This window comes from Geodermatophilus sp. SYSU D00965 (assembly GCF_054050075.1).
In genome coordinates, this window is record NZ_JBJGYQ010000016.1 from 55,279 (window position 1) to 111,304 (window position 56,026).

56 protein-coding genes (1 of these 56 cut by a window edge) are annotated in these 56,026 nt (G+C 75.0%); 27 read left to right on the plus strand and 29 right to left on the minus strand.

Annotated features, from left to right (window positions below):
• The 3 genes in view from ACI789_RS16060 to ACI789_RS16070 are tightly spaced (each overlapping or abutting the next) and all read left to right on the plus strand, a layout consistent with a single transcriptional unit that may run on beyond the window.
• Positions 1-60: the end of a cysteine hydrolase family protein gene (locus tag ACI789_RS16060; protein ID WP_457010368.1), read on the plus strand. It extends 483 nt beyond the left edge of the window; the window shows 60 of its 543 coding nt (coding positions 484-543); the start codon falls outside the window, past its left edge; its stop codon occupies positions 58-60.
• On the plus strand, positions 57-1,592 hold the full coding sequence (gene mftF, locus ACI789_RS16065; protein WP_457010369.1) for a mycofactocin biosynthesis glycosyltransferase MftF: 1,536 nt from the start codon (positions 57-59) through the stop codon (positions 1,590-1,592). Before ACI789_RS16060 ends, mftF begins: the two co-directional genes overlap by 4 nt.
• Positions 1,589-2,902 carry a GAF domain-containing protein gene (locus ACI789_RS16070; RefSeq protein WP_457010370.1) on the plus strand — a complete coding sequence of 438 codons (1,314 nt, stop codon included), beginning with the start codon at positions 1,589-1,591 and terminating at the stop codon, positions 2,900-2,902. Before mftF ends, ACI789_RS16070 begins: the two co-directional genes overlap by 4 nt.
• Positions 2,903-2,988: 86 nt before the next feature.
• Here the strand turns inward: ACI789_RS16070 and ACI789_RS16075 are convergent, their stop codons facing one another.
• Positions 2,989-4,002 carry an iron-siderophore ABC transporter substrate-binding protein gene (locus tag ACI789_RS16075; protein ID WP_457010371.1) on the minus strand — a complete coding sequence of 338 codons (1,014 nt, stop codon included), beginning with the start codon at positions 4,000-4,002 and terminating at the stop codon, positions 2,989-2,991.
• Between the two features lie 296 nt (positions 4,003-4,298).
• Between ACI789_RS16075 and ACI789_RS16080 the strand changes: the two genes are divergently transcribed.
• The 4 genes from ACI789_RS16080 to ACI789_RS16095 all read left to right on the plus strand — a co-directional run bounded on the left by ACI789_RS16080 (position 4,299) and on the right by ACI789_RS16095 (position 9,269).
• Complete coding sequence (locus ACI789_RS16080; RefSeq protein WP_457010372.1) at positions 4,299-4,841, plus strand: (2Fe-2S)-binding protein; 543 nt, start codon at positions 4,299-4,301, stop codon at positions 4,839-4,841.
• Positions 4,838-7,330, plus strand: coding sequence for a xanthine dehydrogenase family protein molybdopterin-binding subunit (locus ACI789_RS16085; protein ID WP_457010373.1), 2,493 nt, complete (start codon positions 4,838-4,840; stop codon positions 7,328-7,330). The genes ACI789_RS16080 and ACI789_RS16085 overlap by 4 nt, the downstream gene beginning before the upstream one ends.
• 28 nt (positions 7,331-7,358) lie before the next feature.
• Entirely contained in the window at positions 7,359-8,216 is an 858-nt protein-coding gene (locus tag ACI789_RS16090; protein WP_457010374.1) for an FAD binding domain-containing protein, read from the plus strand.
• A 96-nt stretch (positions 8,217-8,312) separates the two neighbouring features.
• On the plus strand, positions 8,313-9,269 hold the full coding sequence (locus ACI789_RS16095; RefSeq protein WP_457010375.1) for an SRPBCC family protein: 957 nt from the start codon (positions 8,313-8,315) through the stop codon (positions 9,267-9,269).
• On the opposite strand, the gene ACI789_RS16100 is transcribed toward ACI789_RS16095, so the two are convergent.
• The 3 genes from ACI789_RS16100 to ACI789_RS16110 are packed head-to-tail and all read right to left on the minus strand — an operon-like array spanning position 9,235 to position 11,302.
• Positions 9,235-9,945: an alpha/beta hydrolase family protein gene (locus ACI789_RS16100; RefSeq protein ID WP_457010376.1), complete on the minus strand. Its 711-nt coding sequence runs from the start codon at positions 9,943-9,945 to the stop codon at positions 9,235-9,237. The genes ACI789_RS16095 and ACI789_RS16100 overlap by 35 nt on opposite strands.
• Positions 9,942-10,616 carry an HAD-IA family hydrolase gene (locus ACI789_RS16105; protein WP_457010377.1) on the minus strand — a complete coding sequence of 225 codons (675 nt, stop codon included), beginning with the start codon at positions 10,614-10,616 and terminating at the stop codon, positions 9,942-9,944. Before ACI789_RS16105 ends, ACI789_RS16100 begins: the two co-directional genes overlap by 4 nt.
• Positions 10,613-11,302, minus strand: a complete 690-nt coding sequence (locus ACI789_RS16110) for a DedA family protein (protein WP_457010378.1) — start codon at positions 11,300-11,302, stop codon at positions 10,613-10,615. The genes ACI789_RS16105 and ACI789_RS16110 overlap by 4 nt, the downstream gene beginning before the upstream one ends.
• A 64-nt stretch (positions 11,303-11,366) precedes the next feature.
• Here ACI789_RS16110 and ACI789_RS16115 point away from each other — a divergent pair, with 64 nt between their 5' ends.
• Positions 11,367-12,665: an amidohydrolase family protein gene (locus tag ACI789_RS16115; protein WP_457010379.1), complete on the plus strand. Its 1,299-nt coding sequence runs from the start codon at positions 11,367-11,369 to the stop codon at positions 12,663-12,665.
• Positions 12,666-12,708: 43 nt separating this feature from the next.
• Here ACI789_RS16115 and ACI789_RS16120 read toward each other — a convergent pair whose 3' ends face one another.
• Positions 12,709-13,524 carry an MBL fold metallo-hydrolase gene (locus ACI789_RS16120; protein WP_457010380.1) on the minus strand — a complete coding sequence of 272 codons (816 nt, stop codon included), beginning with the start codon at positions 13,522-13,524 and terminating at the stop codon, positions 12,709-12,711.
• A gap of 150 nt (positions 13,525-13,674) precedes the next feature.
• Between ACI789_RS16120 and ACI789_RS16125 the strand changes: the two genes are divergently transcribed.
• The 5 genes from ACI789_RS16125 to ACI789_RS16145 all read left to right on the plus strand — a co-directional run bounded on the left by ACI789_RS16125 (position 13,675) and on the right by ACI789_RS16145 (position 19,255).
• Entirely contained in the window at positions 13,675-15,186 is a 1,512-nt protein-coding gene (locus tag ACI789_RS16125; protein WP_457010381.1) for a TldD/PmbA family protein, read from the plus strand.
• Between the two features lie 67 nt (positions 15,187-15,253).
• Positions 15,254-16,645: a metallopeptidase TldD-related protein gene (locus ACI789_RS16130; protein ID WP_456916569.1), complete on the plus strand. Its 1,392-nt coding sequence runs from the start codon at positions 15,254-15,256 to the stop codon at positions 16,643-16,645.
• A 479-nt stretch (positions 16,646-17,124) separates the two neighbouring features.
• On the plus strand, positions 17,125-17,427 hold the full coding sequence (locus tag ACI789_RS16135; RefSeq protein WP_457010382.1) for a hypothetical protein: 303 nt from the start codon (positions 17,125-17,127) through the stop codon (positions 17,425-17,427).
• Positions 17,428-17,501: 74 nt separating this feature from the next.
• Positions 17,502-17,990, plus strand: coding sequence for a hypothetical protein (locus tag ACI789_RS16140; protein ID WP_457010383.1), 489 nt, complete (start codon positions 17,502-17,504; stop codon positions 17,988-17,990).
• Positions 17,991-18,238: 248 nt separating this feature from the next.
• Complete coding sequence (locus ACI789_RS16145) at positions 18,239-19,255, plus strand: C40 family peptidase (protein ID WP_457010384.1); 1,017 nt, start codon at positions 18,239-18,241, stop codon at positions 19,253-19,255.
• On the opposite strand, the gene ACI789_RS16150 is transcribed toward ACI789_RS16145, so the two are convergent.
• Positions 19,249-19,827 carry a YdeI/OmpD-associated family protein gene (locus ACI789_RS16150; protein WP_457010385.1) on the minus strand — a complete coding sequence of 193 codons (579 nt, stop codon included), beginning with the start codon at positions 19,825-19,827 and terminating at the stop codon, positions 19,249-19,251. The genes ACI789_RS16145 and ACI789_RS16150 overlap by 7 nt on opposite strands.
• Before the next feature lie 133 nt (positions 19,828-19,960).
• Between ACI789_RS16150 and ACI789_RS16155 the strand changes: the two genes are divergently transcribed.
• The 3 genes from ACI789_RS16155 to gdhA all read left to right on the plus strand — a co-directional run bounded on the left by ACI789_RS16155 (position 19,961) and on the right by gdhA (position 23,023).
• Positions 19,961-20,701 (plus strand): histidine phosphatase family protein, encoded by a 741-nt coding sequence (locus tag ACI789_RS16155; protein ID WP_457010386.1) that lies wholly within the window; start codon positions 19,961-19,963, stop codon positions 20,699-20,701.
• On the plus strand, positions 20,682-21,572 hold the full coding sequence (locus ACI789_RS16160; RefSeq protein WP_457010387.1) for an NAD(P)H-hydrate dehydratase: 891 nt from the start codon (positions 20,682-20,684) through the stop codon (positions 21,570-21,572). The genes ACI789_RS16155 and ACI789_RS16160 overlap by 20 nt, the downstream gene beginning before the upstream one ends.
• A 101-nt stretch (positions 21,573-21,673) precedes the next feature.
• A complete protein-coding gene (gdhA, locus tag ACI789_RS16165) occupies positions 21,674-23,023 on the plus strand; it encodes an NADP-specific glutamate dehydrogenase (protein WP_457010388.1) in 1,350 nt (449 codons plus the stop codon).
• A gap of 74 nt (positions 23,024-23,097) precedes the next feature.
• Here the strand turns inward: gdhA and ACI789_RS16170 are convergent, their stop codons facing one another.
• Positions 23,098-24,132, minus strand: a complete 1,035-nt coding sequence (locus tag ACI789_RS16170) for a uroporphyrinogen decarboxylase family protein (protein WP_457010389.1) — start codon at positions 24,130-24,132, stop codon at positions 23,098-23,100.
• Between the two features lie 63 nt (positions 24,133-24,195).
• Between ACI789_RS16170 and ACI789_RS16175 the strand changes: the two genes are divergently transcribed.
• The gene (locus tag ACI789_RS16175; protein WP_457010390.1) at positions 24,196-24,777 is read left to right on the plus strand and encodes a gamma carbonic anhydrase family protein; all 582 of its coding nucleotides are present in this window, start codon (positions 24,196-24,198) and stop codon (positions 24,775-24,777) included.
• A gap of 83 nt (positions 24,778-24,860) precedes the next feature.
• Here ACI789_RS16175 and ACI789_RS16180 read toward each other — a convergent pair whose 3' ends face one another.
• Positions 24,861-25,853, minus strand: coding sequence for an ABC transporter substrate-binding protein (locus tag ACI789_RS16180; RefSeq protein ID WP_457010391.1), 993 nt, complete (start codon positions 25,851-25,853; stop codon positions 24,861-24,863).
• Between the two features lie 70 nt (positions 25,854-25,923).
• Between ACI789_RS16180 and ACI789_RS16185 the strand changes: the two genes are divergently transcribed.
• Positions 25,924-26,952: a zinc-binding dehydrogenase gene (locus tag ACI789_RS16185; protein ID WP_457010392.1), complete on the plus strand. Its 1,029-nt coding sequence runs from the start codon at positions 25,924-25,926 to the stop codon at positions 26,950-26,952.
• A gap of 51 nt (positions 26,953-27,003) precedes the next feature.
• Here the strand turns inward: ACI789_RS16185 and ACI789_RS16190 are convergent, their stop codons facing one another.
• The 7 genes from ACI789_RS16190 to ACI789_RS16220 form a co-directional block, all read right to left on the minus strand.
• The gene (locus ACI789_RS16190) at positions 27,004-27,777 is read right to left on the minus strand and encodes an amino acid ABC transporter ATP-binding protein (protein ID WP_457010393.1); all 774 of its coding nucleotides are present in this window, start codon (positions 27,775-27,777) and stop codon (positions 27,004-27,006) included.
• The gene (locus ACI789_RS16195) at positions 27,774-28,739 is read right to left on the minus strand and encodes an amino acid ABC transporter permease (protein WP_457010394.1); all 966 of its coding nucleotides are present in this window, start codon (positions 28,737-28,739) and stop codon (positions 27,774-27,776) included. Before ACI789_RS16195 ends, ACI789_RS16190 begins: the two co-directional genes overlap by 4 nt.
• Positions 28,740-28,754: 15 nt before the next feature.
• Positions 28,755-29,708, minus strand: a complete 954-nt coding sequence (locus ACI789_RS16200; protein ID WP_457010395.1) for an ABC transporter substrate-binding protein — start codon at positions 29,706-29,708, stop codon at positions 28,755-28,757.
• A 115-nt stretch (positions 29,709-29,823) separates the two neighbouring features.
• Positions 29,824-30,375, minus strand: coding sequence for a hypothetical protein (locus ACI789_RS16205; protein ID WP_457010396.1), 552 nt, complete (start codon positions 30,373-30,375; stop codon positions 29,824-29,826).
• The gene (locus ACI789_RS16210; protein ID WP_457010397.1) at positions 30,372-31,268 is read right to left on the minus strand and encodes a mechanosensitive ion channel family protein; all 897 of its coding nucleotides are present in this window, start codon (positions 31,266-31,268) and stop codon (positions 30,372-30,374) included. Before ACI789_RS16210 ends, ACI789_RS16205 begins: the two co-directional genes overlap by 4 nt.
• A 49-nt stretch (positions 31,269-31,317) precedes the next feature.
• Positions 31,318-32,103: a thioesterase family protein gene (locus tag ACI789_RS16215; RefSeq protein ID WP_457010398.1), complete on the minus strand. Its 786-nt coding sequence runs from the start codon at positions 32,101-32,103 to the stop codon at positions 31,318-31,320.
• 42 nt (positions 32,104-32,145) lie between these two features.
• On the minus strand, positions 32,146-32,520 hold the full coding sequence (locus ACI789_RS16220; RefSeq protein WP_457010399.1) for a hypothetical protein: 375 nt from the start codon (positions 32,518-32,520) through the stop codon (positions 32,146-32,148).
• Positions 32,521-32,811: 291 nt separating this feature from the next.
• Here ACI789_RS16220 and ACI789_RS16225 point away from each other — a divergent pair, with 291 nt between their 5' ends.
• The 4 genes from ACI789_RS16225 to ACI789_RS16240 all read left to right on the plus strand — a co-directional run bounded on the left by ACI789_RS16225 (position 32,812) and on the right by ACI789_RS16240 (position 36,559).
• Positions 32,812-34,578, plus strand: coding sequence for a BCCT family transporter (locus ACI789_RS16225; protein WP_457010400.1), 1,767 nt, complete (start codon positions 32,812-32,814; stop codon positions 34,576-34,578).
• A 77-nt stretch (positions 34,579-34,655) separates the two neighbouring features.
• Entirely contained in the window at positions 34,656-35,048 is a 393-nt protein-coding gene (locus tag ACI789_RS16230) for a VOC family protein (RefSeq protein ID WP_457010446.1), read from the plus strand.
• 10 nt (positions 35,049-35,058) lie between these two features.
• Positions 35,059-35,571, plus strand: a complete 513-nt coding sequence (locus ACI789_RS16235) for a hypothetical protein (RefSeq protein WP_457010401.1) — start codon at positions 35,059-35,061, stop codon at positions 35,569-35,571.
• A 37-nt stretch (positions 35,572-35,608) separates the two neighbouring features.
• Positions 35,609-36,559 carry an EamA family transporter gene (locus ACI789_RS16240; RefSeq protein ID WP_457010402.1) on the plus strand — a complete coding sequence of 317 codons (951 nt, stop codon included), beginning with the start codon at positions 35,609-35,611 and terminating at the stop codon, positions 36,557-36,559.
• Between the two features lie 46 nt (positions 36,560-36,605).
• Here ACI789_RS16240 and ACI789_RS16245 read toward each other — a convergent pair whose 3' ends face one another.
• The gene (locus ACI789_RS16245; protein ID WP_457010403.1) at positions 36,606-37,604 is read right to left on the minus strand and encodes an ABC transporter substrate-binding protein; all 999 of its coding nucleotides are present in this window, start codon (positions 37,602-37,604) and stop codon (positions 36,606-36,608) included.
• A 115-nt stretch (positions 37,605-37,719) separates the two neighbouring features.
• Here ACI789_RS16245 and ACI789_RS16250 point away from each other — a divergent pair, with 115 nt between their 5' ends.
• The gene (locus tag ACI789_RS16250; RefSeq protein ID WP_457010404.1) at positions 37,720-38,655 is read left to right on the plus strand and encodes a siderophore-interacting protein; all 936 of its coding nucleotides are present in this window, start codon (positions 37,720-37,722) and stop codon (positions 38,653-38,655) included.
• 90 nt (positions 38,656-38,745) lie between these two features.
• Here ACI789_RS16250 and ACI789_RS16255 read toward each other — a convergent pair whose 3' ends face one another.
• From ACI789_RS16255 to ACI789_RS16280, 6 genes are all read right to left on the minus strand, one after another.
• Positions 38,746-39,573 (minus strand): ABC transporter ATP-binding protein, encoded by an 828-nt coding sequence (locus ACI789_RS16255; RefSeq protein ID WP_457010405.1) that lies wholly within the window; start codon positions 39,571-39,573, stop codon positions 38,746-38,748.
• On the minus strand, positions 39,570-40,661 hold the full coding sequence (locus ACI789_RS16260) for a FecCD family ABC transporter permease (protein ID WP_457010406.1): 1,092 nt from the start codon (positions 40,659-40,661) through the stop codon (positions 39,570-39,572). The genes ACI789_RS16255 and ACI789_RS16260 overlap by 4 nt, the downstream gene beginning before the upstream one ends.
• A 73-nt stretch (positions 40,662-40,734) precedes the next feature.
• On the minus strand, positions 40,735-41,808 hold the full coding sequence (locus ACI789_RS16265) for a FecCD family ABC transporter permease (protein ID WP_457010407.1): 1,074 nt from the start codon (positions 41,806-41,808) through the stop codon (positions 40,735-40,737).
• Between the two features lie 66 nt (positions 41,809-41,874).
• Positions 41,875-42,594, minus strand: a complete 720-nt coding sequence (locus ACI789_RS16270; RefSeq protein WP_457010408.1) for a mycothiol-dependent nitroreductase Rv2466c family protein — start codon at positions 42,592-42,594, stop codon at positions 41,875-41,877.
• A complete protein-coding gene (locus ACI789_RS16275) occupies positions 42,591-43,085 on the minus strand; it encodes a glutathione peroxidase (protein ID WP_457010409.1) in 495 nt (164 codons plus the stop codon). Before ACI789_RS16275 ends, ACI789_RS16270 begins: the two co-directional genes overlap by 4 nt.
• A gap of 26 nt (positions 43,086-43,111) precedes the next feature.
• On the minus strand, positions 43,112-43,516 hold the full coding sequence (locus ACI789_RS16280; protein ID WP_457010410.1) for a DUF2237 family protein: 405 nt from the start codon (positions 43,514-43,516) through the stop codon (positions 43,112-43,114).
• Between the two features lie 109 nt (positions 43,517-43,625).
• Between ACI789_RS16280 and ACI789_RS16285 the strand changes: the two genes are divergently transcribed.
• Entirely contained in the window at positions 43,626-45,626 is a 2,001-nt protein-coding gene (locus ACI789_RS16285; protein ID WP_457010411.1) for an acetoacetate--CoA ligase, read from the plus strand.
• A gap of 13 nt (positions 45,627-45,639) precedes the next feature.
• Here the strand turns inward: ACI789_RS16285 and ACI789_RS16290 are convergent, their stop codons facing one another.
• Together ACI789_RS16290 and ACI789_RS16295 are read right to left on the minus strand one after the other, a co-directional pair.
• Complete coding sequence (locus tag ACI789_RS16290; protein ID WP_457010412.1) at positions 45,640-46,395, minus strand: alpha/beta fold hydrolase; 756 nt, start codon at positions 46,393-46,395, stop codon at positions 45,640-45,642.
• 96 nt (positions 46,396-46,491) lie between these two features.
• A complete protein-coding gene (locus ACI789_RS16295; RefSeq protein ID WP_457010413.1) occupies positions 46,492-46,944 on the minus strand; it encodes a hypothetical protein in 453 nt (150 codons plus the stop codon).
• A 194-nt stretch (positions 46,945-47,138) separates the two neighbouring features.
• Between ACI789_RS16295 and ACI789_RS16300 the strand changes: the two genes are divergently transcribed.
• Positions 47,139-48,494: an MFS transporter gene (locus tag ACI789_RS16300; RefSeq protein WP_457010414.1), complete on the plus strand. Its 1,356-nt coding sequence runs from the start codon at positions 47,139-47,141 to the stop codon at positions 48,492-48,494.
• Here ACI789_RS16300 and ACI789_RS16305 read toward each other — a convergent pair.
• The 5 genes from ACI789_RS16305 to ACI789_RS16325 all read right to left on the minus strand — a co-directional run bounded on the left by ACI789_RS16305 (position 48,457) and on the right by ACI789_RS16325 (position 54,091).
• Complete coding sequence (locus tag ACI789_RS16305; protein ID WP_457010415.1) at positions 48,457-49,404, minus strand: carbohydrate ABC transporter permease; 948 nt, start codon at positions 49,402-49,404, stop codon at positions 48,457-48,459. The two genes, ACI789_RS16300 and ACI789_RS16305, sit on opposite strands and share 38 nt — an antisense overlap.
• Complete coding sequence (locus ACI789_RS16310) at positions 49,404-50,336, minus strand: carbohydrate ABC transporter permease (RefSeq protein WP_457010416.1); 933 nt, start codon at positions 50,334-50,336, stop codon at positions 49,404-49,406. Before ACI789_RS16310 ends, ACI789_RS16305 begins: the two co-directional genes overlap by 1 nt.
• Before the next feature lie 13 nt (positions 50,337-50,349).
• The gene (locus ACI789_RS16315) at positions 50,350-51,735 is read right to left on the minus strand and encodes an ABC transporter substrate-binding protein (protein WP_457010417.1); all 1,386 of its coding nucleotides are present in this window, start codon (positions 51,733-51,735) and stop codon (positions 50,350-50,352) included.
• 137 nt (positions 51,736-51,872) lie between these two features.
• Complete coding sequence (locus ACI789_RS16320) at positions 51,873-53,576, minus strand: glycoside hydrolase family 13 protein (protein ID WP_457010418.1); 1,704 nt, start codon at positions 53,574-53,576, stop codon at positions 51,873-51,875.
• A gap of 125 nt (positions 53,577-53,701) precedes the next feature.
• A complete protein-coding gene (locus ACI789_RS16325; protein ID WP_457010419.1) occupies positions 53,702-54,091 on the minus strand; it encodes a VOC family protein in 390 nt (129 codons plus the stop codon).
• 131 nt (positions 54,092-54,222) lie between these two features.
• Between ACI789_RS16325 and ACI789_RS16330 the strand changes: the two genes are divergently transcribed.
• Both ACI789_RS16330 and ACI789_RS16335 read left to right on the plus strand, forming a co-directional pair.
• Positions 54,223-55,509, plus strand: coding sequence for an MFS transporter (locus tag ACI789_RS16330; RefSeq protein ID WP_457010420.1), 1,287 nt, complete (start codon positions 54,223-54,225; stop codon positions 55,507-55,509).
• A gap of 91 nt (positions 55,510-55,600) precedes the next feature.
• Positions 55,601-55,978: an FKBP-type peptidyl-prolyl cis-trans isomerase gene (locus tag ACI789_RS16335; RefSeq protein ID WP_456916530.1), complete on the plus strand. Its 378-nt coding sequence runs from the start codon at positions 55,601-55,603 to the stop codon at positions 55,976-55,978.
• Positions 55,979-56,026: the final 48 nt, after the last annotated feature.

Sequence of the window (56,026 nt, forward strand, 5' to 3'; positions counted from 1 at the left end):
GGCTGCTACGCGCCGCTGGTGGAGGTGACGACGACCGCCGAGGTGCTGGGCGAGGGATGACCGCCGGGGTGGGTGGGGGAGCGCCGGTCCCCCTGGCGCCGGCGGAGCGGCTGCCCGACGGGTTCGCCGTCCGGCTGGACCCGCGCACCCGGCGGCGGGACGGCGGGACGGCGCTGCTCGGCGGCTCCCCGCTGCGGCTGCTCCGGCTGCGGTCGCGGGCCCGTGACCTGCTGCGCGGCGACCGGCTCGTCGTCCGGGACGCCGCCACCGCCGCGCTGGCCGCGCGCCTGCTCGACGCGGGCCTGGCCCACCCGGACCTCGCCGGGCCGGTGCCGGTCGACCTCACCGTCGTCGTCCCGGTCAAGGACCGCCCGGTGGAGCTGGACCGGCTGCTGGCCGCGCTGCGCGCCGCCCCCGACACCGCCGCCGTCCCGGTGCTCGTCGTGGACGACGGCTCGGCCGACCCCGCCGCGGTGACGGCCACCGCCGCCCGGCACGGCGCCACGGTGCTCCGGCACCCCACCCCGCGCGGGCCGGCCGCCGCGCGCAACGCCGGGCTGCGGGCGGCGACCACCGACCTGGTCGCCTTCCTCGACTCCGACTGCGTGCCGCTGCCGGGCTGGGCGCGGGGCCTGGTCGGCCACGCGACCGACCCGCGGCTGGCCCTCGTCGCCCCCCGGATCACCGCCCTGCCCTCCCCGGCCGCCGGCTGGGTGGCCCCGTACGAGGCGGCGGTCAGCGCGCTGGACATGGGGTCGCACCCCGCGCCGGTCGCGGCCGGGACGGCGGTGTCGTACGTGCCCAGCGCCGCGCTCCTGGCCCGCCGCTGCGCGCTGGGCGACGGCTTCGACGAGTCGATGCGGGTGGCCGAGGACGTCGACCTGGTCTGGCGGCTGGCCGCGGCCGGCTGGCGGGTGCGGTACGAGCCGGCGGCCACGGTCGCCCACGAGCACCCCGCGCGGACCGCCGAGTGGCTGCGCCGACGCGCCTTCTACGGCACCGGCGCCGCGCTCCTGGCCGACCGGCACGGCGCCGCGGTCGCGCCCGTGGTGGTCTCGCCGTGGTCCGCGCTGGCCTGGGGGCTGGTGCTGACCGGACGCCGCGGCGCCGCGGTCGCCGCCGCCGGTGTGCTGGCCGCCGCGACCGGGCGGCTGGCGCGGCGGCTGGCCCGCCCCGGGGAGCGCCCACCGATCGGGCTCGCCGCGGTTCTCGTGCTGCGCGGCAGCGCCGCGGCCGGCCGCACCCTCGCCCGCAGCGCCACCCGGCACCACTGGCCGCTGGCGCTGCTCGCCGCGGCCGCGTCCCGGCGGGGCCGCTCCCGGATCGCCGGGGCCGCCCTCGCCGACGCCGTCCTCGCCTGGTGGCCGCACCGCCGGCAGGTCGGCCCGCTGCGCTTCGCCGCCGCCCGCCGGCTGGAGGACCTCGCCTACGGCACCGGGCTGTGGTGGGGCGCGCTGCGGGCCCGTGACGCGCGGGCGCTGCTCCCGGCCGCTCCACCCGACGCCGGCCGGCCCCGGGGTTCCCTGGTGGAAACGCGGGCCAGGGGCCACGATGGGCGCGAGATGAGCCCGAGCCCGCGGACGACGTCGTGACCACGGTCAACCCGTGGCTCGCCCTGCCCGAGGGCCGGCCCGACCCCGCTCTCGCCCGCCGGCTGCGCGCCGCCCACGAGGCGCTGGTCACCCGCGGCGGCCCCCCGGTGCGCGACGCCGTGCGGAGCGTCGTCTGGGACTCCTGGCGGCGCTGCCTGGGCAGCGGCGTCGACCCGGACGGCAGCGCGCCCCCCGTCGACCTCCTCGACGACGACCTGGTGGCCTACCGCGCCGCGCACCCCCTGGCCCCGGTCCTCCCGGTGATCCGCCGGCTGCTGGTCGAGGACGCCGAGGCCGACCAGATGATCGTCGCGGTCACCGACGCCGCGGGGCGGATGCTCTGGGTCGAGGGCGACCGCAGGCTGCGCTCCCGCGCCGAGGGGATGAACTTCGTCGAGGGTGCCCGCTGGTCGGAGGAGGTGGCGGGCACCAACGCGCCGGGCACCGCGCTGGCCCTCGACCACGCCGTCCAGATCTACGGCAGCGAGCACTACCGGCGGCCGGTGCAGAACTGGAGCTGCTCGGCCGCGCCGGTGCACCACCCGGTCACCGGCGTCCTGCTCGGCGCGATCGACGTGACCGGCGGCGACCACGTGGCCAGCCCGCAGGTGCTCACGCTGGTCCGCGCGACGGTCGCCGCGGTGGAGGCGGAGCTGCGCTGGCTGCACCGCGACGCCGGCGCCGCCCGCCGGCCCGCGCCGCCGGCCCCGCGGCTGGACGTCCTGGGCCGGGAGCGGGCGCGACTGCGGCTGCCCGGCGGTCCCGTCGAGCTCTCGCTGCGCCACTCGGAGCTGCTGCTGCTCCTCGCCGAGGCCGGCGCCACCGGGGGCGGCCGCACCGCCGAGCAGCTGGCCGCCGAGTGCCACGCCGGGGACGCCGCCGCGGTGACCGTCCGCGCGGAGCTGTCCCGGTTGCGCCGGCTGGTCGGCACCGACCTCGTCGGCTCCCGCCCCTACCGGCTGCTGGCCCCGCTGGAGACCGATGCCGGCCAGGTGCGCCGGCTGCTGGGCAGCGGTGCGGTCGGGGCCGCCCTGGAGCGCTACGCCGGTCCGGTGCTGCCGCGCTCGACGGCGCCCGGGGTCGTCGCCACCCGGGAGCGGCTGACCGCCCGCCTGCGCCAGGCGGTGCTGGCCAGCCGCCGCCCGGAGCTGGTGCTGCGGTACAGCCGGCTGCCCGAGGCGCACGACGACGTCGCCGTCTGGCAGAGCTGCCTGGAGTGGCTGCCGCCGGGGTCGCCGAGCCGGCCCGCGGTCGCCGCCCACCTGCACCGGCTGCGCCGCGCCCCCCGGGGACCGCTGCGCGTCCACTGAGGACGACGATCATGGGGTTCGGGAGACGACACGCTCCACGGCGTCGGCGTGTCGCTCCCCGGACGCCATGATCGCCGGGAGGGGCCTCAGCGCCCGAGCGCGTCCGCGAACAGCGGGACGGCGTTGTCCAGCGCGTAGCCGGTGCCCAGCGCCGAGCCACTGGAGAAGGCGCTGACCAGCGTCTGGTCCTCGAGGACGACGGCGTGCCCCTGCTGCACCGACGGCAGGGTCTGCCACACCGGGTTGCCGGTGATCTCCGCGGCGTCGACGAAGATCGGGAAGACGACGGTCAGCGGGGCGTCCAGCACCTGGAGCTGCTCGTCGCTGACGGAGACGAAGAAGTTCTCGCCCGCCAGGTCCTGGATCGCCGGCTTGTTGGTGAAGCCGAGGGCCTCCATGAAGTCGACGCGGGAGTCGCCGCGGACGTAGGCCCCGAAGCCCTCCGAGGTGTACGCGCCCACCGCGACCTCGGTGCCCTGGAACTCCGGGTTGGCCTCCCGGGCGTCGGCGAACTGCTGCTCGACGTCGTCGGCCAGCGTGGCGGCCTTCTCGCTGCGGCCGAGGGCCTGGCCGACCAGCTCCAGCTGCTGCTGCCACGTCGTCTGGTAGGGGCCCACCCCGTCGGGCTGGCCGACGGTGGGCGCGATCGCGTTGAGCGAGTCGTAGCGCTCCTGCGTGCCGTCCGACCGCGTGTCGAGGATGAGGTCGGGCTCCAGCGCGGCGATCGCCTCCAGGCTGGGCTCGAGGGTGTCGATGATCTCCGGGGCCTCGTCGTAGCGGCCCTCCGCCCACGGGCCCACCCCCTCGCCGCCGAAGCCGAGCCAGTCGCTGGCGCCGACCGGCTGCACGCCGAGCGCCAGTGCCGTCTCGGCGTCCGACCAGCCGAGCGCGACGACGCGCGTGGGCTCCTCCTCGACGGTGACGTCGCCGAAGGCGGTGGCCACGGTCACCGGGAACGCCCCGGACGCCTCGCCGGAGGGGGCGCCGGACGCGGTCGCGGCGCCCGGGTCGGCCTCCTCCGACGAGCCGGAGGTGCACCCGGCGACGAGGACGACGGCGGCCAGCAGGACGGTGCCGCGCAGGGCGGTGCGGACGATCATGGGCACTCCTTCGAGAGCAGGTGAGGCTCACCTAACTACCCCGAGGTCACGGCCCGATCACGGAGGTCCGCCAACCGCCGCTGCAACCCCGCTGCAACGTTGCGGTCCCGCGCTGTTCCGGTCCACGCGAGCGGTGCGACCTCCGCGGCTGCGGGCTACACGGCCGCGCCGTCCCCGCGGGTGCGGATCCGCGACGAAGAGCCGCGCAGATAAGCGTGGCCTAAGTCACTCCCCGGTTGCCAGACTCCCGGCCCAGGTGGCGATGCCACAGACCCCTGCAACGAAGCGGAGGATCCGTGACCCAGATCAACGTACGGGTCGACGGGGTGACCTACACCGACGAGGTCGAACCCCGGACCCTGCTCGTCCACTACCTGCGCGAACACCTGGGCAAGGTGGGCACCGTCGTCGGCTGCGACACCAGCAACTGCGGCGCGTGCACCGTGCACCTCGACGGTGCGGCGGTGAAGTCCTGCACCGTGTTCGCCGTCCAGGCCGACGGCAGCGAGGTCACCACCATCGAGGGCCTCTCCGAGGGCGGCGACCTGCACCCCGTGCAGAAGGCGTTCCGCGAGATGCACGGCCTGCAGTGCGGCTTCTGCACCCCGGGGATGATCATGGCCTCGGTCGACCTGCTCAAGGAGAACCCCGACCCCAGCGACACCGAGGTCCGCGAGGGCATCGAGGGCAACCTCTGCCGCTGCACCGGCTACCAGAACATCGTCCGGGCCGTGCGCGCCGCCGCCGCGGAGATGAGCGGCCGCGGCACCGCCGACGAGGACGTCCGCCCGGCCGCCGTGGACACGGCCGCCGCCGACCACGTGGTGGTGCAGGCATGACCGTCACCGAGGACGCCGCGGCGCAGGCCCCGGCCAAGGAGGTCGGGAAGGCCCGCCGCCGCAAGGAGGACGCCCGGCTGATCACCGGCCGGACGACGTGGACCGACAACACGGTGCTGCCCGGGATGCTGCACATCTCGGTGGTTCGCAGCCCCGTCGCCCACGCCAAGATCGGCAACGTCGACGTCACCGCGGCCGCGCAGGCGCCGGGCGTGGTCGCCGTGTTCACCGGCCGCGACTTCGCCGAGGAGCAGGGCTCCATCCCCTGCGCCTGGCCGGTGACGCCGGACATGGTCAACCCCGGCCACCCCTCGGTCGCGGTCGAGGAGGTCAACCACGTCGGCGAGGCCGTCGCGGTGATCGTCGCCCGGAGCAAGGCGGCCGCGCAGGACGCCGTCGAGCTGGTCGACGTCGACTACGACCCCCTGCCGGTGGTGCTCGACATGGAGGAGGCGATCGGGCAGCAGCCGGCGCTCTGCCACGACCACCTCGAGTCCAACCAGAGCTTCCACTTCGTGTTCGACGCCGGGGAGGCCGGCACGGGCAGCGACACCGAGCATGCGTTCGCCGACGCCGAGGTGGTCGTGAGCCGCCGGTTCGTCCAGCAGCGGCTGATCCCGGCGTTCATGGAACCCCGGTCGGTCGTCGTCCAGCCCCAGGGCGACAACTACACGATGTGGTCGGCCACCCAGGTCCCGCACATCCTGCGGATCATGCTGGCGATGGTCACCGGCGTGCCCGAGCACAAGCTGCGGGTCATCGCGCCGGACGTCGGCGGCGGGTTCGGCGGGAAGCTGCAGGTGACGCCGGAGGAGGTCATCAGCCTGCTGGTGGCGCGCCGGCTGGGCAAGCCGGTCAAGTGGACCGAGACCCGCAGCGAGTCGCTGATGACCGCCCACCACGGCCGCGACCAGATCCAGTACGTCGACATCGCCGCCGACCGCGAGGGCAACGTCAAGGGCCTCCGGGTCCGGCTGCTCGCCGACATGGGCGCCTACCTGCGGCTGGTCAGCCCCGGCGTGCCGGTCCTCGGCGCCTTCATGTTCAACGGCATCTACAAGTTCCCGGCCTACCGCTTCGAGTGCCAGGGGATCTTCACCAACAAGGTGCCCACCGACGCCTACCGCGGCGCCGGCCGGCCCGAGGCCACGTTCGCCGTCGAGCGGATCATGGACGAGCTCGCCGTCGAGCTCGGCATGGACCCGCTGGAGCTGCGCCGGAAGAACTGGATCCAGGCGGAGGAGTTCCCGTTCACCACGGTCGCGGGGATGACCTACGACAGCGGGGACTACGAGAGCGCGACCCGGCAGGCGCTCGAGCTCATCGGCTACGACGAGCTGCGCGAGGAGCAGCGGCGGCGCCGCGAGTCGAACGACCCGGTGCAGCTGGGCATCGGCTTCTCGACGTTCACCGAGATGTGCGGCCTGGCGCCCTCCCGGGTGCTCGGCTCGCTCTCCTACGGCGCCGGCGGCTGGGAGCACGCCGCGATCCGGATGCTGCCCACCGGCAAGGTCGAGGTGGTCACCGGGTCCTCCGCGCACGGCCAGGGCCACGAGACGGCGTGGAGCCAGCTGGTGGCCGACCAGCTGGGGGTGCCGTTCGAGGACGTCGAGGTGCTGCACGGCGACACCTCGGTCGCGCCGCGCGGGCTGGACACCTACGGGTCCCGGTCCCTGGTCGTCGGCGGGGCGGCGGTGGTGAAGGCCGCGGACAAGGTGGTCGCCAAGGCCCGCACGGTCGCCGCGCACCTGCTCGAGGCCAGCGAGGACGACCTGGAGTTCTCCGGCGGGAAGTTCTCCGTCCGCGGCACGCCCGGGTCGGAGATCGGCATCCAGGAGATCGCCCTGGCCACGTTCGCCGCGCACAACTTCCCCGAGGGGGTGGAGCCCTCGATCGACGCGGACGCGACGTTCGACCCGGAGAACTTCTCCTTCCCGCACGGCACGCACATCTGCGCCATGGAGGTCGACACCGAGACCGGCATGGTGAAGATCCGCAAGTACGCCTGCGTGGACGACGTCGGCACGATCGTGAACCCGCTGATCGTCGAGGGGCAGGTCCACGGCGGCCTGGCGCAGGGCATCGCCCAGGCGCTGTTCGAGGAGGCCGTCTACGACGCCGACGGCAACCTCACCACCGGCACCTTCGTCGACTACCTGGTCCCGTCGGCGGCCGACCTGCCGCACTTCGACACGGGCAACACGGTGCACGTCGCCCCGGGCAACCCGATCGGGGCCAAGGGCGTCGGCGAGGCCGGCTGCATCGCCAGCACGCCGGCGGTCGTCAACGCCGCCCTCGACGCCGTCCGGCACCTGGGGGTCGACGACATCCGCATGCCGCTGACGCCCGAACGCGTGTGGCGGGCCATCCACCAGGGCGGGGACGGCGGCGACCGCGCCACCGCCGGCACCAACGCCTACGGCGGGGCGCAGACCGAGACCACCGCCGGCGTCTCCACCCCGCAGTCGTCCCTCGGAGGTGACCGGTGATCTGCCGATACGACGAAGGAGTAGAGCCGTGATCCCCGCTCCGTTCGCATACGCCCGGCCGACCACGGTCGACGAGGCCGTGCAGGCCGTCGCCGAGGGCGGCGAGGACGTCAAGATCCTCGCCGGTGGGCAGTCGCTCATCCCGGTCATGCGGTTGCGGCTGGCTGCTCCGGAGACGGTCGTGGACCTGGGCCGGGTCGGCGAGATGCGCGGCGTCCGGGACGACGGCGACGCGATCGTCATCGGCGCGATGACGACCCACCACGACGTCATGACCGACCCGCTGGTGCAGCAGTACGCACCGCTCATCGCCGAGGCGACCGAGACGGTGGCCGACCGGCAGGTGCGGGCCCGCGGCACCTTCGGCGGGGCGCTGGCCCACGCCGACCCGGCCGGGGACCTGCCGGCGGTGGCGCTGGCCCTGGACGCCGAGTTCGTCATCGCCGGCCCGAACGGGCGGCGCACGGTGCCCGCGGCGGACTTCTTCGTCGACTACCTCACCACCGCGCTGGAGGAGGGGGAGCTGCTCGTCGAGATCCGCGTCCCCAAGCTCTCCGGCCAGTGGGGGATGCACTACGAGAAGTTCAACCGGGTGGCCCAGGCCTGGTCGATCGTCGCCGTCGCCGCGGTGGTGCGGCGGGAGGACGGCCGCATCGCGGAGGCCCGGATCGGGCTGACCAACATGGGCCCGACGCCGCTGCGTGCCCGGGCGGTGGAGGCCGCCCTGGCCGGGGCGGAGGCCAGTGCGGACGCCGTCGCGGCCGCCGCCCGGTCCGCCGCCGAGGGCACCAGCCCGAGCAGCGACCTCAACGCGCAGGCCGACTACCGGCAGCACCTGGCGCAGGTGCTGACCCGGCGAGCGGTCAGCGTCGCCGCGGGGTTGTAGCGTCCATCACCAACCCCCGGAACCCGCCAGTCCCCTCGGCCGGCCCGCCCCCACGGGGGTGGACCGGCCGAGCTCCGTAGCCCAGGAGGTCGCACCGTGCAGTTGGAGAACTCGTTCACCGTCCCCGTGCCCATCGACGAGGCCTGGCGGGTGCTGCTGGACATCGAGCGCATCGCGCCGTGCATGCCCGGCGCCGCCCTCGACTCGGTGGAGGGCGACGACTTCACCGGGCGGGTGAAGGTCAAGCTCGGCCCGATCAACCTCACCTACCAGGGCAAGGCGTCGTTCGTGGAGAAGGACGAGGCCGCGCACAAGGCGGTCATCGACGGTCGCGGCAAGGACCAGCGCGGCAACGGCACCGCCGCCGCGCTCATCACCGCCCAGCTGAAGGCCGAGGGCGACACCACGCGGGTCGACGTCCTCACCGACCTGAACATCACCGGCCGTCCGGCGCAGTTCGGCCGCGGCGTGATGACCGACGTCGGCAACAAGCTGCTCGGCCAGTTCGCCGACAAGCTGGCCGCGCAGCTCGGCGCGGGCGACGCGGGGGCGGCCCCGGCGCCCACCGAGGCGGCCGCACCGCCGGCCCCGGGTGCGGCGGCCACGGTCGCCGGCGCGGCCGAGGAGGTCGCCGCGGCGGCCGAGGCCTCGACCAGCGCGGAGCCGGCCAAGAAGGCCGCGGCCGCGGCCCGCAAGACCGCTGCTGCGGCGGCGGACCGGGCGGCCGGGACGTCGGCCTCGGTCGGGGACACCGTGCCGGTGAGCACCCCGGCCGGCCCCGCCCCGACGCCGGCCTCCACGCCGGCCGAGCCGGCCACCGCGGCTCCGGGCGCGGCGGCCCCGGTCACCGCCCCCACCACCACCCCGGCCGGTCCGGCGGCGACCCCCGCGAGCACGTCGGCCCGGCCGGCCGCGGCGGCCGAGCCCGAGCCGATCGACCTGCTCGAGGTGGCCGGGGGCGCGGCGCTGACCCGCTACGCCAAGCCGCTGGGCGTGGCCGCGGCGGTGCTGCTGCTGGTCAGCCTCGTCGTCCGGCGCCGCCGCCGGCGCTGACCCCGGTGCCGCCGGACCCGTGCCCGCGCGGCGCGGGTCCGGCGGCTCCGCGGCGGAGGCCGGCGACGCCCTCGAGCCCGTCCATCGCCGCGGCCGCGACGACGTCCGGGTTCGCCCGGAGCGCGTGGTCGCCGGGGACGCCGTAGAGCGAGACGCCGGGCTGCCCGGTCAGGACGGCGGCGAGCTCCTCCGGGCGGCCCATGGCGTCGGTCTCGCCCTGCACCACGACCAGCGGCACCGGGACCGCGGTGAGCTCGGTGGCGCGGCTGCGCTCGGGCCGGCTCGGCGGGTGCAGCGGGAAGGCCAGGCAGAGGACCGCCGCCGCCCCCTGCTCGGCCGCGGTGCGGCAGGCCACCCGCGCGCCCGCGCTGCGCCCGCCCAGGACGAGCGGTCCCGCCAGCCGGTCGTCGTCCCGCAGGCCGTCGAGCACCGCCGCCCAGCCGACGTCCAGCCGCGCCGGGGCCGGGGCGATCCGCTTGCCGGCGACCCGCCACGGCTGCTCCACGCGCAGCACCCGCCACCCGGCCGCTGCCGCGGCGGCGGTCACCGCCACCAGGTCGGCCGACTCGATCCCCCCGCCGGCGCCGTGTCCCAGGACCAGCGTGCCGCGGAGCTCGCCGGCCGCGTCCGTCGCGGTGACCCGGGCCGGGCCGAGCCGGGTCGCGTAGCGCGTCACGGCCGCGGCAGGGCCAGCAGCGCGTCGACGGCGCCGGCCAGGTCCTCGGCGACGAGCGCGGCCGGGTCGTACACGTCGGGGTAGCTGCGCTCGGTGCGCGGGAACCAGGCGCCGGTCAGGCCGGCCCGCAGGGCGCCGTGCACGTCCCAGCCGTGGGCCGCGATGAGCGCCAGGCGCCCGGGCTCGACGTCGCAGACCCCGGCCGCCCACAGGTAGACCTCGCGGGCCGGCTTCCAGGCCCGGATCGCCTCGCTGGACAGCGATCGTTCCACCAGCGGCGCGACACCGCCGCGCTCCAGCCCGGCCTCGGCGACCCCCGGCGCGCCGTGGGTCAGCGTCACCACGCGGACGCCGGCCTCGGTGAGCCGGCGCAGCGCCGGCTCGACGTCGGGGTGCGGCGCCAGCTCGAGGAAGGCGTCGGCGACCCGGGACCGGTCGGCGGCCGACAGCGGGGTCGCCTGGGCGAGGGCGGCGTCGAAGGCCTGCCGGAAGCGGATCCAGGTGCCGGCCGCGGCGGTCGCGAAGCCGGTGAGCAGGGTCCGGGCGAAGACGGTGGACAGCAGGTCGGCGGGCTGGTCGAGCTCGACGAGCGCGGCCCGCACGGGGGCGAGGTCGAGCAGCGTCTCGTTGACGTCGAAGGCGACGACCTCGGGGCGGACGGGCGCGTTCACGCCGCGGGACGGTCCACGCCGCCGGCCTCGGGGCCCCGGGCCGCGCCCTCCCGTCGGTGACGGCGGACGTCCCGGTAGCGCTTCACCACCAGGTAGCCGATGCCGAGCACCACGGCGGCGACGACGGCGTAGTCGAGGTAGTGCAGGTTGGCCTGCACGAAGTCGCCGGCCGCCACGCCCAGGCCGATGAGCACGCTGTTCCAGATGAGGCTGCCGCCGGCGGAGAACAGGAGGAACTGGCCCAGCGGCATCCGCACGACGCCGGCGGGCACGGAGATGAAGCTGCGCACGATCGGCACCATGCGGCCGAAGAACACCGCCGGCCGGCCGTGCCGCTCGAACCAGGCGAAGGTCTTGTCGACGTCCTCGGTCTCCACCAGGGGCAGCCGGTCGAGGAAGGCGTGCGAGCGGCGCGGGCCCAGCGCCCGGCCGACGTAGTAGAAGAAGATCGCGCCGAGGACCGACCCCAGCGTGGCGAACAGGACCACCGGGACGACGTTCATCCGGCCGTCGTTGATCAGCACGCCGGCCAGGCCGAGCACCGCCTCGCTGGGGATCGGCGGGATGACCGTCTCCAGCAGGATGGCGAAGCCGACGCCCACGGCGCCGAGCTTCTCGACCAGGTCGAGCAGGAAGCCGGTGATGCCGCCCTGGTCGGAGGATGCAGCGGCGGCGAGGAACGACATGGCCTCCACGGTAACGGCGCGCTCCGGGAGGGACCTGGCAGCGACGGGGGTAGGTTCGCCGTCCATGCGGCAGCGCTTCACCGCCCGGGCCGTCGTCGTGGGGGACCGTGCGGGCACGGTGGTCCTCGACGGCGTGGTCGACGTCGAGGACGGCCGGATCGGCTGGGTAGGACCGGCCGCCGACGCCCCGCCGGCGGCCGACGCCGAGGTCGTCGCCGTCCCGGGCGTGCTCCTGCCGGGGCTGGTCAACGCCCACTCGCACGCGCCGATGGTGCTCTTCCGCGGGCAGGCCGAGGGGTTGCCGCTGGCGCGCTGGCTGCGCGAGGTGATCTGGCCGCGGGAGGCGCGGCTGACCCCCGACGACGTCGAGGTCGCCATGGAGGCGGCGTCGGCGGAGATGCTGCGCGGCGGGGTCACCACCAGCGTCGAGATGTACTTCGAGCCCGAGCGGATCGCCGCCGCCGTCGGGCGCACCGGGGCGCGCGCCGTCGTCGCCACCCCGCTGATCCCGCTGCCCGGGATGCCGCCGCTGGCCGACCAGCTGGAGGACGCCGTCGCCCTGGCCGGCCGCGCTCCCGGGGACGGCACCGTGGAGTTCGGCATCGGCCCGCACGCGGCGTACACGATCCCGCTGCCGGTGCTGCGGGACGCCGCGGCGGCCGCCCGCGAGCACGGCCTGCTGCTGCACCTGCACGTGGCCGAGACGATCGCCGAGGACGCCGACCTGCTGGTCACCCACGGGCTGTCGGTCCCCGCGCTGCTGGCCGCGCACGACGTGCTCGGCGGGCGGGTGCTCGCCGCGCACTGCGTCCACCTCGGCGAGGGCGACCTGGAGCTGTGGCGGGAGTACGACGTCGCGGTCGCCCACTGCCCGGCGTCCAACGCCAAGCTGGCCAGCGGGATCGCGCCGGTGCGGGCGATGCTCGACCGCGGCGTCCGGGTCGGGCTGGGCACCGACGGGCCGGCGTCCAACGACGGGCTGGACCTGCTGGGCGACGTCCGGCTGGCCGCGCAGCTGGCCCGGCTGCGGGAGCACTCCGCGACCGCGCTGACCGCCGCCGAGGCGTTCTGGCTGGCCACCGGCGGCGCCGCCGACGCGATCGGCCGGCCCGACCTCGGGCAGCTGGCGCCCGGCCGGCGCGCCGACCTGGTGCACGTCGACAGCCGGGACCTGCTGTTCGAGCCGGTGCTCAGCCCGCCTGACGTGCTCACCCACCTGGTGTGGTCCGGCGCCTCCCGGCTGGTGCGCGACACCTGGGTGGGCGGCCGGCAGGTGGTGCGCGACGGCGTCTGCACCACGGTGGACGCCGAGGAGCTGCGCGCAGACGTCGCCGCCCGCGCCGCCCGCCTCGCCGCCCGCTGAGTGGAGTGTGGGAGTGCAGGAGACCTTCCCTCCCACACTCCACTCAGGGCCGCAGGCTGATCGTCTCGCCGCGCACCACGGGGCGGAGCTCGCCCGGCACGCGGCGCGCGGCGACCTCGCGGACGAAGTCCCCCAGCGGCGAGGCGAACCGGTCGTAGTCGTCGTAGTGGACCGGCACGGTCACCGGCGGCTTGAGCAGCTCGACGAGGTCGGCGCCCTGCCGGCCGTCCATGGTGACGGTGACGCCGAGCGCCTTGGTGCCGCCGAGGTGGGGGATGAGGACGTCGAGCGGGCCGCAGCGCTGCAGCACCTCGCCGAGCCACGGCCGGTAGATCGTGTCGCCGCTGATGTAGCCGCGCCACGACACCTCGCCGTCCCGCACCAGCTCGAGCACGCTGCCCATCACCGGCGGGAGCAGCTTCCCGACCGGGCCGGGGCCGTGGACGCCGGGGACGGAGGTGATCCGCAGGGTCTCGCCGTCCCGCGCGTGCTCGTGCCGCTGCCAGGGCTGCAGGTCGACGGTCTCGCGGAAGCCGCGGCGGTCCAGGGCCTTGGCCGCCGCCTGCGTGGTCACCACCGGCGTGCCCTTGTCCAGGGTGCGGGTGGCGATGCGGTCCCAGTGGTCGGCGTGGAAGTGCGACAGCAGGATCGCGTCGAGCCGGGGGAGCAGCGTCGGCTGCAGCGCCGGCTCGGTGAGCCGCTTGGTCCACAGACCCTTGCCGAGGTAGGCCCGCTGCCCGCGGTGCAGGAAGTTCGGGTCGGTGAGCAGGGTGAACCCGCCGATCCGCAGCAGGGTGGTGGCGTTCCCGCCGAAGGTGAGCGTGACGTCGTCGGTGCCGGACGGCGGGGTCGAGGCCATGCCGACTCGACTACCCGTGCCGCGCCGGGACGACGCCGTCCGCCGGTCGAGTTCCCGTGATCTCGCACGGACCGAGCCCGTTCCGCGTGCGAGATCGCGCGATCTCGACAGGGAGGGGAGGGGTCCCCGCGGGGCTGGTAGACAGGGCGGGTGGCTGCCTCCCGCGACGTGGACGCGTCCTTCCTGGCCCTCCCGCTCTCCGCGCTGACCGACGCGGCGCTCACCCGCGCCCTCGACCTCGGCTGCGAGCACGCCGACCTGCGGGTGGAGCGCATCCGCACCCAGACGATCAGCCTCCGCGACGCCCGCCTGGAGTCCCTGGCCGACGGCGAGGACCTCGGCCTGGCCGTGCGCGTGGTCCACGAGGGCACCTGGGGGTTCGCCGCGGGCGTCGTCCTGACCGCCGCGGAGGCCGTGCGGCTGGCGGAGGAGGCCGTCGCCGTGGCGAAGGTGTCCGCCGCCGTCGCCAGCGACCGCGTCGAGCTCGCCCCCGAGCCGGTGTACCCCGACGCGGTCTACGTCTCCGACTACGACGTCGACCCGTTCACCGTGCCGGACGCCGAGAAGACCGGGCTGCTCACCGAGCTGTCCGAGCAGCTGCTGGCCGCCGACGGCGTCGAGCACGTGCAGACCGGCTGCACGGCGGTCAAGGAGCAGAAGTACTACGCCGACACCGCCGGCACCCGCACCCGCCAGCAGCGGGTCCGCATCCAGGCCGACCTCACCGCGCTCACCGTCGACCGGAGCACCGGCGCCTTCGAGAGCATGCGCACCCTCGCGCCGCCGGTCGGGCGGGGCTGGGAGCACCTGACCAGCGGCCGGGACTGGCGCGGCGAGCTGGCCGAGATCCCCGAGCTGCTGCGGGAGAAGACCAAGGCGCCCTCGGTGCAGGCCGGCCGCTACGACCTCGTCGTCGACCCGTCGAACCTGTGGCTGACCATCCACGAGTCGATCGGCCACGCCACCGAGCTCGACCGCGCCCTGGGCTACGAGGCCGCCTACGCCGGGACGTCGTTCGCCACCGTCGACGGGCTGGGGAGCCTGCAGTACGGCTCGCCGCTGATGAACGTCACCGGCGACCGCACCGTCGCGCACGGGCTGTCCACGATCGGCTGGGACGACGAGGGCGTCGCCGGCCAGCAGTGGGACATCGTGCGGGACGGCGTGCTGGTCGGCTACCAGGTCGACCGCAACACGGCCCGCCTCGGGAGCATGCCCCGGTCCAACGGCTGCGCCTTCGCCGACTCGCCCCAGCACGTGCCGATCCAGCGGATGGCCAACGTCTCCCTCCAGCCGGCACCCGACGGCCCCTCCACCGAGGAGGTCATCGCCGGGGTCGAGCGCGGCATCTACGTCGTCGGCGACAAGAGCTGGTCGATCGACATGCAGCGGTACAACTTCCAGTTCACCGGCCAGCGCTTCTACCGGATCGAGAACGGGCGGCTGGCCGGGCAGCTCCGGGACGTAGCCTACCAGGCGACGACGACGGACTTCTGGGGCTCGATGGCCGTCGTCGGCGGCCCGCAGACGTTCGTGCTCGGCGGTGCGCTCAACTGCGGCAAGGGCCAGCCCGGCCAGGTCGCGCCGGTCAGCCACGGCTGCCCCGTCGCCCTGTTCGAGGACGTGAACATCCTGAACACCGTGCAGGAGGCCGGGCGATGACCGGTGCGAGCGACAGCGAGCGTGCTGTGGGCGTCGCAGCGAGCGCCAGCGAGCAAGGAGCGGAGCAATGACGTCGTGGACGCGTCCGCAGGACGTGGTCGAGAAGGCGCTGGCCGCCTCGACCGCCGACGGGCAGGTCACCTTCGTGGTGGAGAGCTCGCAGGCCAACCTGCGCTGGGCGGGCAACAGCCTGACCACCAACGGGTCGATGCGCTCCCGCCAGGTCGTCGTCGTCTCCTTCGTCGACGGCGGCACCGGGATGGCGGCCGGCACCGTGGCGCGCACCGGCAACCCGGACGTCGAGGAGCTCGTCGCGGCCAGCGAGCAGGCCGCCCGCGACGCCGGCCCCGCCGAGGACGCGGTGCCGCTGGTGTCGGAGACCCCGCCCGGTGCGGGGGACTGGGACGCCGACGCCGCCGAGACCTCGATCGGGGTCTTCGCCGACTTCGCCCCCGCGCTCGGGCAGGCCTTCGGCGAGGCCCGCGGGCGGGAGGAGCTGCTGTACGGCTACGCCGAGCACGCCATGGCGACCACCTACCTGGGCACCTCGACCGGCCTGCGGCTGCGCCACGACCAGCCCACCGGCCGGGTGGAGCTCAACGGCAAGAGCGCGGACATGAGCCGCTCGGTCTGGGCCGGCGCCGGCACCCGCGACTTCGCCGACGTGTCGGTGGAGGCGCTGGCGGCGGAGGTGGAGCGCAAGCTCGGCTGGTCGCGGCGCCGCGTGGAGCTGCCCGCCGGGCGGTACGAGACGCTGCTGCCGCCGTCCGCGGTCAGCGACCTGATGATCTACGCCTACTGGACGATGGAGGCGCGCGACGCCGACGAGGGCCGCAACGTCTACGCCCGGGCCGGCGGGGGCAACCGGATCGGCGAGCGCCTCGCCGCGCTGCCGCTGACGCTGCGCAGCGACCCGTTCGAGCCGGGCCTGGAGGCCTGCCCGTTCCAGGTGGTCAGCGGCTCCTCGGGCATGGCCTCGGTGTTCGACAACGGCATGGCCACGCCCGCGGTGGACTGGATCCGGGACGGCGTCCTGACCGAGCTGATCCGTCCCCGGGCATGGGCGCTGAGGACGACGGCGCCGGCGACCGCCGCGGTGGACAACCTGGTCCTGGAGGCCCCGGAGGCCACCGCGAGCCAGGAGGAGATGGTGGCCGCCACCGACCGCGGGCTGCTGCTCACCACGCTCTGGTACATCCGCGAGGTCGACCCGCAGACGCTGCTGCTGACCGGGCTGACCCGCGACGGCGTCTTCCTGGTCGAGGGCGGCGAGGTGACCGGCGCGGTGAACAACTTCCGGTTCAACGAGTCCCCCGTCGACCTGCTGGCGCGGGTCAACGAGGTCGGCCGCACCGAGCGCACGCTGCCGCGCGAGTGGAACGACTGGTTCACCCGCGCGGCGATGCCGACGCTGCGGGTGCCGGACTTCAACATGAGCAGCGTGTCGCCCGCCAGCTGACGCCGCCGGGAGCATCGACCGAGCGCCAGCGAGGGAGGAGCGGACCGGGGGCGGAAGCGGCGCGTGGACACCGCCAGCTGACGCCGCCGGCTCGCGCCGTGGGGAGCGTCGCCGCCCGGTCCGACGGCCGGGGGTGTGCGTTCGTGGCGGCTCCCGCGGACGGGACGCGCCACCGCCGCACACTGCTCCGGTCCACCGCCCGCTGACCCTGCGGGCCGACGCCGAGGCCCCGTGGCGCCCCTGCAGCCGCGACGCGCCGACGACACACCACCGTCGGTCGCGGTGTGCCAACCGGTTCGTCACATCGTTGTCATTTGACTCCCGTGACGCTCCGCTCCTGCCCCCTTACCGTGGGTACAGCGAGAGGGAGCTTTCACGAATACCCCCTCGCCGTACGACCGAAACGTGGCTCGAGCGGAACTCCTCGCCCGGCCGCATCCGGAGCCCGCGGACGAGCGGGGCAGGTGAGGGGGAGTTCGATGACCAGGGGTCAGAAGCCGTCGGTGTTCCAGGTCGGTCAGGTCTGGGACGACGGGAGCACGGTCGTCGTCTCCGGCTGGGGTCTGGGTCTGTGCGCCGCCGCGTGCACCTGCCACCGCCACCCGACGGCCGGCCACCTCACCATCGACGAGGACCACGCCCAGGGCCTGCTCGGCCTGGTGAGCCACCGCGAGGGCGGCTGCGAGTGCTGCGAGCCGTGGACCGCCGACGAGCTCGGCGCCATCCTCCGCGACCTGGAGATGGTCTCCGGCCTCGACGCCCAGGAGCCCCTCGCCTGGTGAGGACCCGTCGCGAGGTCCCGCACCGCGGGCCTCGCCACGGTTGCCCGGGGACGACAGCCGGGTAGGGGCCTCCCATGCTGGGACGAGCTGCCCTCCGCGGCGCCCTGGCCGGGCTGGCCGGCACCGCGGCCATGACGCTCGGCGAGAAGGTCGAGCAGTCGTTCACGCGCCGGCCGGACTCCTACGTGCCCGCGCGCACCCTCACCGCGCTCACCACCCGACGCCGGCTGCCCGGGTCGGCCCGCCCGCCGGTGCGCAACCACCTCATGCACTGGGGGACCGGTGCGCTCGTCGGCGCGCTGCGCGGCGTCTGGGCGGCCAGCGGCCTGCGCGGCTGGCGCGCCTCGGCCTGGCACACCTCGGTCCGGCTGGCCACCGACCAGACCCTCGAGAACGCCACCGGCGTCGGGTCGCCGCCCTGGACGTGGTCCCGCCGGGACCAGGTCGTCGACATCGGCGCCAAGGCCCTCTACTCGCTGGTCACCGGCGCGGTCGCCGACCGGCTCGTCCCCCTGGCGCCGGACCGCACACCGTCCGGCTCCGCTCCGTCGCGGCGGCGCTAGCCCCCGGCTCCGACAGCAGAAGGACCCCGTTCTCCTCACCCCTCGCCGCTCGGGGTGAGCCTCGGGACGGGGCCGGTGCCGGGACGCCGGAGCCCGCTGTGGCCGGTGTGACGACTGAGGCGTGCCGGCGTCCCTGACCTCCGCGCGCCGCCCCCTACGACGTGCGAACGCCTCCTTACGGTGCGTGCTGACGCGCATGGAACACCGCCCACTTCCCGGGCGGGGCGCGCGGCGAGAGGGGGCCGGCCATGCGGCGCGACCGGACGACGAGGCGACGCTGGCTCGGCGCCACCCTCTCCCTGCCCGCCGTGGGGCTGGTGCTCCTCGCCCCGGCCCCCGCGAGCGCCGCGCCGTCGACCGCCGCCGAGGCCGCGAGGCTGGTGGCCGAGGCCGGTCAGCAGCTGAGCGTGCTCGACGAGCAGGTGCACCAGGCCGAGGTGACGGTGGCCGAGCAGCAGCAGGCCGCGGAGGATGCCGCGGCGCGCGCCGCGCAGGCCCAGGAGGACCTGGCCGCCTACGAGCCCCAGCTGCGGGCGATCGCGCAGAGCGCCGGGACCACCCAGTCCCGGATGGCGGCCTTCCTCACCGGCGACTCGGCCGACGACGTCGTCCAGCAGATGACCACGCTGGACGTCATCGCCACGCACACCGAGGGGCTGATCTCCGAGGTCGCCGCGGCCCAGGACGCCGCCGAGGAGGCCCAGGCCACCGCGGACGCGGCGGCCGCCCAGGCCACCGCCGCGCTCGAGGAGCTGCAGCGCCAGCAGGGCGAGGTGCAGGCCCGGGTGGACGACTACGAGGCCGACTTCGACCGGCTCACCGCCGCCGAGCAGGCCGCCGTCACCACGCAGCTGGCCGGGCCGTCGCTGGACGCACCGTCCACCGCGTCGGTGGTCGCCGCGGCGCCGAGCGACCAGGTCGCCGCCGTGCTCGAGAAGGCGCTGGCGCAGGTGGGCGACCCCTACGTCTGGGGCGGCACCGGCCCCGACGGGTTCGACTGCTCCGGGCTGACCAGCTACGCCTACGCCGCCGCCGGTGTCTCCCTGCCGCACTCCAGCCGCACCCAGTCCGGCATGGGCGTCGCCGTCTCCCGCAGCCAGCTCCAGCCCGGTGACCTGGTCTTCTTCGGCTCACCCGTCTACCACGTGGGCATCTACGTCGGCGGCGGGAAGATGGTCCACGCCCGCACCTTCGGCCAGCCGGTCGCGGTCACCAGCGTGGACATGGGCGGCTATTCCGGCGCCCGCCGCATCCTGGGTCAGTAGGGCCGGCGGCCTTCGGCGAGCATCGCGACCAGGGTCGCGATCCGCCGGGCCCGCGTCGCCGGCGTCGCGGCCGTGGCGACCCGGTGCAGGACGGCGTACCGGTTGGTGCCGTCCAGCGCCGCGAAGGCCTCCCGGGCGGCGGGCTCGGCGTCCAGCGCCGCGGTGAGGTCGTCGGGCACCGTGATGGTGGCCGCGCCGGCGTAGGCGCGCTCCCAGCGCCCGTCGGCCTGCGCTGCCGCCACCGCCGCCAGGCCCGCGGGGCGCATCCGGCCGGCCGCGGTGAGCGCCTCGACCGCCGCCACGTTCTTCTGCGACCAGATGCTGCGCGGCCGGCGCGGGGTGACCCGCTGCAGGTAGGAGGCCTCGTCGAGCCGCAACGACTTCCCGTCGATCCAGCCGAAGCACAGGCAGCTCTCCACGAGCTCCGCGTAGGTCACCGACGGGACCCCGGCGCCCTTCTTGGCCAGCTGCACGTAGAGGCCCGGCGCCGTGGCGTGCTCGGCCTCCAACCACTCCTCCAGCGCCGCTTGGTCGGGGAAGCGGAGCACCGGCAGGTCGGTCGGCGGCGTCACGGCGGTGATCATCGGACCCGACGCGGCCGCCCGTCCAGCCCACCGGCGGTTTGACGGCTCCGCCGTCCGGCTACGGGCCGCGGGACGCCGGGCGGGAGCGGGACCCGCAGCACGACACGGAGGAGACGCGGGGATGGGCGATCGGGGACCGGGCCCGGCCGTGCTGTGGCTGGTGCGGCACGGCGAGAGCATGGGCAACGTCGCCGACGCGCGCGCCCACGAGGCCGGGGCGGCGCGCCTCGAGCTCGACATCCGCGACCCCGACGTCCCGCTGTCGGACGCCGGCCGGGCGCAGGCGCAGGCGCTGGGCCGCCATCTCGCCGCCCTGCCCGAGGACGAGCGACCGACCGCCGTCCTCAGCTCCCCGTTCGCCCGGGCACTCACCACGGCCAGGCTGGCGACCGCTGACCTCGGCGTCCGCGTCCGGACCGACGAACGACTCCGGGAGCGGGACTTCGGCGCCTTCGACGGCATGACCGGTGCCGGCATCCGGGAGCACTATCCGGACGAGGCCGGCCGGCGCGACCTGCTGGGCAAGTTCTACTACCGGCCGCCCGGCGGCGAGAGCTGGGCCGACGTCGCGCTGCGGCTGCGCAGCCTGCTGGCCACCGAGGCGCTGCGGCACGACTGCGACCGGTTGCTCGTCGTCGCCCACCAGGCCGTGATCATGGTCTTCCGCTACGTGCTCGAGGAGCTCACCGAGCAGGAGCTGCTGGCCGTCGACCGGGACCAGCGGGTCGCCAACGCCTCGCTGACCCGGTACGAGGCCGACCCCGACGGGAACCTGCGGCTGGCGGCGTTCAACGAGGTCGACCACCTGACCGCCGCGGACGAACCGGTCACCGAGGAGCCCGATGCCGCACCGCGACCCTGAGCCCACGCTCGTCACCCCCCAGGTGCTCCGGGGGTGGCCGCTGCCCGAGCCGACCGGGGGCAAGAACGCCCGCGGCTCCGTCCTCGTCGTCGGGGGCAGCGCCGAGACGCTGGGGGCGGTGCTGCTCGCCGCGCACGCCGCCATGCGCGCCGGGGCCGGCAAGCTGCAGGTGGCCACCGTGGCCTCGATGGCGCCCCACGCCGCGGCCGCGCTGCCCGAGGCGCTCGTCCGGGCCCTCCCGGAGACCGGTGGCGGCGCCATCCGCGCCGACGCCGCCGACGCCGTCCGCGACCTCGCCGAGGCCGCCGACGCGGTGCTCATCGGTCCCGGCATGGCCGACCAGGAGGAGGCCCGCGGCCTCGGCGAGCGGTTGCTGCTCTCCCTCCACGGGTGCCTGGCCCTCGACGCCCTCGGGCTGGCCTGCGTGACCGCCGACGACGGGTGCCTGCGCCACCTCGACGGGCGGGTGGTGCTCACCCCCAACCCGACGGAGATCGCCTACGCGCTGCACGTCGAGGAGGACCGGGTGGACGACGACCCGGGCGCGGCGGCGACGGAGCTCGCCGACCGGACGGGGGCCGTCGTCGGACTGGGCGGGGCGACCGCCTGGATCGCCGCACCCGACGGCGGGCTCTGGCAGGACGACAGCGGCCTGGCCGGGCTCGGCGTGTCCGGGGCCGGTGACGTCCGCGCCGGGATCACCGCCGGGCTGCTCGCCCGCGGAGCGCCACCCGAGCAGGCGGCCGTGTGGGCCTCCTTCGTGCACGGGAGGGCCGGCGAGCGGCTGGCCGCCTCCGTCGGCCGGCTGGGCTTCCTCGCCCGGGAGCTGCCGCCGGAGGTCCCGCGGGTGCTCGGCGAGCTCGAACCCTGACGCCGCTGCCGCCGCGCGGGGTCCGGCCGCCCCCGGCGTCCCGTGGGTCCACACCGGTTCCGTAGCGTTCCCCGGTCGGACCTGACCGGAGGAGGACCAGGGTGAGCGGCGAGGTTCCTGCGACGGTGCAGGGCATCTACGACGAGGTGCTGCGGCGCAACCGGGGTGAGAAGGAGTTCCACCAGGCGGTCCGGGAGGTGCTGGAGAGCCTGGCCGTGGTGCTCGACCGCCACCGCGAGTACGCCGAGATGAAGACCGTCGAGCGGATCTGCGAGCCGGAGCGGCAGATCATCTTCCGCGTCCCGTGGCAGGACGACCGCGGTCAGGTGCAGATCAACCGCGGCTTCCGCGTGGAGTTCAGCTCCGCGCTGGGTCCGTACAAGGGCGGGCTGCGCTTCCACCCGTCGGTGGACCTCGGCATCGTCAAGTTCCTGGGCTTCGAGCAGATCTTCAAGAACGCGCTGACCGGCATGCCGATCGGCGGCGGCAAGGGCGGCTCCGACTTCGACCCGAAGGGCCGCTCGGACGGCGAGGTCATGCGCTTCTGCCAGTCGTTCATGACCGAGCTCTACCGGCACCTGGGCGAGTACACCGACGTGCCCGCCGGCGACATCGGCGTCGGCGCCCGGGAGATCGGCTACCTGTTCGGCCAGTACAAGCGGATCACCAACCGCTACGAGTCCGGCGTCCTCACGGGCAAGGGGCTGGGCTGGGGCGGCGCGCTCGTCCGGACCGAGGCCACCGGGTACGGCGCGGTCTTCTTCGCCGACGAGATGCTGACCGTGCGCGGCGAGTCCCTCGAGGGCAAGCGGGTCGTCGTGTCGGGATCGGGCAACGTCGCCGTCTACGCCGTCGAGAAGGTGCACCAGCTCGGTGGCGTCGCCGTCGCCTGCTCGGACTCCACCGGCTACGTCGTCGACGACAACGGCCTCGACCTCGAGGTCCTCAAGCAGGTGAAGGAGGTCGAGCGCGGACGGGTCAGCGACTACGCCGACCGGGTCGCGTCGGCGTCGTTCGTCGAGGGCGGCCGCGTCTGGGACGTCCCCTGCGACATCGCCCTCCCCAGCGCGACGCAGAACGAGCTGGACGGCGACGCGGCGAAGGTCCTCGCCCGCAACGGGTGCCGCTACGTCGTCGAGGGGGCCAACATGCCCTCGACACCCGACGCGGTGCGGGTCTTCCGCGACGCCGACATCGCCTTCGCCCCGGGCAAAGCGGCCAACGCCGGTGGCGTGGCCACCTCGGCGCTGGAGATGCAGCAGAACGCCTCCCGCGACCGCTGGACCTTCGAGCACACCGAGGTGCGGCTGGAGGAGATCATGCGCGACATCCACACCCGCTGCCACGCCACGGCCGAGGAGTACGGCTCCCCCGGCGACCTGGTGCTCGGCGCGAACGTCGCGGGCTTCCTCCAGGTCGCCGAGGCCGTGCACGCCCACGGCCTGGTCTGAGGGAGGACCCCCTTCCCCCGCCACTCGCAGGCTCGCGGCGGGCCCCTGCAAGGGGGCCGCCGCGGCCCGCCCCGTCAGACCTCCGCGCGCAGCGCCTCGGCGGCCAGGGCCAGGGAGCGCATCTTGCCCGCGGCCGAGGCCCGCGGCAGGTACTTCAGCCCGCAGTCGCTGGTGAGGACCAGCCGGGAGACGTCGACGTCGTCCAGGGCGCGGCGGACCCGGTCGGCCACCACCTCCGGGGTCTCCACCTCCGGCGTGGACAGGTCCAGGACGCCGAGGGCGATGCCCTTGCCGCGCAGCGGGCGCAGCGTGGTGGGGTCCAGGTGCGACTGGGCGGTCTCCACGGAGATCGTGTCGACGGGGGTGTCGGCGAGCTCGGGGAGGAACGAGTAGCCCTCCGGCCGCTCGGAGACCATCGCGGCGTAGCCGAAGCACAGGTGCAGGTGCACCGGCCCCGGAGCGCCCTCCACGGCCCGCGTGACCGCCTCCGCGCCGTACTGGCGGGCGACGTCGGGCCGCGCCTGCAGCCACGGCTCGTCGATCTGCACGATGTCGGCGCCGGCGGCGAACAGGTCGGCGATCTCGGCCCGGACGACGTCGGCGTAGGCCAGCGCGAGGGCGCGGTCGTCGGGGTAGTGGTCGTTCTGCGCCTGCTGGGCCATGGTGAACGGGCCCGGGACGGTGATCTTGACGGTCCGGTCGGTGTGCTCCCGCAGGAAGCGGACGTCGGCGACCTGGACCGGCTCGCGGCGGGTGATGTCCCCGACCACCCGCGGCACCGGGATCTGCTTGCCCGAGCGGTTGGTCACGTGCCCCGGGGTGTCGAGGTCGAGGCCGTCGAGCGCGGTGGCGAAGTGGTTCGAGTAGGACTCCCGGCGGATCTCCCCGTCGGTGAGGATGTCCAGCCCGGCCTCCTCCTGCGAGCGGATCGCCAGCAGGGTGGCGTCGTCCTGCGCCTCCGCGAGGAGCTCGGGGGCCACCCGCCACAGCTCCTTCGCGCGCACCCGGGGCGGGAACTGGTGGGCCAGGCGGTCGCGGTCGATGAGCCAGTCGGGCTGCGGGAGGCTCCCGACGATCGAGGTGGGCAGCAGCGGGAGGGACGCGGGCATGCCGCCGAGTCTGCCGTGCGCTCGACCGGTGCGCCCGGGCCCCTCCTGTGCTGTGCTGGCGTCGTGGCCGAGAACTACATCGCGCAACTGGAGTTCGGCTCCCCGAAGATCGACGACGACGCGTTCGTCGCCCCGACGGCGGTGGTGGTCGGGGCGGTCACCATGGGGCCGCGGTCGAGCATCTGGTACGGCTCGGTCGCCCGGGCCGACCACGAGGTCATCGAGATCGGCGAGGGGTCCAACGTGCAGGACGGCAGCATCCTGCACTCCGATCCCGGCTTCCCGCTGGTCATCGGGCGCGGGGTGACCGTCGGCCACCGGGTGGTGCTGCACGGCGCCCGCGTGGACGACGACGTCCTGGTCGGGATGGGCAGCGTCGTCATGAACGGCGCGCACATCGGCGCCGGGTCGATCGTCGCCGCGGGCGCGGTCGTCACCCAGGGCACCGAGGTGCCGCCGGGGTCGCTGGTCGCGGGCATCCCGGCGAAGGTCATCCGGCAGACCGACGACGACGACCTCGCCCACATCCGCGGCAACGCGGCCAGCTACACCGATCGGCTGCCGGCCGCGCGGAGGGTCCGGCCGGTGGTCCGCCGTCCGCTGCCGCCCGCCGGGGCCGTGCCGGGCGACGACTTCGCGGACTGAAGGAGGACCCCCCTGCCCCCCCACCGCTCACAGGCTCGCGGCGGGACCGTGCAGGGGGGCCGCTCCGGCTCGCTGCGGTTGCGTCAGGTGGCGGGGTGCTGCACGGCCGTGGCCGGGTCGCCGTCGGCGGCCTGGGCCAGGGCCGGCACGACCTCGTCCAGCAGGAAGGGCAGCGAGAGCGGGCTGCCGAAGCCGAGCGCGGCGGACACGTCACCGGAGTAGCTGCCGAGCAGCACCGTGCGGTCCTGGGTCACCACGTCGAGCGCCGAGAACAGCGGATCGGCGTCGGCGGTCGCCTGGTCGTACCCGTTCACCGCCAGCACGTCGGCCTCCAGCAGGTCCAGCCGCTCCTGGCTGACGTCGGTGCTGGTGTCGGGCACGGTGAAGCCCAGGTCGGAGAAGAACTGGGTGCGCAGGTCGTCCGTGCCGAGCAGGTAGTGGCCCGAGCCGACGCCGGTGAGGTCCACGGCGAGCGAGCTGCCGGCGAAGGCGGGGTTCTCGTCGATCGCCTGCTCGAACCGGCCCTCGACGTCGTCGACGAGCTGCTGCGCCTCGTCCTCGCGGCCGAGCGCCCGGCCGGTGAGGAGGGTCTGCTCCTGCCACGGGGTGGCGCCGTCGGCGTAGTCGGCGGTCTGCGCCAGCGTCGGCGCGATGCCGGACAGCTGGTCGTACACCGCCTGGTCCATGAAGGAGTACACGCCCACGATGAGATCGGGCTCCAGGGCCGCGACCGCCTCGAGGTCGATCTCCTCGCCCCCGACGGTCGGGATGGCCTCCGCCGGCAGCTGGTCCTGCGCCCAGGGGCGCGTCGTGGCGTCGTAGTCGCCCAGGAGCTCGCGTTCGCCGACGGGGGTCACGCCCAGGGCCAGCACGAAGTCCTGGTCGTTGAAGCCCACGGTCACGACCCGCTGCGGCTCGGCCGGGATCTCCGTGGTGCCGAACCGGTTCTCGATCGTGACCGGGAAGGCGCTGTCCGCCGCGGTGGCCGCCTCCTGGCCGGTGTCCGGGTCGGAGCCGCAGGCGGCCAGGGCCAGGGCGGGGACGAGGGCGAGGGGCAGGAGCCGGCGTGTGAGCACGAGGCAGGTTAGCCTTGCCTAAGTCTCCGTGCGACAGAGGGGTCGCCCGTCCGTGCGGCAGGCTGGGCCGGTGCGCGCCCTGGTGTTCGACGAGTTCGGCGGCCCGCTGACCGTGCGGGAGGTGCCCGTCCCCGACCCCGCCCCCGACGGCGTCGTCGTCCGGGTCGGCGCCAGCGGGATCTGCCGCAGCGACTGGCACGCGTGGCAGGGCCACGACCCGGACGTCGTCCTGCCACACGTCCCCGGGCACGAGCTGGCCGGCGCGGTCGCCGCGGTCGGCGCCGGCGTCCGCCGGTGGCGGGTGGGGGACCGGGTGACCGTGCCGTTCGTCAACGCCTGCGGCCGCTGCCCGCAGTGCGCGGCGGGGGACCACCAGGTCTGCCCGCACCAGACCCAGCCCGGCTTCACCCACCCCGGGTCGCTCGCCGAGTACGTCGCCCTGGACGCCGCCGACGTCAACCTGGTCGGGCTCCCCGCGGACCTGGACGACACGACCGCGGCGAGCCTCGGGTGCCGGTACGCCACCGCGTTCCGCGCGGTGGTTCAGGTCGCCGCGGTCCGGGCGGGGGAGTGGGTCGCCGTGCACGGCTGCGGCGGCGTGGGCCTGTCCGCCGTCCAGATCGCCGCCGCCGCGGGAGCCCGCGTGGTCGCCGTCGACGTCTCCCCGCCGGCGCTGGAGCTCGCCGGCCGGCTGGGCGCCGACCACCTGGTGGACGGCGCCGGGGACGTCGCGGGCGCGGTCGCGGACCTGACCGGCGGCGGGGCGCACGTCTCCGTCGACGCGCTCGGCGCCGCGGTCACCTGCGAGAACTCCGTGCGGTGCCTGCGCCCGCGCGGCCGCCACGTGCAGGTCGGGCTGCTGCCGCCGGCCCAGGGACGCCCGGCGGTGCCGATGGACCGGGTGATCGCCCTGGAGCTGCAGGTGCTGGGCAGCCACGGCATGGCCGCGCACGCCTATCCCGGGCTGCTGGGCCTCATCGCGGCCGGCCGGCTCGACCCGCGTCGGCTGGTGACCCGCGAGCTGGCCCTCGACGACGCCGGCGCGGCGCTGGCCGACGTCGGCCGCAGCCCCGGCATCGCGGTGGTCACGTCGTTCTGAGCGAGGACGCTCGCCGAGGAGCAGGGATGGCCATTGCTGCCCCTCCCGGGGTCAGAGGACCTTGGACAGGAACGCCCGGCAGCGCGGGTGCTGCGGGTCGCTGAGCACCTGCCGGGGCGGGCCGGCCTCGAGCACCACGCCCTCGTCGATGAAGACCAGGGTGTCGCCGACCTCGCGGGCGAAGCCCATCTCGTGGGTCACCACGACCATCGTCATCCCCGACTCGGCCAGGCCCCGCATGACGTCGAGGACCTCGCCGACCAGCTCCGGGTCCAGCGCGGACGTCGGCTCGTCGAAGAGCATCAGCTTGGGCTCCATCGCCAGCGCCCGCGCGATCGCCACCCGCTGCTGCTGCCCGCCGGAGAGCTGGTTCGGGTAGTTGTGCACCCGCTCGCCCAGCCCCACCCGCTCGAGCAGCTCGACCCCCCGCCGCCGCGCCTCCTCCTTGCGCACGCCCTTCACCTGGGTGGGCGCCTCGACGACGTTCTCCAGCGCCGTCATGTGCGGGAAGAGGTTGAACCGCTGGAACACCATGCCGATGTCCCGGCGCTGCGCGGCGACCTCCTTGTCGCGCAGCTCGTGCAGCTTGCCGCCCCGCTCGCGGTAGCCCACGAGGTGCCCGTCGACCCACAGCCGCCCGGCGTCGATCTTCTCCAGGTGGTTGATGCAGCGCAGGAACGTCGACTTGCCCGAGCCGGACGGGCCGACGACGCAGACCACCTCGCCGGGGGCGACCTCGAGGTCGATGCCCCGGAGCACCTCCACGTGACCGTAGGACTTGTGCACGCCCTCGGCCTTGACCATCGCCTGCCCGTTGCCGGTCACTTCGAGCTCCCCACGTCGGCGGCCCGGCGGGCGGCGCGCTGGGTGCGGGTCTCGCGCGCGCCGAACCCGCGGCTGAACCGCTTCTCGAGGAAGTACTGGCCGATCATCAGCAGGCTGGTCAGCGCCAGGTACCAGAGGATCGAGGCCACGGCCATCGGGATGATCTGGAAGGTCCGGCTGCCGATCGACCGCAGCTGGAAGTTCAGCTCGCTGGTCACCGGGACGGCGATCAGCAGCGAGGTGTCCTTGAGCATCGCGATCGTCTCGTTGCCGGTCGGCGGGATGATCACCCGCATCGCCTGGGGGAGCACGACCCGGCGCATCGTCTTGCCGCGGGACAGGCCCAGCGCGCTGGCCGCCTCCGCCTGGCCGGGGTCGACCGACTGGATGCCGGCCCGCACGATCTCGGCCATGTACGCGCCCTCGGACAACGCCAGGCCCAGCAGCCCGGCGGTGAACCCGGCGAAGATCTGGTTGCCGTTCAGCCCGAGGAAGCGCCAGTCGCCCTCGAAGCCGAACAGGCCCATCAGCTGCTGGTCGAACGGGAAGCCCAGCTCGTAGGTCGCGTACAGCGCGCCCAGGTTGGCGATGAAGAACAGCAGCACGATGCGGGGGATCGCCCGGAAGAACCAGATGTAGGCCCAGGCCGCCCCGGACACGATCGGGTTGGGCGAGAGCCGCATGACCGCCAGCACGATCCCGAGCAGGACGCCCAGCACCATGGCGAGGATCGTCATGATCAGCGTCGTCCGCGCCCCGCGGAGGACCGGGGGCGCGAACACGTTGTCGAACATGAAGTCCCACTGGAACACCGGGTTGGTGGCCAGCATGTGGACGAACATCGCCACCAGCACCGCGATGACGGCGGTGGCGATCCAGCGGCCCGGGTGCCGGACCGGCACCGCCCGGATCTGCTCGGGCGGTGCCGGCCGGGCCGTGGTGTCAGGGGCCTCGGCGGCCATGACGGAGAGCCCCGGTCAGCCGACGGTGGGGTTCACCGTCGGGTCGTCGATGGCGCCGTCCTCCACGCCCCACCGCGAGAGCACCTCGGTGTAGGTGCCGTCGTCGATGAGGGACTGGACGGCGTCGGCGACGGCCTGGGCGAAGTCGGCCTGGTCCTTCGCGACGACGTAGCCGTACGGGGCGGCGTCGTAGATGTCGCCGAGCAGCTCGAGCTGGCCGCCGGTCTGCTGCACCGCGTAGGCCATGATCGGGGAGTCGGCCAGGCCCGCGACCGCGGCGCCGGAGACGATCGCCGCGGTGGCGTCGCTCTGCAGGTCGTACTGGTTGATCGTGATCGGGTCCTGGCCGGCGGCCTCGCAGGCCTCCGACCGGGCGGTCACGTCGTCGACCTGCACGGTGGCCTTCTGCACGGCGATGGTCAGCCCGCAGGCGTTGTCGGGGTCGACGCCCTCGGGGTTGCCGGCCTTCGTGGCCCACTGGGTGCCGGCCTCGTAGTAGCTGATCATGTTGGCCTGCTGCAGCCGCTCGGGGTTGATCGTGAACGACGAGACGCCCACCTCGTACCGCCCCGAGCCCACGCCGGCGATGATCGAGTCGAAGGCGGCGGTCTCGAACTGCGCCTCCAGACCCAGCTTCTGCGCCACGAGCGTGAACAGGTCGACGTCGAAGCCGACGATGGTCTCGCCGTCCTCGGCGATGAACTCGCTCGGCGCGTAGCTGGTGTCGCTGCCGACGGCGATGACGCCGTCCTCGGCGATCGCCGCGGGCACGCGGGCGGCGAGCTCCTGGTCGGCCTCGACGCTGGGCAGCGGCTCGCTGCTCGCCGCCGCGCCGCCTCCGCCTCCGCCTCCGCCTCCGCTCCCGGCGTCCCCGCCGGAGTCGTCCCCGCACCCGGCGAGGACGAGGGTGAGGCCGGCGGCGGCAGCGACTGCTGCCCGTCCGCGCCGGGTCAGGGGTCGGATGGCCACGGGTGTCTCCCTCCTCGGGCACCTGCGGGTTCGAGGTGCGAAGCCCTGATCCTGCCCTGCCCGGCGGAGGCGTGGCGCGCTGCGTCCCCTTGCGGGTGACCGCGCGTGGCGGCCGTCACGGCGCGGTGGTCTCCGGCGTCGCCGGGGCCGGGCTGAGCGGCGACTCCGTGGGCGCGGGCTCGTCGGAGGTCGTCGGCTCCTCCTCGGTGGTCGCCGGGGGCTCCTCCTCGTCCTCCTCCGGCGCCGCCTCCGACGTCGGAGCCGGTGCCGACGAGCTCCGCGACGGGGTCGTGGTGGGCGCGTCCGGCTCCGTGGTGGGCGCGCTGGTCTCCGTCGGCTCCGTGGTCTCCGTCGGCGCGGTGGTCTCGGCCGGTGCCGAGGGCTCCGCCGTCTGCGGTGCCGGCACGCTGCTGCCGCCGGCCGGGTCGACCGAGGTGGACGCCGTCGACTCGGGCCGGACGTACAGGTACAGCGTGCCGATCGCCAGGAAGAGGATGGCGAGGACGACGGTCGAGGTCCGCGCGCGGCCGAGGTGGTGGGGCACCGCCGACCACCAGCGCCGCCGCAGGCCGGCGGGCGGTGCGGTGCTGACCGCCGGGGCCTCCCCGGTGCGGATCGGGGGCATCGCGCGGGTGCCGTCCTGGCCGTCGCTGTGCCGGGGGCTCACCGGGCACCGTCCCCGCCGGCCCCGGAGAGCTCGGTCGACGGCGTGCCGGCGGTCGAGGCCGGCAGGTTCATCCCCTGGCGGTGGAAGGCCAGGACGATGCGGGCACGCAGGTCGCGACCCACCTCGAACTGCTTGCCGGGCAGCGTGCGGGCGACCATGCGCACGTTGACCTGCTCGAGGTCGAGGGTCTCCACGCCCATGACGCTGGGCGGGTCGAGCAGCAGCGGGCGCATCCGCTGGTCGCGGAACGCCTCGGCGCCGACCTCGCGCAGGATCTCGTTGACCCGGTTGACGTCCATGGACGTCGGCACCGGGACGTCGATGACGGCGCGGGCCCAGTCGCGGGAGAGGTTGGTGACCTTGACGATCTGCCCGTTCGGCAGGGTGATCACCTCGCCGTTGGGCGAGCGCAGCCGGGTGACCCGCAGCGTGACGTCCTCGATGGTGCCCGTGGCCTCGTCCCCGCCGCCGACCACCTGGATGGCGACGACGTCACCGAAGCCGTACTGCCGCTCGGTGATGATGAAGAACCCGGCCAGGACGTCCCCGACGATGCGCTGCGCGCCGAAGCCGAGCCCCACGCCCAGGACGGTCGCGGGCGCCACGAGCCCGGTGATCGGGATGCCGGCCCGGTCCAGCACGAAGAAGATCGCGATCGCGTAGATCAGCACGATCAGCGTCCAGGTGATGACCTGGGTCAGCGAGTGCCGGTGCTTGGCGGCCTCGGAGCGGACCAGCGCGTCGCCGCCGGTGGCCCGGGCGTCGATCTGGGTGGTGATCCGCTCCCCCACCCAGGCGACGAACCGGGTCAGCAGCACCGAGCCCAGCAGGATCAGGACGATCTCCAGCCCGCGGCCGGCGAGCCAGGTGAGGAGTGTGTCGAGAGGGGCCATCACCGACCAGCCTCACCGACGTCGCCCGCTCGTGCCAACGTGGGCCCCCTCACCGGGACTCGACGAACAACGACTGCGAGGAGCGGCCGATCCGGCCGGTGGAGTCGTAGAGGTCAGCGAAGCACTGCGCCGCGCCGGACGGCCCGATCGTGGTCGCCGCGTCCAGGCCCAGCCAGTCGCCGGCGGGCGGGCGGACCAGCGCGACGGTGAGGTCGACGTTGGCGAAGGTCGCGCGGGTCCAGTCCAGGACGGCGGAGACCCCGCTGGCCGCGTCGGTCATGACCAGCAGGTGCTGCAGCGGTGTCATCGGCTCGCCGTCCACCAGGGCGCACAGCGGCCGGGTCCAGGCCGCCGCGGGGCCGGGGGCGTTGAACGAGCCCGCGGCGAACCGCCAGTCCAGGGCGCGGTGGTAGGCGACGTCCGTGGTGAAGAAGTCGGCGGTCTCCGGGCGGCTCGCGTCGGGGCCGGGGATGCCGGGGGCGGCCTGCGGCGTGGCGTCGGACTCGCCGGCGCGCATCCGCCACGCGGTCAGCCGCATGAGCGGGCGGGCCGCGCCGCCGGCCGTGAGCACCGCCTCCACCAGCTCGATCCGCCGACCGGGGCGCAGCACCCGGGCGCTCACCGCGACCGGGCCGACCGGGACGGGGCCGAGGATGTCGAAGGCCAGCCGGACGGTCTGGCCGTCGGCGATCCCGCTCGCCCGCTCCGCCTCGCGGGCCAGGAGCGCCGCGGGCGGGCCGGCGTGCTGCAGGCCCGGGTCCCAGGGTCCGATGGTCAGCGCGGTGGCGCGGTAGCCGCCGTCCGCCGGCTCGTACAGCGCGGGAGGCAGGTCCATGCGGGAAGTCTCGCCGCCGGGTCCGTCCGCGCTGCAGCCTGGTCACCCCCCGCTGCGGCGGGTCTCCCAGACGGCGAAGGCCGCCCACGCCGCGGCCACGACGGCGGCTGTGATCCACAGCCAGCGCAGCTCACCGGCGGGGTCGGACAGCGCCAGGAGGACCGCGACGACGAACACCGCGCCGGCCAGCGGGGGCATCCGCAGCAGGTGCCCCAGCGTGTCCGGGCCGGGGATGGTGAGGAACACCACGACGGCGGCCACGAGGAGGAAGCCGCACAGCCCGCCGAGGAACAGCGCGGTCACGCCGAACTGTGCGGGCAGCACGAGCGACGCGACGACGCCGAGGACCGCGCCGGCCCCCAGCCAGACCAGCAGTTTCCGGCGTCGGGACGACCACGCGGGCCGGGCCTCGGTCACGCGGCTGTCCCCCTCGGGTGGATCGGTGGCACCTGCCGGGTGTGCCCGGGCGACCGAGGGGGCACACAGAGCCCGGCCGCCCTCCCGCGGTCTCGCTCAGATCACGGCGACCTTGCGCCCCGCCGTCCGCGCTCGGACGGTGGAGGGGTCGCCGTCGGCCTCCTCGGGGAGTCCGGCGGCGTTCCGTCGTCGATCGAGAGGGAGGAGCGCCGGGCTCCGGCGCCGCACGCAACCGTGACGAGTACACGCGACACCACCGCCCCCGCAACCGACACCGGCACGCACCCGGCTGTGGCCCCGCCCCCACCCCTGCCCGCGGACCGCGGCGCCTCGCTCGACCGCGTCGTCTTCGGCGTCTCCGCCGTCGTCGCGCTGGCCTTCGTCGCCTGGGGCTTCCTGTCCCCGGCCGGCCTCGGCGCGGCCAGCGGCACCGCCCTGGAGTGGGTGGAGCGCAACCTCGGCTGGCTGTTCGTCCTGCTGGCCTCCGGCTTCGTCGTCTACGTGCTGTGGCTGGCCGCGGGGAAGTACGGCCGCATCCCGCTGGGCCGCGACGACGAGGCGCCGGAGTTCCGCACCGTCTCGTGGGTCGCGATGATGTTCAGCGCCGGCATGGGCATCGGCCTGATGTTCTTCGGCGTCAGCGAGCCGCTGTCCCACTACGTCTCCCCGCCGCCGCGGACGGTGGCCGCCGAGACGCCCGAGGCCGTGCAGACGGCGATGGCCACGACGATGTTCCACTGGTCGCTGCACCCGTGGGCCATCTACGCCGTGGTCGGGCTGGCCATCGCCTACGGCACGTTCCGCCGCGGGCGCCGGCAGCTGATCAGCGCCGCGTTCGCCCCGCTGTTCGGCACCCGCCGGACCGAGGGGTGGGCCGGGAAGACCATCGACGTCCTGGCCATCTTCGCGACGCTGTTCGGCTCGGCGGCGTCCCTGGGGCTGGGTGCCCTGCAGATCGGCAGCGGGGTGGAGATCCTCGGCTGGGCGGGGGACGTCGGCAGCGGCGTCCTGGTCGTCATCATCGCCGTCCTGACCGCGGCGTTCGTCGCCTCGGCGGTCTCCGGCATCGCCAAGGGCATCCAGTGGCTGGCCAACACCAACATGGTGCTGGCCGTCGTCCTGGCCGTGTTCGTCTTCGCCGTCGGCCCGACGGTGTTCATCCTCAACCTGCTGCCGACCACGATCGGCAACTACTTCAGCGACCTGGGGCAGATGGCCGCTCGCACGGAGGCCACCGGCGGCGACGCGACGGCCGCGTGGCTGCGCGGCTGGACGGTCTTCTACTGGGCCTGGTGGATCAGCTGGACGCCGTTCGTCGGGCTGTTCATCGCGCGGATCAGCCGCGGGCGGACGATCCGGCAGTTCGTCACCGGCGTGCTGCTGGTGCCCAGCGTGGTCAGCCTGGTCTGGTTCGCCGTCTTCGGCGGGGCCGGCATCGCCGCGCAGCGCAGCGGGGCCGACGTCGCCGGCCAGGCGACGAGCGAGGGCCAGCTGTTCGGCGTCCTGGACACCTTCCCGCTCGCCACGGTGATGACCGTGCTCGTCATGGTCCTGGTGGCGATCTTCTTCGTGTCGGGCGCCGACGCCGCCTCGATCGTCATGGGGTCGCTGTCGGAGCGCGGGACGCTCTCCCCGAGCCGCGGCACCGTGGTCTTCTGGGGCGTGGTCATGGGGGCGGTGGCCGCGATCATGCTGCTGGTCGGCGGCGACGAGGCGCTCACCGGCCTGCAGAACCTGACGATCATCGCGGCGCTGCCGTTCGCGCTGGTGATGGTGGGCTTGGCGGTCTCGCTGGCCAAGGACGTGCGCTCGGACCCGATGGTGCTGCGCCGCACGGTCGCGGCCGAGGCGGTGGAGCAGGCCGTCGTCGAGGGGATCACCAAGCACGGCGAGGACTTCGTGCTCGTGGTGGAGCCGGCGCCGGACGCCGACGCCGACGGCGTGCCGGACACCGCGGTGGGGTCCACGCCGGTGCGGACCGTGGAGCACCGGGAGCAGCGCGGCGGCGTGCAGGTGGCCGACGTCGGGTGGCCGGCCTCCGACGGCGACCGCCGATGAGTTCCGCCGGCGGGCCCCGTCCTACCTGGTGACGGGGCCCGCCGGGCCCCCGGACGACGGGAGCGACCACCGTGCGGATGGTCTTCGTGAACCTGCCCGTGAACGACCTGGCCGCGGCGCGGGCCTTCTACGGCGGCCTCGGGTTTCCCTTCAACGAGCAGTTCTCCGACGAGCGGACCGCCTCGGTGGTGATCGACGAGAACATCGTGGTGATGCTGCTGACCCGGGACCGCTTCGCCGACTTCGTCACCGGGGAGGTCGGCGACCCCGCCGCGGGGACCACGCAGCTCGTCGCGCTGTCGGCCGGGAGCCGCGAGGAGGTCGACCAGCTCGTGGAGCGCGCCCTGGCGCACGGGGGCAAGCCGTGGCTGCCGGCCCAGGACCACGGGTTCATGTACGGCGCCAGCTTCACCGACCCCGACGGTCACGTCTGGGAGGTCGTGTGGATGGACCCGGCGCAGGTGCAGTGAGCGGCGTCCGGTGAGCGGTGTCCTGGCCGAGGTCTTTCCCGCAGCGGCGCCCCGGCCGGAGCTGGCCGACCGGCTCGGGGTGTTCGCGCCGCTCATCGGCAGCTGGGACCTCCGGGTCACCGACGTCGCGGCCGACGGCGGCGAGAGCGTCCGGGACGGCGAGTGGCACTTCGGCTGGGCGCTGGACGGGCGGGCGCTGGCCGACGTCTGGATCAGCCCGTCCCGGGCGGCCCGTGCGGCCGGCGCCCCCGACGGCGAGTGGGGGCTGAGCCTGCGGTTCTGGGACGAGGCGCTGGGCGCCTACCGGTCGACCTGGCACGGTCCGCACCGCGGCTGGGTGATCCCGTTCACCGCCCGCCCCACCGCCGACGGGCTGGCCCTCGAGGGCGAGCGGGACGGCACGCGGCTGCGCTGGGTGTTCTCCGAGGTCGCTGCGGACTCCTTCCGCTGGCGGGCGGAGGAGGACCCGGACGGCGCGGGCTTCCGGGTGCGGCAGCGCTTCGAGGCCACGCGGGCCCGGTAGGTGGCTCGGGGGCTTTCGGGGACTACATTCGGTCCTCGTGCCCCGTCCCGCCCTCGGCTACGCCGCCACCGTCGCCGCCGCGGGGTTCTTCGCGGTCAACGGCACGGTCTCCACGCTGGCCCTGCAGGCCGGCCTGCCCTCGACCCGGCTGACCGCGCTGCGCTGCGCCGGCGCGGCCGTGGGGCTGCTCGCCGTCCTCGCGGTCACCGCGCCGCAGCGGCTGCGGCTGACCTGGCGCGAGGTGCCGTTCCTCGCCGTCTTCGGCGTGGTCGGCGTCGCGCTCACCCAGTACCTGTACTACGTGGCGATCGGCCGGCTGCCGGTCGGCGTGGCGCTGGTGTTCGAGATGACCGCACCGGTGCTCATCGCGCTCTACGTGTGGCTGGTCCGGCGGGAGCGGGTGCACGCCCGGCTGTGGGGCGCGCTGCTGCTGACGCTGGCGGGGCTGGTCCTCGTCGCCGAGGTCTGGCAGGGCGGCGGCTCGCTGGACCCGCTCGGGGTGGCCGCGGCCCTGGCCGCCGCGGTGTGCCTGGCGACCTACTACCTGATGGGCGAGCGGGGCACGACCACCCGCGACCCGGTGGCCCTGACCTGCTGGAGCTTCGTGGCCGCGGCGCTGTTCTGGGCGGTCGCGGCCCCGTGGACGACGTTCGACGCCGGCGTGCTGGAGGAGCGGGTGCCGGTGTCGGTCGGCTCGCTGCAGGTCCCGCTGTGGGTGCTGGTCGCCTGGATCGTCGTCCTGGGGGCGATGGTGCCGTTCTGGCTGTCGCTCGGGGCGCTGCGGCACCTGTCGCCGACGACCGCGGGGCTGGTGGCCACGGTCGAGCCGGTGTTCGCCTCGGGGGTGGCCTGGCTGTGGGTGGAGCAGGTCCTCTCGGGCTGGCAGGTGCTCGGCGGCCTCGTCGTCCTGGTGGGGATCGGGCTGGCGCAGACCGCGCGGGGGGCCTCCTCGCGGGCCCGGGTGCCCGAGACCGTCGTGCCCTCCTGACCGGAGGGGATCCGCACGGGTCACCCGCACAGATCCCCTCCGGTGCTCAGGTGAGCTTGCGGGCCCCGGAGAGGTGGCCGGCCAGCTCCTGCATGTACTCGGCCTGGGCGGCGTAGTCCATCCCGAGGTACTTCCACGGGTAGAGCTGCCCGTTCTGCACCGCCGGCAGCAGGGCGGCGGTCGGCTGGGTCGCGAACTCCTCCGGCGCCATGCTCAGCCGCAGCGAGTAGAGGATCACGTCGCTCGGGTAGTTCGGGACCTCCTCCCAGCCGACGGCGTGCCAGAAGTAGTCCTCGCCGCCCGGGTCGACGAACTGCACGCCGAGGTCCTGGTAGAGGTGCAGCGAGGGGTCGTCGGCGGCCCGGCACATCCACCATCCGTCGCTGGGCGTGGCGTAGACCGGCAGCACCGTCACGCCGCTGGCCGCGGCCTCGGTCAGGGCCGCGGACGCCGCCTCGTAGTCCTCCCGCGCCGCGCTGACCAGCTCGTCGTCGGCGCCGATGGACTCGGCCAGCTCGAGGGTGCGGTCGATGACGTCGGCCGCCGACCCGCCCCAGGTGATGGCGACGATCGGCGCGATCGCGGCGACCTGCTCCTGCTGCTCGAGCGACTCGAAGCCGTACAGGGGCTGGGCCTCGTCGATGGTGCCGGCGGAGTCGGTCGGGTAGACCGAGGTCACGATGAGGTCGGGGTCGGCGGCGGCCAGCGCCTCGAGGTCGATCTGGCCGTAGCTGGTGCCCACGATCGCCAGCTCGCCGAGGTCCTTGCCCTCGAAGGCGACGTCCTCCTCGGCGGAGGTCTGTCCCCAGGAGGCCACCGGCTCGACGCCGTAGTTCCACAGCGAGGAGATGACGTCGTTGAGCCCGGCGACGCGTGTCGGGGCCTCGTCGAGCTCGACGGTGGTGCCGAGGTCGTCGGTGAACTCCCAGCCGCCCTCCCCCGAGGCGCCGGTGCCGGCCGGGTCGTCGCCGGCGCAGCCGGTGGTCGCGAGCAGCGCGGCCAGGGTGAGGGAGGCGCCGATCAGGCGGCGCGGCGTGCGGTGCACCGGTTCTCCTCGCAGGTCGGGCCAGGGGTGTTCCCCTGTAGCGGGGGCTCAGGTTAGCCTTGCCTTAGTCGGGTGCCGCAAGGGGCTGGCCCGCCGCAGATCGGAGGGCCCGGCCGTGACGGTGACCGCACAGCAGGAGGTCGTGACCGCTCCGGGGTGGGCCTTCTTCGAGGCGTCCGTGGCCTCGGTGCGGCGGCTCGGGCCGAGCTTCCTGCGCCTGACGCTGGCCGGTCCGCAGCTCACCGGGTTCGGCGTCGCCGGGGACGACCAGCGGTTCAAGCTGGTCCTCGTGCGCGACCCGGCCGGCATGCGCCGGCTCGTCGAGTGCGGCTCGGCCTGGTACCCCGAGTACTGCGCGATGCCGGAGGAGCAGCGGCCGCACATCCGCACCTACACCGTGCGCGCCGCCCGGCCCGACCTCGGTGAGGTCGACATCGACGTCGTCCTGCACGGCATCGAGGACGGGCACGCCGGCCCCGCCGCGCGCTGGGCCGCCTCCGCCGTGCCGGGGGACCGCGTCGTCCTGCTGGGTCCCGACCGGCCCGGGCGCGGCCGCATGTGGGGCGCGGAGTGGGCGCCCCCCGCGGCGGCGCGCACGCTGCTGCTGGCCGGCGACGAGACCGCCGTCCCCGCGGTGTGCGCGATCCTCGAGGGGCTGGACGACGGAGGTGGCTCGCGGACGGTGACCGCGCTGCTGGAGGTGCCCACCGCCGGCGACGCGCTCAACGTCGCGCTACCGCCGGGGGCCACCGTGCGCTGGCTGCCGCGCGAGGGTGCGTCCCGCGGCTCGCTGCTGGTCCCGGCCGTGCACGCCGCGCTGTGCGAGCTGGGCGTGGCCTCCGGGCGGCCGGCCGACATCGAGGACGTCGACCTCGACGCCGAGCTGCTGTGGGAGGTGCCCGAGGGGGACGCCGCCGGCAGTTGCTACGCCTGGCTGGCCGGTGAGGCCGGCGTCGTCAAGAAGTTGCGACGCCACCTGGTCGGCGACCTCGGCCTCCGGCGCAGCGCGGTGGCGTTCATGGGCTACTGGCGCCAGGGCGTCGCCGGCTGAAGAAGGACCCCCTGCCCCCGCCACTCGCGAGCTCGTGGCGGGCCCCTGCAGGGGGCCGACCGGGCCGCGGATGACGCCGAGATCCCGCAGCTATCGCAGGCGGCGGACCGGCACCACCATCGGCGTCCCGGCCACCGGGTCGGGCACGATCCGCGCCTCGAGGTCGAAGACGTCGGCCAGCAGCTGCTCGGTGAGCACCTCCGCCGGCGTGCCCGAGGCGACGAGGACGCCGTCCTTCATCGCGACCAGCCGCTGGGCGTACCGCGCGGCCAGGTTCAGGTCGTGGAGCACGACCGCGACCGTGCGTCCGCGCTCGGTGTGCAGCCGGCTGACCAGTTCCAGGACGTCGATCTGGTGGGAGAGGTCCAGGTAGGTGGTCGGCTCGTCGAGCAGCAGCAGGTCGGTGCCCTGGGCGAGCGCCATGGAGATCCAGGCGCGCTGGCGCTGACCGCCGGATAGGGCGTCGACCGGGCGGTCGGCCAGGTCGGACATGTCGGTCCAGGCCAGCGCCTCGGCGACGGCGGCCTCGTCGCCGCGCGACCACTGCTTGAGCCACGACTGGTGCGGGTGCCGGCCGCGGGCGACCAGGTCGGCCACGGTGAGCCCCTCGGGCGCGACCGGCGTCTGCGGCAGCAGGCCGAGCACCTTGGCGACCTCGCGGGTCGGCGTCTTGGAGATGGCGTGCCCGTCGAGCAGCACCTGACCCTCGGTCGGCCGCAGCAGCCGGCCCAGCGCCCGCAGCAGGGTGGACTTGCCGCAGCCGTTGGGCCCGACGATCGCGGTGAACGAGCCGTCGGTGAGCGCCAGGTCCAGGCCCCGGACGACGACCCGGTCGTCGTAGGCCAGGCTGACCGACTCGGCGGCGAGACGGACCGGTCCGGCCTCGGTGGGCGGCGTCTGGGGGAGGGTGCTGGTCACAGCGTCGATCGCCGCCTTCCGCGGACGAGGAGCCAGAGCAGGTAGGGCGCGCCCACGGCGGCGGTGAGGATGCCGACGGGCAGGGCGTCGGGCAGGACGGTGCGCGTGAGCAGGTCCGCCCCGAGGACCAGGGCCGCCCCCAGCAGCGCGGAGGCGAGCAGTGGCGGGCGCGAGCCCCCGACGAGCCGGACGGCGATCTGCGGCACGACCAGCGCGACGTAGGAGATGGGCCCCGCGGCGGAGACGGCGGCCGCGGTGAGCGCCACCGCGACGAGCACCACGCCGGCCTGTGTGGGCGCCAGCCGCACCCCGAGCCCGCGCGCGGTGTCGTCGCCGAACTGCAGCACGGCCAGGGCCCGGCTGGTGGCCAGCGCGGCGGGCACCAGGACCGCGAGGGCGAGGGCGAGCGGCACGGCCTGGCCCCAGGTGCGGGCGTTGAGCGAGCCGGTGATCCAGACGTAGGCGCTCGCCGCGTCGTAGATCTCGGCGCGGGTGAGCAGCCAGTCGGTGAGCGCGGAGGCGACGGCCCACAGGGCGATCCCGACGAGCACGAGGCGGTAGCCGTCCACGCCGCGGCGCCAGGCGAGCACGAACAGCAGGGCCCCGGTCACGAGGGCGCCGAGCAGGGCGGCCAGCGGGACGCCGAGCCCGCCGAGGAGCCGCGTCGCGGAGGCGCTGCCGCCCAGCACGATCGCCGCCACCGCGCCGACGGAGGCCCCCTGGGTGATGCCGAGGATGTCCGGGGAGGCCAGCGGGTTGCGGGCGAAGGTCTGGAACAGCGCGCCGGCGATGCCGAACGCGATGCCGACGAGCGCGCCCACGACGATCCGCGGCGCCCGCAGCTGCAGGACGATGAACTCCTGCCGCGGCTCGCCCAGGCCGACCAGCGTGCGCAGCACGTCGGCGAGGCCGATCGGGAAGTCGCCGCGGCCCAGGCTCACCGCGCCCAGCAGGACGACGACGCCCGCGGTCACCGCGGGGACGGCCAGCGCCCGCCAGCGGACCCGGCCGGACAGCGGGCCCAGCCGGACGACGGCCTGCCCGGGGTGCCCGACGGCCTCCCCGGGCCGCTCCACCGTCGTCGTCACGGCGTCTCCTCGCTCGCGCTCGTCGTCCCCGTGCCGGGTCGTGCCGTGCCCGTGCGGAACCCCGCGAGCTCGGTCACGGGCCGGCCAGCCGACGGCGGCGGATGAGCGCGATGAAGAACGGCGCGCCCAGCAGGGCGAGGACGATGCCGACCTGCACCTCGCCGGGCCGGGCCACGACCCGGCCGAGGACGTCGGCGGCCAGCAGGAAGGCGGCGCCCAGCAGACCCGAGCACGGGATGAGCCAGCGGTGCACCGGACCGGTGAAGGCCCGGACCACGTGCGGCACGACCAGCCCGACGAAGGCGATCGGCCCGCAGGCGGCGGTGGCCGCGCCGCAGAGCAGGGTCACCGCGGCCAGGCCCACCAGGCGGGCCAGCCAGACCCGCTGGCCCAGCCCGCGGGCGACGTCCTCCCCGAGCCCGAGCAGGTCGAGCGCGGGCGCGTTGAGCAGCGCGAGGACCACGCCGACGGCGAGGAACGGCGCCACCTGCCAGGCGATGTCGGCGCCGCGGCCGGCCAGCGCCCCGACCACCCAGAAGCGGAAGCTGTCGAGGCTGTCGGTGTCGCTGACCAGGATCGCCCGCACCAGCGCGTACAGCAGGGCCGACAGCGCGGCGCCGGCCAGGGCGAGGGTCACCGGGGTGGCGCCGCCACGGCCGACGGAGCCGAGCGCGAACACCAGCACCGTGCCGACCAGCGCGCCGGCGAAGCCGAACCACACGTACCCGGCGGGCGTGGTGATGCCCAGCAGCCAGATGGCCAGGACGACGCCGAGCGAGGCCCCAGCGGTGACCCCGAGCAGGCCGGGGTCGCCGAGGGGGTTGCGCGTGTGGCCCTGGGTGAGCGCGCCGGCGACGCCGAGGGAGAGGCCGACCATCAGCCCGAGCACGGTGCGGGGCAGCCGCAGCTCGTGGACGATCACCGCCTCCTCGGTGCCCAGGTCGGGGTGGGTGAGGGCCTGCCAGACCGTGGCCAGGTCGATGGAGCGGGTGCCGACGGCGATGCTCAGGGCGGCGGCCAGGACGACCAGGGCCAGCAGCACGAGGACGGCGAGGAACCGGCCGCCCGACCCGTGCAGCAGCCCGGCCCGCCGCCGCGGGGCGAGGGTGCCGGGCGCCGGGGGAGCGGCGTCGGTCGTCGAGGACACGAGCGGCTCCCGGGCGGACGGTGGAGGTAGGCGAGGCTCACCTTACCCAGCGGGTGCCTGGTCTGGTCAGCGGTGCTGGCGGCGGCTGCCGCCGTGCCAGTCCTCCTGGCGGCCGACCTCGCCCGGGCGGACGCCGAACGACGGCAGCTGGGGCTGCTCGCGGAGGCTGCGCTTGAGCTCGGCGAACCCCGGGAAGCGGGCGAGGGCGACGACGTGGTCCCAGAGCTCGGCGGCCTCGGCGTCGCCGGGCAGGCGGCTGATCACCGGGCCGAAGAAGGCCGGGCCGTCGGGCGGGCCGAACTGGAGGATCGGCGTCCCGACGTCCTTGCCGGTCAGCGCCAGCGCGGCGTCGGTCTCGGCCTGGATCTCGGCGTCCCACGACGCGTCGTCCAGGGCGTCGGCGAGGTCGGCCGGCAGGCCGGCGGAGGCCAGGGCGGGCGCGACGAACTCCCGCCGCCCGCGGACCTCACGGCCGGCGACCTGCTCGGACTCGAAGACGCGCTCGCCCAGCGCGGCGTAGAGCGGGTCCAGGGCCGCCGGGCCGTGCTCGGCGCGGGTCCGGGCGGCAACCCGCAGCAGGCGCAGGCCGGCGGTGTGGCCGGCCTCGTACTCGGGCGGGAACTGGGCGGCGTAGTCGACGTGCCGGTTGAGCAGCCGGAGGGAGATCAGCCGCCACTCGACGGCGACGTCGCGCTGCGCGGACACCTGGCGGACCCACTTGCTGGTCATCCAGGCGAACGGGCAGACCGGGTCGAACCAGAAGTGCAGGTCGGCGGGCCCGCTCACCGGCTCAGGACCTGCTCGATCGCCCGCCGGACCTCGGGGGCGTCGGGCTGCGTCCGGGGCCGGAACCGGGCGACGACCTCGCCGTCGGCCGCGACCAGCCACTTCTCGAAGTTCCACTGCACCTCGCCGGCCTCGCCGGCGGCGTCGGGCGTCCCGGTCAGGCGCTGGAAGAGCGGGTGGGCGCCGGGGCCGTTGACCTCGAGCTTGTCGGTCATCGGAAAGGTCACGCCGTAGGTGGCCGAGCAGAACCCGGCGATCTCCTCCGCAGTGCCCGGTTCCTGGCCCATGAACTGGTTGCAGGGGGCGCCGAGGACGGTGAACCCGCGCGGCCCGTACTCCCGTTGCAGGGCCTCGAGCTGGGTGTACTGCGGCGTGAGGCCGCAGCGGCTGGCGACGTTGACCACCAGCGCCGCACGGCCGGCGGTCAGCGCGCCGACGGTGGTCTCCTCGCCCTGCAGCGTGGTCACGGGCAGGTCCAGCAGGTCGCTCACGGGTCTCCTCGGTGAGTCAGGCAGGTTCAGTCCAGGCCGCTGAGGTCGTCGGGGACGTCGACCGCGTGCTGCCGCAGCGCCTCGATCGGGACGACGTCGAGCGCGCGGACGTTGGTCGCCGCGAGGACGACGCCGGCGGCCGCGCCCGCCTGGTAGGCCTGCAGCCACCGGGCGGCGACCACGCACCAGCGGTCGCCGGGGTGCAGGCCGGGGAAGCCGTACTCCGGGCGCGGGGTGACCAGGTCGTTGCCCAGTTCCCGCTGCAGCGCGAGGAACTCCGCCGACACCACGGCGCAGACGGTGTGACTGCCGATGTCGTCGGGTCCGCTGCTGCAGGTGCCGGTGCGGTAGAAGCCGGTCATCGGGTCCGTGCTGCACGGCTCCAGGGGGCCGCCCAGGACGTTGCGCTCGACGTCGCCGGGCTCGCTCATGCGGCCACCGCCACCGGGGGGCGTGCGGAGCGGGTCACCCTGCCCATCTTGCTGCCCGCGCCCGATCACCGCTCCTCGCGGCCGTCCGCGGAGTGGCAAGGTGCCCGGTGTGAGTGCTGACACGTCTGCCGAGCCCGCCGTCCTCTGGCGCCCCACCCCGGAGTCCGTGCGGGCCACCCAGCTCGGCCGGTTCGCCGGCTGGGTGGCCGAGCGGCGCGGCGTCGACTTCGGCGACCCGCCCGGCTACGACGCGATCTGGCGCTGGTCGGTCGAGCACCTCGACCAGTTCTGGGGCGACTTCGCCACCTGGAGCGGCGTGCTGCCCGGCGTGCCCGACGACCGGGTCCTGACCCGGCGGGAGATGCCCGGGGCCGAGTGGTTCCCCGGCACCACGCTCAACTACGCCGAGCAGGCGCTGCGGGCGGGCGCCGAGGGCACCGTGCCCGCCGACTCCCCGGCGCTGGTCGCCGTCGCCGAGGACCGCGACCCGGTGGAGGTCAGCTGGGCGCAGCTGCGCGCCCGGGTCGGTGCCTTCGCCGCGACCCTGCGCCGGCTCGGCGTCGGGCGCGGCGACCGCGTCGCTGGGTACCTGCCCAACGTCCCCGAGGCGGTCGTCGCCTTCCTCGGCACGGCCGCCGTCGGTGCGGTGTGGTCCTCCTGCGCCCCCGACTTCGGCACCCGCGCGGTCCTCGACCGGTTCGCCCAGATCGAGCCCACCGTGCTGGTCGCCGTCGACGGCTACCGCTTCAACGGCAAGGAGTACGACCGCCGCGACGTCGTCCGCGAGCTCCGCGGGTCCCTGCCCAGCGTGCGGACGACGATCGCCGTCCCGCGGCTGCACCCCGACGAGCTGCCGGACGGCGCCCTCGGCTGGGCCGAGGCCGTCGCCGACGAGCAGGAGCCGCGGTTCGAGCAGGTCCCCTTCGACTCCCCGCTGTGGATCGTCTACTCCTCGGGCACGACCGGCCTGCCCAAGGGCATCGTCCACGGCCACGGGGCGATCACCCTGGAGGAGCGCAAGCAGCTCGCGCTGCACGGCGACGTCGGCCCCGGCGACCGCTTCTACTGGTACGCCTCCACCGCTTGGATCATGTGGAACATCGCCACCTCGGCGCTGCTCTGCGGAGCGACCGTGGTCGTGCACGACGGCGCTCCGGCGTACCCGTCGATCGACGCCCAGTTCGCTCTCGCCGCGCAGACCCGGCTGACCTACCTGGGGACCAGCGCCGGCTACCTCACCGCCTGCGAGAAGGCCGGCACCCGGCCGGGGGAGACCCACGACCTGTCGGCGCTGCGGTACATCGGCTCCACCGGCTCGCCGCTGCCGGCCTCGGCCTTCACCTGGGTGTACGACGCGGTGGGGCGCGACGTCTTCCTCGGCTCGCTCTCCGGCGGCACCGACGTCGCCACCGGCTTCGTCGGCAGCTCACCGCTGCTCCCGGTCACCGCCGGCGAGCTCCAGCGGCCGATGCTCGCCGTCGCGGCCGCCGCGTGGAACGAGGAGGGCGAGCCGGTCGTCGGGGAGCTCGGCGAGCTGGTGGTCACCGAGCCGATGCCCTCGATGCCCCTGTACTTCTGGAACGACCCCGACGGCAGCCGCTACCGCGAGGCCTACTTCGAGCCCTGGCCCGGCGTCTGGCGGCACGGCGACTGGATGGAGGTCACCGAGCGCGGCACCTGCGTCATCACCGGCCGCTCGGACTCCACGCTCAACCGCGGCGGCGTCCGCATGGGGACCGCCGACATCTACGCCGCCGTCGAGGCCATCCCCGAGGTCGCCGACTGCGTCGTCCTCGGCGTCGAGCAGCGCGACGGCGGCTACTGGATGCCGCTGTTCGTGAAGCTCGCCGAGGGGCAGGAGCTCACCCCCGAGCTCGAGGCCGCGATCAAGGACGCCATCCGCCGCCAGGCCAGCCCCCGGCACGTGCCCGACGAGGTCATCGCCGTCCCCGGCGTGCCGCACACCCGCACCGGCAAGCGCCTGGAGGTCCCGCTCAAGCGGCTGTTCCAGGGCGTCGACCCGGCCAAGGCGCTCAACGTCGGCGCGGTGGACGACCCGGCCGCGGTCGAGCACTACGTGGCGCTGGCGCAGGAGCGCGGCCCCCGCTGAAGCGCCGCCGTGGTCACCCGCTCCCGGCGGGGACCGCGGCCAGCTCCACCAGGACGGCGGCCACGTCGTCCGGGCAGGTGACGTACGGGATGTGCGAGCAGTCCAGCTCGCGGTACCGCCAGCCGGGCGTCTCCCGGGCCCGCTGCGCGAACCGGTCGTAGGCCGGCTGCGGGTAGCGGGCGGAGCGGACGTAGGCCCGGGGCAGGCCGTCGACCGCCGCGTTGACCAGCCGCACCGGTCGGCTGAAGTGGCCCAGCGGCGTGGCGTGCAGCCGCGGCAGGGCCCAGGCCAGGTCGGCCGGGTCGGTGACCTCCCAGAGCCGGGGGAGGATCTCCTCCCACGGCGGCGGCGCGATCCGGGGCACCAGCCAGCCGTCGCCCTCCTGCTCGGCCAGCGCCTCGATGCCCGCCCGGCGCTCGGGGGTGACCAGGTCGAGCAGGCACTGGCCGTCCTCGGGCACGAAGGCGTCGAGGTAGACCACCTCGGCCACCCGCTCGGGCACCCGGTCGGCGACCCCGGTGACCACCATGCCGCCGGAGCTGTTGCCGACCAGCACCACGCGGTCGAGGTCCTCGTAGGTCAGCACGCTGACGACGTCCTCGACGTGGGTGTGCAGGTCGATGCCGTGGTCGAGCAGGTGCGCGCGGTCGCCGAGGCCGGTCAGCGTCGGCGTGACCACCTCGTGCCCGGCCGCGCGGAGCCGCGGGGTGAGCTTCCGCCAGCACCAGCCGCCGAACCAGGCGGGGTGCACCAGCACGAACGTCGCCATCGGACCAGCCCTCCGTCGCGCGGGGTCCGGCCGCCGGACCTCCCCCGACCAGCGCATGCGGGTCGACGGTAGGCCCGACCGGGGGGTGCAGGACAGTCAGGCGGCCAGCCGCTCCGGCGCGACCCGCACGACCTCGAAGCCGGGGAAGGGCGGCAGGTCCGGGTCGACGACGAGCGGCACGGCCGGGTGCCCGGCGCTGTCCCGTGCCGCGCGCGACCCGCGGTCGGACGGCGGGAGCTGGGCCAGGACCCGCTCGTGGACCTCGGGGCGGACGCGGATCTCCCGCGGCGGCGCGGCTCCGGGCCGCCAGGCGGTGGCCAGGATGTCGCCGAGCGGGTCGGGCGGGCCCCAGTGGGCGGGGTGGGCCGCCGAGGGGTGCGGCACCGCGGGCGGCGGCGCCGGGGTGGCGGACGCCGGGACGCCGGCGGGCGGGGGGAGTGCGGCGGGGTCGTGCGGCACGGCGGTCGGGGCCGGCGTCTGCTGGCGCCGGACGGCGTCCCGTCGGAGGTCGTCCACGGCCGGCGCCCGGGAGGGAGTGGGCCTGCGCATGACGTGTCTCCTGCTGGGGAGGTGCGTTGCGTACAACGTCGGGAACGCCTCCACCATGCCGCGGGGGTGTGACGGTTCCGCGGCTGTTCCACGTGCAACACCCGCAGGGGTGCCCGGGGCACCGGCCGCCGGGCGGCGGGCACGATGGTGCCGCCGTCCCGGCGCCGGGGCGGAACGAACGGGGGAGTTGCTCGATGGCCGGCCTGCCGCGCGCCCTGACGCCGCTGCGGTACCGGCGCTACCGCCTGCTCGCCGCCTCGCTCGGGTTCTCCCTGCTGACCAACAGCACGTTCGCCGTCGCCGTGGTGTGGCAGGTGGTGGCCCTGGGCGGCGGGCCGGCCGAGCTGTCGCTGGTGAGCGGCCTGCAGGCCGGCGGGATGCTGGCCAGCACCCTGCTCGGCGGCGCGCTCGCCGATCGCGTCCCGCAGCGGCACATCCTGCTGACCGTCGCGCTGGTGCAGACCGGGGGGACCGCGCTGGTCGCGGCGCTGTCCCTGGCCGGGGTGCTCACCCTCTGGCAACTGGCCGCCGTCGGCCTGGTCGGCGGGCTGGCGAACGGCCTCTACTACCCGGCCTACTCCGCGCTGGTCCCCGCGCTGCTCCCGGAGAGCTCCCTGCTGGCGGCCAACGGCCTCGAGGGCACGATGCGCCCGGTGCTGTTCCAGGCCACCGGTCCGGCGCTGGCCGGCGGGGTGGTCGCCGCGGCATCCCCCGGCGCGGCCCTCGCGGTCACCGCCGCCGCGGCCCTGGCGGCGGCGGTCTGCGTGGCGGTCCTGCCGGCGACGCCGGTCCGCCGGGAGCCGGGGACGGCGCCCGCGCACCCCGTGCGGGGCCTGTTCGCGGACATGGCCGAGGGCTTCCGGTACATGGTTCGCACGCCCTGGCTGCTGGCCACGCTGGTGTTCGCCTCGCTGATGCTGCTGGTGATGCTCGGCCCGTTCGAGGTGCTGGCCCCCTTCGCGATCAAGGACCGCGCAGGCGGCGGGCCGGTCGAGCACGCCCTGGTGCTGGCCGCCTTCGGGATCGGCGGGGCCCTCGGGTCGACGACGGTCGCCTCGCTGCGGCTGCCGCGCCGCTACCTCACGGTGATGAACCTGCTGTGGGGTCTGGGCTGCGTCCCGCTGGTGGTCTTCGGCACCTCGACGTCCCTGCTGCTGATGATCGCCGCCGGGCTGGTCACCGGTGCGACCGCGCAGGCCGGGATGGTCATCTGGGGCACGCTGCTCCAGCGGCGGGTGCCGCCGGCGCTGCTCGGCCGCGTCTCCAGCCTGGACTTCTTCGTCTCGACGGCGTTCCTCCCGCTGTCGATGGCCCTGGCCGGCCCGGTCAGCGAGGTGATCGGGCTGACCGCGACCTTCCTCGTCGCCGGGCTCGTCCCGCCCGTGCTGGCCGCCGTCGTCCTGCTGGCCGGCCGCCTGCCCGCCGACGAGCTCGCCCACCCGCTCGACCGCACGGAGGAGATCGGTGCAGGTGACGCGGACGACCCTCCTCCGGTCACCGCGCCCGGCGCGCTCACCCCTTCTCGGCGCCGGCGGTCAGGCCGCCGGTGAGGAGCCGCTCGGTGGCCAGGAAGAGCACGACGATCGGCACCGTCAGGATCACCGACCCGGCCATGAGCACGGTCGTGGGGATCTCGACGCTGCCCGCGAGCTGGGACAGGCCCAGGGAGACCGTCCACCGCGACCGGTCCTCCACCAGGAACAGCAGGGCGAACAGGAACTCGTTCCACGCGATCATGAAGACGAACAGGGCGTTGGAGAGGATCGCCGGCATCGCCAGCGGCAGGGTGACCCGGCGCATGATCGTGAACCGGTCGGCGCCGTCGACCGCGGCGGCCTCCTCGATGCTGGCCGGCACGGTCTGGAAGTAGTTGCGGAGCATGTAGATGGCGACCGCGACGGTCTGCGACACGTACACCAGCACGAGTGCGGGCAGGGCGCCGCGGAGCCCGACCCGCGTGAAGAAGATGAACAGCGGGACGGCGAGCAGGATGCTCGGGAACAGGTAGACGGCGAGGAACAGCACGCTGATCCGCCGGTGGCCGGGGAACCGCAGCCGGGCGAGGGCGTAGGAGCCCAGGACGGCGAAGGTCAGCGTCACCGCGACCGTGCCGAGCGCGACCACTCCGCTGACGGCCATGAAGCGCAGGAAGCCCTGCCCGCCGGACCCGGTGGGGGCGAGGACGTCGCGGTACGTGGTGAGCGTCAGTTCCGACAGCGTCGGCCACAGGCGCGCCGGCGCCTGCAGCAGCGAGCTCAGGTCCCGGAGGGAGAGCAGCACCATGTAGTAGAAGGGGAACAGGGTGAACAGCAGCAGCCCCGCGATCACCACCCACCGCATGACGCCGAGCACCCGGGTCTCGACGGTGGTGCGCGACCAGCGCCGTCCCGCCGGGGAACCGCTGCGCTGGGTGCCGGCCGCGGCGGAGGTCTCCGCCGGCACGGTCGCGATGCCCGCCATCAGGCCACCTCGTCCTTCGCCGCGAACCGGTAGTACACCGCGACCAGCACCATCAGGACGGCGGAGAGGACCAGCGCCTGCGCGGACGCGGCGCCGATGTCCCCGCGGCTGACCAGGAAGTCGAACACCCGCACGCTGATGACGTCGGTGCCGGCCCCTCCGCCGGTGAGCAGGTAGATGTCGTCGAAGTTGTTGAAGGTCCAGATGAAGCGCAGCAGCGCCAGCACCGCGATCGTCGGCAGCAGCTGGGGCCACACGATGTGGCGGAACACCTGGGTCGGGGTCGCCCCGTCGACCCGCGCCGCCTCCTCCAGCGTGGCCGGCGCGGCCTGCAGGCGCGCGGTGATGAAGAGGAAGGCGAACGGGAACGAGCGCCACATCTCGAAGAAGATGACGGTCAGCAGCGCGGTCGGGCGCTCGGACAGGAAGGGGATCGGCTCGTCCCAGCCGAGCAGGCCGGTCCCCAGCTCGTTCACGATGCCGAACTGGGGGTTGAGCATCACACCCCAGACGAACGTCGCCGCCACGACCGGCGCGACGTAGGGCAGCAGCAGCGACGCCCGGACCAGGGTGCGGCCGCGGAAGCCCCGGCGCAGGGCCAGCGCCGCGACCAGCCCGAGCCCGATCGACGCCGTGGTGCCGCCGACGGCGTACACCAGCGTGGTCAGCAGCGACTCCCAGAACCCGGGGGAGCCGAACACGTCGGCGAAGTTCTCGACCGTGAAGGGCCCGAACAGCCCGTCCGTCCGCAGCCGGATGAGCTTGAGGTCCTGGAAGGCGAGCACCACCGTCCACAGGATCGGCAGCACGACGAGCACCAGGACCAGGACGACGGTCGGTGAGATCAGGGCCAGCCCGGTCCGCGACTCGCGTCCCCGCAGGGTCCCGCGACCCCGCGGCTCACGGCCGCCGTCCCGCCGGTCCTCGGACACCGCCGGGCGCACGTCAGTCCACCGACGAGGCGATCTCCTGCAGCGCCTCGGCCGCCTGCTCCGCCGCCCCGCTGGGATCCACCTCGCCCCCGGTCATCGCGGCGATCGCCTGCGGCACGGGCAGCTCGCCCAGGGAGGCGCCGACCAGGGCGCCCTGCCCCTGGGGGATCCCCCAGGGGGCGATCCGGTCGGGCGCGGTCCGGAGGGCGTCGAGGACCTCGGCCGGGTAGAAGTCCGTCAGCGGCGCCTTGGTGTCCACGCCGGCCGGCAGGGTGGCCCAGGTGTCGAGGAAGCGCGTCGGCTCCTCGGCCGTGCCCCGTCGGGTGGGCACCTTGCCCTCCGGCGAGAAGCCGATCCACCGCTCGTACCCGTCGTCCATCAGGTAGCTGACGAAGTCGCCGGCGGCGGGCTGCGCGTCGGCCGTGACGGCCCAGGAGACGATCTCGCCGAACTGCGCCGGCTCGTCGCCGTCGGGCCCCGAGATCGCGGTGACCACACCGCTGTTCCGGGCGAGGAAGGCCGGGTCGTCCGCGCAGTCGGGGCAGGTCGGCAGCGCGTCGGCCCGCAGGCCGGCCATCTCGTCGAGGATGAACGAGGACCACACGACCATGGCCGCCTCCCCCGCGAAGTAGGCGGCGCGCGTGGTGTCGACGTCCTGCGCGCCGCTGACCGAGTAGTCGCCGATGAGCTCGTCGTAGAACGCGAACGACCCCACGCACGCATCGCTGTCGATCGTGACCTCCCCCGTGTCGTCCACCAGCTGGCAGCCGTTGCCGAGGGCGAGGTGCTCGAAGGTCTGCTGGGTGAAGGCGTCGTTCGGCACGGTGGACCCGACGAAGCCGGCCAGCTCGGGGCTGTCCAGCTCCCGCGCGGCGGCCAGGATGTCGTCGTAGGTCTCCGGTGCGGCGAGGCCCGCGGCGTCGAAGAGGTCCTTGCGGTAGACCAGCATCTGCGCCCACCCGTCACTGGGGACGGCGACCTGCGCGTCGCCGTCCCGGGTCAGCTCCAGCGCGTGCTCGGAGAAGGTGCCGGCGCCCAGGCCCTCCACCACGGCGGCGGTCAGCTCGCGGTCGATGAGCTCGTTGGTCGCCAGCAGCTGGACGCCGGCCAGCGGCAGGGCGCCGATGACGTCGGGCAGCCGTCCCGCGGCGGCCGAGGAGATCAGCAGCTGGTTGAACTGGTTCGGGTCGACGGCGACCAGCTCGACCTCGACCCCGCTGCTCTCGGTGAAGGCGGCGGCGATCTCCTCCTGGACGGCGAGGCGGTCGGGGAGGTTCTCGAGGGTCCACACGGTCAGCGGCTCGCCCTCCTCGCTGCCTCCGAGGTCGCCCCCACCGCAGGCGGCGAGCAGGACCGTCACCCCGGCCGCTGCCACCGAGACCCTGACCGGTCGCTCCACGACGCATCAGCTCCCCCGATCGCCGGACCCCGGACAGTAGCGGCTGATCGTGTGGCGTGAGTCACGTCGGTGGAGAGCGACGCCGCAGGCGGGGAGCGCCGACGACCTGCTCGGCCGGGCCGACCGCGGGCGGGCGGTCAGACCCGGAGCACCCGTGCCTCCCAGGGGCGCAGGACGGCGGGGTCGCCGTCGGCCAGGTTGCCCAGCACGAGGTCGCCGTCCAGGGCCTCCGGGAGGAGCTCGGTCAGCCGGTGCTCGTGCCCGCCGAGGTTGCAGACGACCAGCAGCGTCTCGCCGTCCAGGGAGCGGGTGAACGCGTACACCTCGTCGTGGTCGGGCAGCAGCATGGTGAAGTCCCCGAGCGCGACCACCGGCAGCTCGCGCCGCAACGCGATCAGCCGCTTGTGGTGGGCGAACACCGAGCGCGGGTCGGCGCGCTGCGCCTGCGCGTTCCACTCGACGTAGTCGGGGTTGACCGCGATCCACGGCGTGCCGGTGGTGAAGCCGGCGTGCTCCGAGGCGTCCCACTGCACCGGCGTCCGGGCGTTGTCCCGGCTCATCCGGCGCATGGCGGCCAGCACGGTGTCGGGGTCCTCGCCGTGCGCGACGGCCTGGGCGAAGTGGTTGAGCGACTCGACGTCCCGGAAGTCGTCGAGCGAGGCGAACGGGGCGTTGGCCATCCCGAGCTCCTCGCCCTGGTAGACGTAGGGCGTCCCACGGTGCAGGTGCAGCAGGGTGGCTAGGCACGTGGCCGAGTCGCGGCGGTACCGCGGCGAGTCGTCGCCGAACCGGGAGACTGCCCGCGGCTGGTCGTGGTTGTCCCAGTAGAGGGAGTTCCAGCCGACGTCGGCCAGCCCCGCCTGCCAGCGGCCGAACGAGGCCTTGAGGTCGGCCATCCGCAGCGGGCGCGGGGCGAACTTGGCGCCGTCGAAGTCCAGCCCGACGTGCTCGAACTGGAACACCATGTCCACCTCGGCGCGGGCCGGGTCGGTGAACAGCCGCGCCTGCTCGACCGTCACGCCCGGCATCTCCCCGACCAGCAGCAGCCGCTCGCGGTGGCCGGCGTAGACCTCGCGGTGCATCTCCTGCAGGAACTCGTGGATCCGGGGCCCGCACAGGTAGGACGCCGAGCCGTCGCCGTAGGGCACCCCCGGCAGCGGCGGGCCGTCGTGCAGGGCGCCGTCCGGGTCGACGTCCTTGCTGATCATGTTGATGACGTCCATGCGGAACCCGTCGACCCCGCGGTCGAGCCACCACCGCATCATCGCGTACACGGCGTGCCGGACCTCGGGGTTCTCCCAGTTCAGGTCCGGCTGCCTGCGGTCGAACAGGTGCAGGTAGTACTCGCCGCTGGCCTCGTCGAGCTCCCAGGTGGGCCCGGAGAAGAACGAGTGCCAGTTGGTCGGTTCGGCGCCCGGCGCGCCCGCGGTCATGCCCTCCCGCGGCGGCCGCCACCAGTACCAGTCGCGCTTGGGCGAGTCCTTCGACGCCCTGCTCTCGCAGAACCACGGGTGCTCGTCGCTGGTGTGGTTGACCACGAGGTCCATGACCAGCTTGATGCCGCGGGCGTGCAGCGCGGCGACCAGCTCGTCGAACTGCTCGAGGGTGCCGAACAGCGGGTCGATGCCGGTGTAGTCGCTGATGTCGTAGCCGTTGTCGGCCTGCGGCGACGGGTAGACCGGGGAGAGCCACACGACGTCGACGCCGAGGTCGGCGAGGTGGTCCAGGCGCTGGAGGACCCCGCCGAGGTCGCCGATCCCGTCCCCGTCGGAGTCCATGAACGAGCGGGGGTAGACCTGGTAGACGACGGCACGGGTCCACCAGGGGGGCGCGTCGGGCACCGCCCCAGCCCAGCACGACGGGCCGGACGGCGCACGGTCAGCCCTCCGGCGGCTGTGACATCGGCCTGACTCCGCGCCCGGTCCGCTCCTCGCTCGATCCTCGCCGCGATGCTCCCGGGCTGTCGTCAGGCGGCAGGCGGTGTGTGGTGGACGGCCTCGACGTTGTTGCCGTCGGGGTCGCGGAAGAACACGCCGTAGTAGCCGGGGTGGTACTCCGGCCACACCCGCGGCTCGTGCAGCACCTCCACCCCCTCCGCGCGGGCGAGGGCGAACACCTCGTCCACCGCCTCCCGGGAGGGGGCGCGGATCGCCAGGTGCACCGGGCGGTCGGTGCCCTCGCTCAGCGGGCCGAGCCACAGCTGGGGGTGCCCGTCGGGACCGGACAGGCCGACGACCGGCCCGCCGGGGCTGTCGAACCGCATGGCCTCGCGGACCCCGGCGGGCGCGAAGACCCGGAGGTAGAAGGCGGTGGTCGCGGCGACGTCGGTGGCCTGCAGCGCCAGGTGGTCGATCACGCCGCCGCACCGTAGTGGCGGGGGCGGACGGCGCGCACCGCCCCGGCGCCCGCCGCGGCCAAATCCGCGTGCGTTCTGTCGTACCCCTCGCCGACCATGAGCGGACCCCCACCGGACGAGGAGGTCCCGCCATGGCCGCCCTGCCGCGCGCACTGGCGCCGCTGCGGCACCGCCACTACCGGCTGCTGGCGGCGTCGATGGCGCTGTCGCTGCTCAGCGCCGGGCTGTGGGCGGTCGCGGTGGTCTGGCAGGTGGTGGCCCTGGGAGGCGGCCCGGCAGCCCTGTCCCTGGTCACCGGCCTGTCCGCCGGCGGCATGCTGGCCAGCACCCTGCTCGGCGGGGTGCTCGCCGACCGGGTGCCGCAGTGGTACCTGCTGCTCGCGGTGGCGCTGGTCCAGGCCGGGGCCGTCGCGGTGGTCGCCGTCCTGTCGCTGATGGACCTCCTGACGCTGGGGCAGCTGGCCGCGGCCGCGCTGGCCGTGGGGCTGGCGACGGGGCTGTACTACCCGGCCTACTCGGCGCAGCTGCCCGCGCTGGTGCCGGAGGGCGACCTCCTGGCGGCCAACGGGCTGGAGGGCGCGGTGCGGCCGCTCCTGCAGAACGCGGCCGGCCCCGCCGCCGCCGGCTTCCTCGTCGCCGCGTTCTCACCGGGCGCGGCACTGGCGGCGACCGCGACGGTGTCCCTGCTCGCCGTGGCGCACGTGCTGGCGCTGCCGGTCACCCCGGTCCGGCGGGGGGACGACGACGCTCCACCGGCCGGGGTGCTCACCGACCTGCGCGAGGGCTTCGCCTACATGGTGCGCACGCCCTGGCTGCTGGCCACGCTGCTGTTCGCGGCGCTGATGGTGCTGGTGCTCCTCGGCCCGCTCGAGGTGCTGGTCCCGTTCGCCATCCGCGACGCGGGCGGCGGGCCGACGCAGCACGCCTACGTCCTGGCCGCCTTCGGCATCGGCGGGGCGGTCGGCTCCCTGGTCGTGGCGTCGCTGCGGCTGCCCCGCCGCTACCTCACGGTGATGGTCCTGCTGTGGGGCCTGGGCTGCGTGCCGATGGCCGTCTTCGGCCTCAGCGGGAGCCTGGTGCTGATGATCGTGGCCGGCGCCCTCATCGGGGCGGCCTTCGAGGCGGGGACGGTCATCTGGGGCACGCTCCTGCAGCGCCGGGTGCCGTCGGCCCTGCTCGGCCGGGTCTCCAGCCTGGACTTCTTCGTCTCCCTGAGCCTCATGCCGCTGTCCATGGCGCTGGCCGGGCCGGTGAGCGGGCTGATCGGGTCGTCGGCGACCTTCCTGGTGGCCGGGCTGGCTCCTCCGCTGCTGGCGGTGGTGGCGGTCCTCGCGGCGCGGATGCCGGCCGACGAGGTCGCGCACCCGCTCGACGTCGCGGACACCCCGCGGGCGCGCGAGGTGCTCGACCCGGTCTGACCGGCCCTGGCTCCGCGTCTGCGTCGTCCGCCGGCCGCTGATTGGATGGGGCGACGGCGCCGGGACCGCCCCGGTGCGGGGAGGGAGCACTGTGGCCGAACTGACCCGTCCGGACGTCGAGCCGCCCACCGGCCCGGCACCCGACGACCTGGTCATCGAGGACCTCGTCGTCGGCGAGGGCCCCGAGGCCAAGGCCGGCGACCTGGTGAGCGCCCACTACGTCGGGGTCACCCACGACGGCGGAGAGCAGTTCGACGCCTCCTGGGACCGCGGCGACCCGCTGGAGTTCCGCCTCGGTGTCGGCATGGTGATCCAGGGCTGGGACGAGGGGATCACCGGCATGCGCGTCGGCGGCCGCCGCCGGCTCACCATCCCGGCGCACAAGGCCTACGGCGACCGGGGCGCCGGGGGCGTCATCAAGCCCGGCGCGACGCTGGTCTTCGTCGTCGACCTCGTCGGCGTGCGCTAGGTCGGCCGGCGGCACGGCCGCCCTCGGGGCCCTGGTGGGGACGGCCGG

Coding starts and splice junctions, on each gene's coding strand:
- mftF (WP_457010369.1), top strand. CDS start 57: ATGACCGCCGGGGTGGGTGGGGGAGCGCCGGTCCCCCTGGCGCCGGCG.
- ACI789_RS16075 (WP_457010371.1), bottom strand. CDS start 4,002: ATGATCGTCCGCACCGCCCTGCGCGGCACCGTCCTGCTGGCCGCCGTC.
- ACI789_RS16085 (WP_457010373.1), top strand. CDS start 4,838: ATGACCGTCACCGAGGACGCCGCGGCGCAGGCCCCGGCCAAGGAGGTC.
- ACI789_RS16110 (WP_457010378.1), bottom strand. CDS start 11,302: ATGTCGTTCCTCGCCGCCGCTGCATCCTCCGACCAGGGCGGCATCACC.
- ACI789_RS16115 (WP_457010379.1), top strand. CDS start 11,367: ATGCGGCAGCGCTTCACCGCCCGGGCCGTCGTCGTGGGGGACCGTGCG.
- ACI789_RS16120 (WP_457010380.1), bottom strand. CDS start 13,524: ATGGCCTCGACCCCGCCGTCCGGCACCGACGACGTCACGCTCACCTTC.
- ACI789_RS16130 (WP_456916569.1), top strand. CDS start 15,254: ATGACGTCGTGGACGCGTCCGCAGGACGTGGTCGAGAAGGCGCTGGCC.
- ACI789_RS16135 (WP_457010382.1), top strand. CDS start 17,125: ATGACCAGGGGTCAGAAGCCGTCGGTGTTCCAGGTCGGTCAGGTCTGG.
- ACI789_RS16140 (WP_457010383.1), top strand. CDS start 17,502: ATGCTGGGACGAGCTGCCCTCCGCGGCGCCCTGGCCGGGCTGGCCGGC.
- ACI789_RS16145 (WP_457010384.1), top strand. CDS start 18,239: ATGCGGCGCGACCGGACGACGAGGCGACGCTGGCTCGGCGCCACCCTC.
- ACI789_RS16155 (WP_457010386.1), top strand. CDS start 19,961: ATGGGCGATCGGGGACCGGGCCCGGCCGTGCTGTGGCTGGTGCGGCAC.
- ACI789_RS16160 (WP_457010387.1), top strand. CDS start 20,682: ATGCCGCACCGCGACCCTGAGCCCACGCTCGTCACCCCCCAGGTGCTC.
- ACI789_RS16170 (WP_457010389.1), bottom strand. CDS start 24,132: ATGCCCGCGTCCCTCCCGCTGCTGCCCACCTCGATCGTCGGGAGCCTC.
- ACI789_RS16195 (WP_457010394.1), bottom strand. CDS start 28,739: ATGGCCGCCGAGGCCCCTGACACCACGGCCCGGCCGGCACCGCCCGAG.
- ACI789_RS16210 (WP_457010397.1), bottom strand. CDS start 31,268: ATGGCCCCTCTCGACACACTCCTCACCTGGCTCGCCGGCCGCGGGCTG.
- ACI789_RS16215 (WP_457010398.1), bottom strand. CDS start 32,103: ATGGACCTGCCTCCCGCGCTGTACGAGCCGGCGGACGGCGGCTACCGC.
- ACI789_RS16230 (WP_457010446.1), top strand. CDS start 34,656: ATGGTCTTCGTGAACCTGCCCGTGAACGACCTGGCCGCGGCGCGGGCC.
- ACI789_RS16280 (WP_457010410.1), bottom strand. CDS start 43,516: ATGAGCGAGCCCGGCGACGTCGAGCGCAACGTCCTGGGCGGCCCCCTG.
- ACI789_RS16290 (WP_457010412.1), bottom strand. CDS start 46,395: ATGGCGACGTTCGTGCTGGTGCACCCCGCCTGGTTCGGCGGCTGGTGC.
- ACI789_RS16295 (WP_457010413.1), bottom strand. CDS start 46,944: ATGCGCAGGCCCACTCCCTCCCGGGCGCCGGCCGTGGACGACCTCCGA.
- ACI789_RS16300 (WP_457010414.1), top strand. CDS start 47,139: ATGGCCGGCCTGCCGCGCGCCCTGACGCCGCTGCGGTACCGGCGCTAC.
- ACI789_RS16305 (WP_457010415.1), bottom strand. CDS start 49,404: ATGGCGGGCATCGCGACCGTGCCGGCGGAGACCTCCGCCGCGGCCGGC.
- ACI789_RS16330 (WP_457010420.1), top strand. CDS start 54,223: ATGGCCGCCCTGCCGCGCGCACTGGCGCCGCTGCGGCACCGCCACTAC.